Annotated in this window: 63 protein-coding genes, 2 tRNA genes and 2 pseudogenes (1 of these 67 cut by a window edge); 30 read left to right on the top strand and 37 right to left on the bottom strand. The window is 67.1% G+C overall.

The window, feature by feature from the left end:
• The 3 genes from J2X45_RS05480 to J2X45_RS05470 form a co-directional block, all read right to left on the bottom strand.
• Nucleotides 1-498, bottom strand: partial view of a hypothetical protein gene (locus J2X45_RS05480; protein WP_310212276.1) — the 5' portion only. The gene continues 210 nt to the left of window position 1, outside the view; 498 of the gene's 708 nt are visible here — the first part of the coding sequence; its start codon is at nt 496-498; the stop codon falls past the left edge of the window.
• A 218-nt stretch (nt 499-716) separates the two neighbouring features.
• Nucleotides 717-890: a hypothetical protein gene (locus tag J2X45_RS05475; protein WP_310212274.1), complete on the bottom strand. Its 174-nt coding sequence runs from the start codon at nt 888-890 to the stop codon at nt 717-719.
• 484 nt (nt 891-1,374) lie between these two features.
• Nucleotides 1,375-3,252: a glycoside hydrolase family 9 protein gene (locus J2X45_RS05470; RefSeq protein ID WP_310212272.1), complete on the bottom strand. Its 1,878-nt coding sequence runs from the start codon at nt 3,250-3,252 to the stop codon at nt 1,375-1,377.
• Nucleotides 3,253-3,406: 154 nt separating this feature from the next.
• On the opposite strand from J2X45_RS05470, the gene J2X45_RS05465 reads away from it, so the two are divergent.
• Nucleotides 3,407-4,954: a DUF885 domain-containing protein gene (locus J2X45_RS05465; protein ID WP_310212269.1), complete on the top strand. Its 1,548-nt coding sequence runs from the start codon at nt 3,407-3,409 to the stop codon at nt 4,952-4,954.
• A 60-nt stretch (nt 4,955-5,014) separates the two neighbouring features.
• Here J2X45_RS05465 and J2X45_RS05460 read toward each other — a convergent pair whose 3' ends face one another.
• The 5 genes from J2X45_RS05460 to J2X45_RS05440 all read right to left on the bottom strand — a co-directional run bounded on the left by J2X45_RS05460 (nt 5,015) and on the right by J2X45_RS05440 (nt 9,664).
• A complete protein-coding gene (locus tag J2X45_RS05460) occupies nt 5,015-5,350 on the bottom strand; it encodes an EF-hand domain-containing protein (RefSeq protein ID WP_310212266.1) in 336 nt (111 codons plus the stop codon).
• Between the two features lie 109 nt (nt 5,351-5,459).
• Nucleotides 5,460-6,398 (bottom strand): prephenate/arogenate dehydrogenase family protein, encoded by a 939-nt coding sequence (locus J2X45_RS05455; protein ID WP_310212264.1) that lies wholly within the window; start codon nt 6,396-6,398, stop codon nt 5,460-5,462.
• Between the two features lie 170 nt (nt 6,399-6,568).
• Nucleotides 6,569-7,690 carry a histidinol-phosphate transaminase gene (hisC, locus tag J2X45_RS05450; protein WP_310212261.1) on the bottom strand — a complete coding sequence of 374 codons (1,122 nt, stop codon included), beginning with the start codon at nt 7,688-7,690 and terminating at the stop codon, nt 6,569-6,571.
• Between the two features lie 44 nt (nt 7,691-7,734).
• On the bottom strand, nt 7,735-8,535 hold the full coding sequence (locus J2X45_RS05445; protein ID WP_310212258.1) for a chorismate mutase: 801 nt from the start codon (nt 8,533-8,535) through the stop codon (nt 7,735-7,737).
• Nucleotides 8,536-8,638: 103 nt separating this feature from the next.
• A complete protein-coding gene (locus J2X45_RS05440) occupies nt 8,639-9,664 on the bottom strand; it encodes a DUF2125 domain-containing protein (RefSeq protein ID WP_310212255.1) in 1,026 nt (341 codons plus the stop codon).
• Between the two features lie 28 nt (nt 9,665-9,692).
• Here J2X45_RS05440 and J2X45_RS05435 point away from each other — a divergent pair, with 28 nt between their 5' ends.
• Complete coding sequence (locus J2X45_RS05435; RefSeq protein ID WP_310212253.1) at nt 9,693-10,238, top strand: gamma-glutamylcyclotransferase; 546 nt, start codon at nt 9,693-9,695, stop codon at nt 10,236-10,238.
• Here the strand turns inward: J2X45_RS05435 and J2X45_RS05430 are convergent.
• The 4 genes from J2X45_RS05430 to ftsE are packed head-to-tail and all read right to left on the bottom strand — an operon-like array spanning nt 10,235 to nt 13,153.
• Nucleotides 10,235-10,945 carry a lysophospholipid acyltransferase family protein gene (locus J2X45_RS05430; protein ID WP_310212251.1) on the bottom strand — a complete coding sequence of 237 codons (711 nt, stop codon included), beginning with the start codon at nt 10,943-10,945 and terminating at the stop codon, nt 10,235-10,237. The two genes, J2X45_RS05435 and J2X45_RS05430, sit on opposite strands and share 4 nt — an antisense overlap.
• On the bottom strand, nt 10,942-11,559 hold the full coding sequence (locus J2X45_RS05425; RefSeq protein WP_310212249.1) for a YdcF family protein: 618 nt from the start codon (nt 11,557-11,559) through the stop codon (nt 10,942-10,944). The genes J2X45_RS05430 and J2X45_RS05425 overlap by 4 nt, the downstream gene beginning before the upstream one ends.
• Complete coding sequence (locus J2X45_RS05420; RefSeq protein ID WP_310212247.1) at nt 11,556-12,449, bottom strand: ABC transporter permease; 894 nt, start codon at nt 12,447-12,449, stop codon at nt 11,556-11,558. Before J2X45_RS05420 ends, J2X45_RS05425 begins: the two co-directional genes overlap by 4 nt.
• Nucleotides 12,446-13,153 carry a cell division ATP-binding protein FtsE gene (gene ftsE, locus J2X45_RS05415; protein ID WP_181242816.1) on the bottom strand — a complete coding sequence of 236 codons (708 nt, stop codon included), beginning with the start codon at nt 13,151-13,153 and terminating at the stop codon, nt 12,446-12,448. The genes J2X45_RS05420 and ftsE overlap by 4 nt, the downstream gene beginning before the upstream one ends.
• Nucleotides 13,154-13,211: 58 nt before the next feature.
• Between ftsE and J2X45_RS05410 the strand changes: the two genes are divergently transcribed.
• Both J2X45_RS05410 and J2X45_RS05405 read left to right on the top strand, forming a co-directional pair.
• Nucleotides 13,212-14,162 (top strand): MJ0042-type zinc finger domain-containing protein, encoded by a 951-nt coding sequence (locus J2X45_RS05410; protein WP_310212242.1) that lies wholly within the window; start codon nt 13,212-13,214, stop codon nt 14,160-14,162.
• Entirely contained in the window at nt 14,104-14,685 is a 582-nt protein-coding gene (locus tag J2X45_RS05405; protein ID WP_310212240.1) for a phosphoribosyltransferase, read from the top strand. Before J2X45_RS05410 ends, J2X45_RS05405 begins: the two co-directional genes overlap by 59 nt.
• A gap of 138 nt (nt 14,686-14,823) precedes the next feature.
• Here J2X45_RS05405 and lysA read toward each other — a convergent pair whose 3' ends face one another.
• Genes lysA through argH form a run of 3 tightly spaced genes read right to left on the bottom strand, consistent with a single transcriptional unit; the run spans nt 14,824 to nt 17,816 of the window.
• Nucleotides 14,824-16,089, bottom strand: a complete 1,266-nt coding sequence (gene lysA / locus J2X45_RS05395; protein ID WP_310212237.1) for a diaminopimelate decarboxylase — start codon at nt 16,087-16,089, stop codon at nt 14,824-14,826.
• A 9-nt stretch (nt 16,090-16,098) separates the two neighbouring features.
• Nucleotides 16,099-16,419, bottom strand: a complete 321-nt coding sequence (locus tag J2X45_RS05390; protein ID WP_310212234.1) for a hypothetical protein — start codon at nt 16,417-16,419, stop codon at nt 16,099-16,101.
• Entirely contained in the window at nt 16,398-17,816 is a 1,419-nt protein-coding gene (gene argH, locus J2X45_RS05385; protein WP_310212233.1) for an argininosuccinate lyase, read from the bottom strand. Before argH ends, J2X45_RS05390 begins: the two co-directional genes overlap by 22 nt.
• On the opposite strand from argH, the gene J2X45_RS05380 reads away from it, so the two are divergent.
• From J2X45_RS05380 to J2X45_RS05360, 5 genes are all read left to right on the top strand, one after another.
• The gene (locus J2X45_RS05380) at nt 17,817-18,449 is read left to right on the top strand and encodes a TlpA disulfide reductase family protein (protein WP_310212231.1); all 633 of its coding nucleotides are present in this window, start codon (nt 17,817-17,819) and stop codon (nt 18,447-18,449) included. It abuts the gene before it with no gap.
• On the top strand, nt 18,446-19,174 hold the full coding sequence (locus J2X45_RS05375) for a GNAT family N-acetyltransferase (protein WP_310212229.1): 729 nt from the start codon (nt 18,446-18,448) through the stop codon (nt 19,172-19,174). Before J2X45_RS05380 ends, J2X45_RS05375 begins: the two co-directional genes overlap by 4 nt.
• Nucleotides 19,175-19,321: 147 nt before the next feature.
• On the top strand, nt 19,322-20,560 hold the full coding sequence (locus tag J2X45_RS05370; protein WP_310212227.1) for an acyltransferase: 1,239 nt from the start codon (nt 19,322-19,324) through the stop codon (nt 20,558-20,560).
• 17 nt (nt 20,561-20,577) lie between these two features.
• The gene (locus J2X45_RS05365; protein WP_310213563.1) at nt 20,578-21,225 is read left to right on the top strand and encodes a hypothetical protein; all 648 of its coding nucleotides are present in this window, start codon (nt 20,578-20,580) and stop codon (nt 21,223-21,225) included.
• Between the two features lie 8 nt (nt 21,226-21,233).
• Complete coding sequence (locus J2X45_RS05360) at nt 21,234-21,545, top strand: transcriptional regulator (protein ID WP_310212224.1); 312 nt, start codon at nt 21,234-21,236, stop codon at nt 21,543-21,545.
• 7 nt (nt 21,546-21,552) lie between these two features.
• Here J2X45_RS05360 and gluQRS read toward each other — a convergent pair whose 3' ends face one another.
• A complete protein-coding gene (gene gluQRS / locus J2X45_RS05355; RefSeq protein ID WP_310212221.1) occupies nt 21,553-22,392 on the bottom strand; it encodes a tRNA glutamyl-Q(34) synthetase GluQRS in 840 nt (279 codons plus the stop codon).
• Nucleotides 22,389-23,018: a TetR/AcrR family transcriptional regulator gene (locus J2X45_RS05350; RefSeq protein ID WP_310212219.1), complete on the bottom strand. Its 630-nt coding sequence runs from the start codon at nt 23,016-23,018 to the stop codon at nt 22,389-22,391. Before J2X45_RS05350 ends, gluQRS begins: the two co-directional genes overlap by 4 nt.
• Nucleotides 23,019-23,186: 168 nt before the next feature.
• Between J2X45_RS05350 and J2X45_RS05345 the strand changes: the two genes are divergently transcribed.
• The 5 genes from J2X45_RS05345 (at nt 23,187) to J2X45_RS05325 (ending at nt 25,742) form a co-directional block, all read left to right on the top strand.
• Nucleotides 23,187-23,297, top strand: coding sequence for a hypothetical protein (locus J2X45_RS05345; protein ID WP_310212216.1), 111 nt, complete (start codon nt 23,187-23,189; stop codon nt 23,295-23,297).
• A 177-nt stretch (nt 23,298-23,474) separates the two neighbouring features.
• Nucleotides 23,475-23,957, top strand: a complete 483-nt coding sequence (gene greA / locus J2X45_RS05340) for a transcription elongation factor GreA (protein WP_310212214.1) — start codon at nt 23,475-23,477, stop codon at nt 23,955-23,957.
• A gap of 51 nt (nt 23,958-24,008) precedes the next feature.
• Entirely contained in the window at nt 24,009-24,650 is a 642-nt protein-coding gene (locus J2X45_RS05335; protein ID WP_310212211.1) for a DNA-3-methyladenine glycosylase, read from the top strand.
• Between the two features lie 161 nt (nt 24,651-24,811).
• A complete protein-coding gene (locus J2X45_RS05330) occupies nt 24,812-25,375 on the top strand; it encodes an HNH endonuclease (RefSeq protein ID WP_310212207.1) in 564 nt (187 codons plus the stop codon).
• Nucleotides 25,376-25,457: 82 nt separating this feature from the next.
• The gene (locus J2X45_RS05325; RefSeq protein ID WP_310212206.1) at nt 25,458-25,742 is read left to right on the top strand and encodes a hypothetical protein; all 285 of its coding nucleotides are present in this window, start codon (nt 25,458-25,460) and stop codon (nt 25,740-25,742) included.
• On the opposite strand, the gene J2X45_RS05320 is transcribed toward J2X45_RS05325, so the two are convergent.
• The 6 genes from J2X45_RS05320 to J2X45_RS05295 all read right to left on the bottom strand — a co-directional run bounded on the left by J2X45_RS05320 (nt 25,735) and on the right by J2X45_RS05295 (nt 32,332).
• Entirely contained in the window at nt 25,735-26,256 is a 522-nt protein-coding gene (locus tag J2X45_RS05320; RefSeq protein ID WP_310212203.1) for a VanZ family protein, read from the bottom strand. The two genes, J2X45_RS05325 and J2X45_RS05320, sit on opposite strands and share 8 nt — an antisense overlap.
• Before the next feature lie 106 nt (nt 26,257-26,362).
• Nucleotides 26,363-28,162 (bottom strand): M1 family metallopeptidase, encoded by a 1,800-nt coding sequence (locus J2X45_RS05315; protein WP_310213561.1) that lies wholly within the window; start codon nt 28,160-28,162, stop codon nt 26,363-26,365.
• Between the two features lie 71 nt (nt 28,163-28,233).
• Nucleotides 28,234-28,794: a demethoxyubiquinone hydroxylase family protein gene (locus tag J2X45_RS05310; RefSeq protein WP_310212201.1), complete on the bottom strand. Its 561-nt coding sequence runs from the start codon at nt 28,792-28,794 to the stop codon at nt 28,234-28,236.
• Entirely contained in the window at nt 28,791-29,420 is a 630-nt protein-coding gene (locus J2X45_RS05305) for a disulfide bond formation protein B (RefSeq protein ID WP_310212199.1), read from the bottom strand. Before J2X45_RS05305 ends, J2X45_RS05310 begins: the two co-directional genes overlap by 4 nt.
• Entirely contained in the window at nt 29,417-30,025 is a 609-nt protein-coding gene (locus J2X45_RS05300; RefSeq protein WP_310212196.1) for a YqaA family protein, read from the bottom strand. The genes J2X45_RS05305 and J2X45_RS05300 overlap by 4 nt, the downstream gene beginning before the upstream one ends.
• A 105-nt stretch (nt 30,026-30,130) precedes the next feature.
• Nucleotides 30,131-32,332, bottom strand: a complete 2,202-nt coding sequence (locus J2X45_RS05295) for a TonB-dependent hemoglobin/transferrin/lactoferrin family receptor (RefSeq protein ID WP_310212193.1) — start codon at nt 32,330-32,332, stop codon at nt 30,131-30,133.
• A 161-nt stretch (nt 32,333-32,493) separates the two neighbouring features.
• On the opposite strand from J2X45_RS05295, the gene J2X45_RS05290 reads away from it, so the two are divergent.
• The 6 genes from J2X45_RS05290 to J2X45_RS05265 all read left to right on the top strand — a co-directional run bounded on the left by J2X45_RS05290 (nt 32,494) and on the right by J2X45_RS05265 (nt 35,999).
• Nucleotides 32,494-33,279 (top strand): DUF4198 domain-containing protein, encoded by a 786-nt coding sequence (locus J2X45_RS05290; protein ID WP_310212190.1) that lies wholly within the window; start codon nt 32,494-32,496, stop codon nt 33,277-33,279.
• Nucleotides 33,276-33,761: a hypothetical protein gene (locus tag J2X45_RS05285; RefSeq protein ID WP_310212189.1), complete on the top strand. Its 486-nt coding sequence runs from the start codon at nt 33,276-33,278 to the stop codon at nt 33,759-33,761. The genes J2X45_RS05290 and J2X45_RS05285 overlap by 4 nt, the downstream gene beginning before the upstream one ends.
• A gap of 124 nt (nt 33,762-33,885) precedes the next feature.
• Nucleotides 33,886-34,134 carry a DUF3297 family protein gene (locus J2X45_RS05280; RefSeq protein WP_268068003.1) on the top strand — a complete coding sequence of 83 codons (249 nt, stop codon included), beginning with the start codon at nt 33,886-33,888 and terminating at the stop codon, nt 34,132-34,134.
• A 34-nt stretch (nt 34,135-34,168) separates the two neighbouring features.
• Nucleotides 34,169-34,411, top strand: coding sequence for a hypothetical protein (locus tag J2X45_RS05275; RefSeq protein WP_310212185.1), 243 nt, complete (start codon nt 34,169-34,171; stop codon nt 34,409-34,411).
• Between the two features lie 68 nt (nt 34,412-34,479).
• A complete protein-coding gene (locus J2X45_RS05270) occupies nt 34,480-35,265 on the top strand; it encodes a hypothetical protein (protein WP_310213559.1) in 786 nt (261 codons plus the stop codon).
• A 224-nt stretch (nt 35,266-35,489) separates the two neighbouring features.
• Entirely contained in the window at nt 35,490-35,999 is a 510-nt protein-coding gene (locus J2X45_RS05265; protein ID WP_310212184.1) for a MarR family winged helix-turn-helix transcriptional regulator, read from the top strand.
• Between the two features lie 3 nt (nt 36,000-36,002).
• Here J2X45_RS05265 and J2X45_RS05260 read toward each other — a convergent pair whose 3' ends face one another.
• Nucleotides 36,003-36,995 (bottom strand): P1 family peptidase, encoded by a 993-nt coding sequence (locus J2X45_RS05260; RefSeq protein ID WP_310212182.1) that lies wholly within the window; start codon nt 36,993-36,995, stop codon nt 36,003-36,005.
• A gap of 101 nt (nt 36,996-37,096) precedes the next feature.
• On the opposite strand from J2X45_RS05260, the gene J2X45_RS05255 reads away from it, so the two are divergent.
• Nucleotides 37,097-37,181, top strand: a tRNA-Leu gene (locus J2X45_RS05255).
• A gap of 4 nt (nt 37,182-37,185) precedes the next feature.
• Here the strand turns inward: J2X45_RS05255 and J2X45_RS05250 are convergent.
• From J2X45_RS05250 to msrB, 3 genes and pseudogenes are all read right to left on the bottom strand, one after another.
• Nucleotides 37,186-37,770: pseudogene (locus tag J2X45_RS05250) on the bottom strand (alpha/beta hydrolase); the annotation flags it as partial.
• A 109-nt stretch (nt 37,771-37,879) separates the two neighbouring features.
• The gene (locus J2X45_RS05245; protein ID WP_310212178.1) at nt 37,880-38,920 is read right to left on the bottom strand and encodes a glutathione S-transferase family protein; all 1,041 of its coding nucleotides are present in this window, start codon (nt 38,918-38,920) and stop codon (nt 37,880-37,882) included.
• A gap of 80 nt (nt 38,921-39,000) precedes the next feature.
• Nucleotides 39,001-39,480, bottom strand: a complete 480-nt coding sequence (msrB, locus tag J2X45_RS05240) for a peptide-methionine (R)-S-oxide reductase MsrB (protein WP_310212175.1) — start codon at nt 39,478-39,480, stop codon at nt 39,001-39,003.
• 52 nt (nt 39,481-39,532) lie between these two features.
• Here msrB and J2X45_RS05235 point away from each other — a divergent pair, with 52 nt between their 5' ends.
• Entirely contained in the window at nt 39,533-40,111 is a 579-nt protein-coding gene (locus tag J2X45_RS05235; RefSeq protein ID WP_310212173.1) for a type 1 glutamine amidotransferase family protein, read from the top strand.
• On the opposite strand, the gene J2X45_RS05230 is transcribed toward J2X45_RS05235, so the two are convergent.
• Nucleotides 40,104-40,604 (bottom strand): heme-binding protein, encoded by a 501-nt coding sequence (locus J2X45_RS05230; protein WP_310212171.1) that lies wholly within the window; start codon nt 40,602-40,604, stop codon nt 40,104-40,106. The two genes, J2X45_RS05235 and J2X45_RS05230, sit on opposite strands and share 8 nt — an antisense overlap.
• Nucleotides 40,605-40,800: 196 nt before the next feature.
• Between J2X45_RS05230 and J2X45_RS05225 the strand changes: the two genes are divergently transcribed.
• The 3 genes from J2X45_RS05225 (at nt 40,801) to J2X45_RS05215 (ending at nt 43,772) form a co-directional block, all read left to right on the top strand.
• Nucleotides 40,801-42,798, top strand: coding sequence for an acetyl/propionyl/methylcrotonyl-CoA carboxylase subunit alpha (locus J2X45_RS05225; protein ID WP_310212168.1), 1,998 nt, complete (start codon nt 40,801-40,803; stop codon nt 42,796-42,798).
• Between the two features lie 41 nt (nt 42,799-42,839).
• Nucleotides 42,840-43,295, top strand: a complete 456-nt coding sequence (locus tag J2X45_RS05220; protein ID WP_310212165.1) for a DUF805 domain-containing protein — start codon at nt 42,840-42,842, stop codon at nt 43,293-43,295.
• A 72-nt stretch (nt 43,296-43,367) separates the two neighbouring features.
• Entirely contained in the window at nt 43,368-43,772 is a 405-nt protein-coding gene (locus tag J2X45_RS05215; protein WP_310212162.1) for a DUF805 domain-containing protein, read from the top strand.
• A gap of 703 nt (nt 43,773-44,475) precedes the next feature.
• Here the strand turns inward: J2X45_RS05215 and J2X45_RS05210 are convergent.
• Both J2X45_RS05210 and lipB read right to left on the bottom strand, forming a co-directional pair.
• Nucleotides 44,476-44,597 (bottom strand): annotated as a pseudogene (locus J2X45_RS05210) (peptidase); the annotation flags it as partial.
• A 57-nt stretch (nt 44,598-44,654) separates the two neighbouring features.
• Nucleotides 44,655-45,380 carry a lipoyl(octanoyl) transferase LipB gene (gene lipB / locus J2X45_RS05205; RefSeq protein WP_310212160.1) on the bottom strand — a complete coding sequence of 242 codons (726 nt, stop codon included), beginning with the start codon at nt 45,378-45,380 and terminating at the stop codon, nt 44,655-44,657.
• Nucleotides 45,381-45,392: 12 nt separating this feature from the next.
• On the opposite strand from lipB, the gene J2X45_RS05200 reads away from it, so the two are divergent.
• The 5 genes from J2X45_RS05200 (at nt 45,393) to J2X45_RS05180 (ending at nt 51,104) form a co-directional block, all read left to right on the top strand.
• Nucleotides 45,393-45,704 (top strand): FliM/FliN family flagellar motor switch protein, encoded by a 312-nt coding sequence (locus J2X45_RS05200; RefSeq protein WP_310212157.1) that lies wholly within the window; start codon nt 45,393-45,395, stop codon nt 45,702-45,704.
• Between the two features lie 85 nt (nt 45,705-45,789).
• A tRNA-Leu gene (locus J2X45_RS05195) sits at nt 45,790-45,874 on the top strand.
• Nucleotides 45,875-46,022: 148 nt separating this feature from the next.
• A complete protein-coding gene (gene mgtE / locus J2X45_RS05190) occupies nt 46,023-47,492 on the top strand; it encodes a magnesium transporter (protein ID WP_310212155.1) in 1,470 nt (489 codons plus the stop codon).
• Between the two features lie 968 nt (nt 47,493-48,460).
• Nucleotides 48,461-49,744 (top strand): lysozyme-family localization factor SpmX, encoded by a 1,284-nt coding sequence (gene spmX / locus J2X45_RS05185; protein WP_310212152.1) that lies wholly within the window; start codon nt 48,461-48,463, stop codon nt 49,742-49,744.
• Between the two features lie 199 nt (nt 49,745-49,943).
• Nucleotides 49,944-51,104, top strand: coding sequence for an isovaleryl-CoA dehydrogenase (locus J2X45_RS05180; RefSeq protein WP_310213556.1), 1,161 nt, complete (start codon nt 49,944-49,946; stop codon nt 51,102-51,104).
• A gap of 109 nt (nt 51,105-51,213) precedes the next feature.
• Here J2X45_RS05180 and J2X45_RS20300 read toward each other — a convergent pair whose 3' ends face one another.
• The 7 genes from J2X45_RS20300 to J2X45_RS05150 form a co-directional block, all read right to left on the bottom strand.
• Nucleotides 51,214-51,282, bottom strand: a complete 69-nt coding sequence (locus tag J2X45_RS20300; protein WP_404980014.1) for a hypothetical protein — start codon at nt 51,280-51,282, stop codon at nt 51,214-51,216.
• Between the two features lie 85 nt (nt 51,283-51,367).
• The gene (locus tag J2X45_RS05175; RefSeq protein ID WP_310212150.1) at nt 51,368-51,574 is read right to left on the bottom strand and encodes a helix-turn-helix domain-containing protein; all 207 of its coding nucleotides are present in this window, start codon (nt 51,572-51,574) and stop codon (nt 51,368-51,370) included.
• Complete coding sequence (locus tag J2X45_RS05170) at nt 51,567-51,836, bottom strand: hypothetical protein (RefSeq protein ID WP_310212148.1); 270 nt, start codon at nt 51,834-51,836, stop codon at nt 51,567-51,569. The genes J2X45_RS05175 and J2X45_RS05170 overlap by 8 nt, the downstream gene beginning before the upstream one ends.
• Entirely contained in the window at nt 51,833-52,027 is a 195-nt protein-coding gene (locus tag J2X45_RS05165; RefSeq protein WP_310212146.1) for a hypothetical protein, read from the bottom strand. The genes J2X45_RS05170 and J2X45_RS05165 overlap by 4 nt, the downstream gene beginning before the upstream one ends.
• Nucleotides 52,014-52,268, bottom strand: coding sequence for a hypothetical protein (locus J2X45_RS05160; protein ID WP_310212143.1), 255 nt, complete (start codon nt 52,266-52,268; stop codon nt 52,014-52,016). The genes J2X45_RS05165 and J2X45_RS05160 overlap by 14 nt, the downstream gene beginning before the upstream one ends.
• Nucleotides 52,265-52,768, bottom strand: a complete 504-nt coding sequence (locus J2X45_RS05155) for a hypothetical protein (protein ID WP_310212140.1) — start codon at nt 52,766-52,768, stop codon at nt 52,265-52,267. The genes J2X45_RS05160 and J2X45_RS05155 overlap by 4 nt, the downstream gene beginning before the upstream one ends.
• Nucleotides 52,765-53,713, bottom strand: a 949-nt coding sequence (locus J2X45_RS05150; protein ID WP_310212137.1) for an RNA-guided endonuclease TnpB family protein, incomplete at its 5' end; no start/stop codon positions are given. The genes J2X45_RS05150 and J2X45_RS05155, both read right to left, overlap by 4 nt.

Raw genomic sequence — 53,713 nt, 5'->3', positions numbered from 1 at the left:
GCCAACATCGACGGGAACCGGTTCCGCAGCGATCGGGGTGCGGTCCTCCGTGTTCCCGAACAGGTGGCGTACAGCGGGAAGGTCTCGGGGCGACGGCGAGGTCTTGCCGGAGGTTTCGTCAACGCCGAAGTAGTCGCGTAGAAAACCCCGGAACAAGGGTTCCTCACCCTCGCTCAGAGCGATCATGCCATGGAGATGGGGGCACCCGGAGCGGCTCTTCCCGAAGTTCTCAGGGATGAGCATCGAGGCGGGGGCTTTGGCCTTGCTGGGGTCTTTGGCGCAAGCCCTGCGACCTTGTCCGCGCCCATGTCGGGCGTAGAGCTCCAGCAACTTGCCGGTCATGGGGAGTAGGAAGCGCTCGGGGTCTCGCCCCGCAAAGTTCATGAGCCCCGGCTGTAGCGTCAGCGCGTGGGTCAACCCGAGGTCCCGGGCAAATTCAGCGATTTTCTCGGCCCCGAACTTGTATGCGGGCCGGAAGGTTATCGTCTCCAAGTTCATTCTGACAACAGAATAACAATAGCGCGCCTCTATTGTCAATTGTCACAAGTGAAGAAATTTCCTTCAGCGCTGCGAACACTATTAAGCTATGAAGCTAGTTTGCTAGTATTTTAGGGTTCGGTCGTCGCGGCTCCGCCAGCGCGCGGAGCAAACTATAAGGCCGGAGCCCTAGAAACCTCGGGTACAGGCGGCACCCGGGTCATATAGGGCGATAATATCTAGGACTTCGGTCCTTCCAGGGTCTCTTCACAGCCCGTCTCGTCCGTCCGCTCAAGCTTCTCCTGCCGCTCCATCTCGGCGAGGTGGGTCAGGACGGTCGGGTACTTCTCGGTGATCTTCCTACCGAACGCGGCGACGTCGGGGCGCTCGCGCTTCTTGACCTTGATGGTCATGCTTCCTCTCCGGGGTCAGACCGTTACGACGACATCATGGCCCTGTGGTTTGACGGGAACAACTTGAACCTCTGACCAGCGGCGGAGCACTAGCTGACTGAACCGCCGGTCGCCTCCTTCCGCCTGTTACGAGCAGCTGTTACGACTCGACCTATTCCGGCTGTTCTCGGCTGGTGGGACCTAGCAGCGCCTGATGGTTCCCGAGAGAAGGGTTCGCCTCCCCTCAGCGCGACCTCCAGACAACTCGTGAGCGGCTATTTGGCGCGGATCCAGGCGTGCGATCGCGGTTTACACCGGTTTCGTAACCACTTGATTTTAATCGATGAAATTTGAGCGCGTTTTACAGCTATCGCATTGATTAGCTTGAGAAATGTGCAGCTTGGGAAGCTGACGTTCTACCTCTGAACTACGCCCGCTCAGGGGACGCCCCGTTTAGCCCGGGACGTCTTGGTACTCAAGCGGCTATCCCTCGCTCCAAGCGCGATCAGCGCGCGGTGTCGTCGAGGAAGGCCGAGACCCAGACCAGCGGGGCGTTCCAGTTGATGGCGACTTCATTCTGGGTGAAGGACCGGTAGTCGTCGATCCAGCAGGTCTGTGGCCGGCACTTGCCCTTCATTTCGCTGGCTACGGGGTCGCTCATGTTGGTCGAGTTCGGCCCGCCCGAGACCACGCCCGCAGGCGGGGCGGGATAGGCGGGGTCGGCCTGCTTGGCCCAGAAGCGGTGGTGCGGATGCCGCATCGGTCGCGCGCCAAAGCCCGTGACGTATGACTGGTCCAGCGGGTTGCGGCCCAGCACATAGTCCATCGCGTCGACCGCGCCGTAGCGATAGGCGGCCTCGCCGGTGAAGTCGTGGGCCAGACCCAGCACCAGCGCGCGGTTCAGCACCGAGGAATTGGAGCCCCAGGGGTAGCCAGGCGCAGCGTAGGGCAGGGCGTAGCCCTGGCTGACATCGTCAGACAGGTGCTTGCCGGCGGTGGCCACGAGGTTGGCGCGGGCCTTGGCGATTTCGGCGGGTTTCAGGCCGTTGGGCGCGAGGGCCAGGGTGATGGTCCCTAGAGCGCCGACGCTGTTCCAGCCGATGTCTCCGGTCGGACGCGTTCCTTCGCTGGGCGAGGCGAGGAACAGCGGCGAGGCGCGCAGGGCCGTCTCATAGGCCGCCTCGCCGGTGGTGGCGTAGAGCTCGGCCGCCGCCCAGTAGAACTCGTCGGTCAGATCGCCGTCGCCATAGCCGCCGGAGCCGGTGAAGGGGCCGATGGCGTAAATGTTCGGATGGCGCTGGGCCGCCGCGAAGGCGCGGCGCGCGGCGTCCAGGCACTTGGCCGCGAAGGCGGGGTCGATGTCCTTCCACAGGCGCGCGGCCTGGGCCGCGACGGCGGCGAGGTTCAGCGTCGCGCCGGTCGTCGGATAGTAGAGATAGCGCACCTGCTTGTCGTCAGCGGGCGCTGTCGGCAGAGCGGTCCAGTAGCGGTCCGCCAGCTTCTGGTGCGCCATGCCCGAAGCGTTGATCGCGCTCAGCACCAGCTTGCCGTCGGCGGGCCGCTGATTGCCCACGGGAACCTGCAGGGTCTTGCCCTCGGGAATCTGCATGGCCAGCAGGAAGTCGAGCTGGAAGCGGACTTCGTCCAGAACATCCGGGACGCCGTTGCCGGCCTCGGGCAGGGCCAGGGCGCGGTCGCCGAACGCCGCGAGCGCGGCGGGGCGCTTCAGGACGGCGGCGCGCTCCCAGGCGTTGAGAAGCGTCCAGGCCGAGATGCCGCCATTGACGACGTACTTGCCGTGGTCGCCGGCGTCATACCAGCCACGGCTGGCGTCGAGCGTGTAGTCGCAGCCGGGCCAGACCTGTCCGCGCTCGTCGGCCTGGTCGAAGCAGGTGGCCTTGTCGGGGGCGTGGCCGGCGGGACGCGCCAGGTCCGGGCGCTCGACGTACTGGGCCTCGATCGGGACGCTGGCGCGTTGCTGGTAGAAGAACGACATCGCCGCCCGGGTCAGGCGGCCGTCAGGCTTGGCCTTGATCGCAAAGGCGCGCGACTCGGCGGCCCCGACCTTGAGGCGGTAGCCGTCGCCGGCCTTGCGGAACCCGGAAAGGTCGATCTGGTGGACGTGCTCGCCCGAGGCCTTGTCGTCGCCGAAGACGACGGTCTTGCCCCTGGCGATCGCGGCGCCGTCAGTGTTGAGCAGGACCCAGTCCAGCGGCGTCTTTGACGGATCGGCCAGGATCGCGCGCTTCGGGCCCTGGGCTTCAAAGCCTGTCTGATTGAGCCGGATCGGACGCGGTGTGTCGTCGGCCAGCGCCGCGCTGGCCAGGGCCAGGGTCGAGACAAGCGAAAGGGCGGCCAGGCGGATCATCAACGCTTCCTCCATGGCGCGTCGGCGCGCGCCTTGGGCGCAGGTTAGCGGCGCATAGACAGCGTTGTCACGCGGTTTGTTACCGGTATCCGACCGCCGCCTGACGACAGTGCTGGACACCGGTGTCAGGCGGCTTAGACAGAAAGGCAAGAGTCTCCGGGAGGGCCCCATGCTGAGCCGTCGACAAGCCCTCGCGGGCGGCGCCGCTGTGGGCGCGACCTTGATGGCCAGCCAGGCGCGGGCCTCCAACGACGCTGCGCTCAGGGTCTTGCTGGACACGCTGGCGAAAGGCGGCTCGGCGGCCGACCGTCTGGCGGCGCTGAAGGCGTTTCCCGCTGAGGGGTTGTCGCCCTATGCCCGGCTCGATCGCGACGCGATCCTGCAGGCGCTCGAGACCGAAGCCGAGATCGCGCGGCGGTTTCCGTTCGTCGGCGGCTCAGGCTCGCCGTACGCGGTCACAACCCGCACAGGCGCCTGGCTGAGGACCGCCGAAGCGGTCAAGGCGGGCGGCGAGGCCGTTGACGCCTTAGCTCGTCGCGTCGCGGCCGAAACCGAAAAGCTCCGGGCTGACGCAGGCCTTGGCGTGCTGCCTCCGGGCTTCGTCATCGACAAGGTCGTGGCGGGACTGGCGAAGGCGAGCGTCGGCGCGCCGGAGGGCTTGGCGAAGGCTCTGGCGGCGCAGGCCGAGGCGCTCGCGATGCTGAGGCCGCGTGCGGGCGACGGCGGGGTGCGCTTCAAGGACGCCGAGGCCTATTACGCACTGGTCCTGAAGGCCAATCTCGGCGCGGCGATCACGCCTGCCGAGGCGCACGCCAGAGGCCTGGACGCCTGCCGGCGATTCTCAGCCCGAGCCGATGGGCTGCTTCGGGCGCGAGGTCTGACCAAGGGTAGTGTCGGTGCGCGCCTGACGGCGTTCTCGCGCGATCCCCGGTTTCTCTACAGCGATGATGATGCTGGTCGTGACCGCTTGGTGGCGGACATGAACGCCTGGCTCGACAAGGCCAAGTCCCGTTTGTCTCGGTCGTTCGGCGCCGTCCCCAAGGGCGCCTGGACGAGTCAGGTTTCGCGCATGTCGACCGCCGACGAGGCCGCCGCGCGACAAGGCTACCGCGAGGCGCCCAGCTTCGATGGGAAGCGCTCGGGCGTCTATTTCGTCGATCTGGCCGCTATTCGCAGTCGGCCCCGCTGGACCCTGGCCAGCGTCGCCCACCACGAATGCGTGCCGGGCCACATGCTGCAGATCCCCATGGAGGAGGGCGCGGGCGCTCACCCTCTGCGCACGCGCCTGGCCTGTCCCGGCTTCAGTGAGGGCTGGTCGATCTATGCCGAGCAACTGGCTGACGAGGAGGGCGCCTTCGCCGGTGATCCGCTGGCTGAGCTGGGCTACCTGCAATGGATGCTGTTTCGGGCGGGGCGGCTGGTGATCGACACAGGCTTGCACGCCAAGGGCTGGAGCCGGGCCAGGGCCGAGGCCTGGTTCGCCGACCTGCAGGGGCCGCCGCCGGTCTTTGCGCCCATTGCTCAGGACGTCGAACGCGCCGCCATCGGGCCTGGAAGCGTCGCGGGGCAGGGCCTGTCGTGGCTGGGACTTGTCGAGCTTCGCGCGGCGGCGCGCCGTCGCCAGGGCAAGGACTTCGACCTCAAGGCCTTCCACGACGCGGTGCTCTGGCCCGGGACGCTGCCGCTGGCGATGTTGCGCGCCCAGGTTCTGGGCTGAAAACGAAGAACGCCGCCCGGTGGGCTGACCGGGCGGCGCTCGACGTTCCGCCGAAGAGGGTTAGTTCTGCGGCGGAGCGCCTTCCGGCGGCGGGCCAGGAGGCGGGCCTTCGCCCTGCTGCATCCGGCGCTGGCGCATGGTCTCGAAGGCGGTCTTCAGCTCGTCGAGCATGATCTTGCCGTCCTTGTTGGCGTCGATCATGGCGAAGCGGTCTTCGGGGCGGCCCGCGCCCGTCCATTCGGCCTTGTCGACAGCGCCGTCGCTGTTGGAGTCCCAGCGCTTGAAGACGTCTTCCGGCGCAGGCATGCCGCGCGGCGGTCCATCCTGCTGGGCGATGGCCGCGCCGGCGGCCAGGGTGGTGAGCGAGGCGAGCGCGACGAAAAGCGTGCGGCGCATGTAGGCGATTCCTTCCAGGGTGATGTCCCTGGACGGTGTGATTGAGCTTCTATTGTTGCGGCGGTGTTTCGCAAATGAGGCCCTCTCCGGAACGGAGGGCGTAATCGCCTCAGTGCTTCCCGCGATCGCGGCCGAAGTTCGGCTCCGCGCTCTCCTGGCCCGCCGCCACGATGCCGCGACGGATAGCCCGCGTCCGGGTGAAGTGGGCGTGCAGGGTGTCGGCGTCGCCCCAGCGGATCGCGCGGCTCATGGCCTGCAGGTCCTCGGTGAAGCGGCCCAGCATCTCCAGCACCGCGTCCTTGTTGGCCACGAAGATGTCGCGCCACATGGTCGGGTCGCTGGCGGCGATGCGGGTGAAGTCGCGGAAGCCCGAGGCCGAGTACTTGATGACTTCGTTCTCGGTGACGTTCTCCAGGTCCGCCGCGCTGCCGACGATCGTATAGGCGATCAGGTGGGGCAGGTGGGAGACGACGGCCAGCACCAGGTCGTGGTGCTTTTCGTCCATCAGCTCGACCTGGGCGCCGAAGGCCCGCCAGAAAGCCGACAGTTTGGCGACGGCGGCCGCGTAGTGGTCGTCTTCGCTCTCGAAGGGCGTGAGGATCGTCCAGCGGTTCTCGAACAGCTCGGCGAAACCGGCGTCCGGGCCCGACTGCTCGGTGCCGGCGATCGGGTGGCCGGGGATGGCGTAGATCTTCGACAGGTCCTGAGCCCGGAAGGCTTCTGCCACATTGCCCTTGGTCGAGCCGACGTCGGTGAGGGTGGCGCCCGGCTTCATCGCGGGGATCACCACGCTGGCCAGTTCGGGCACCGACAGCACCGGGGTGGCGATGACCACGAGGTCGGCGTCCTTCACGGCCTCGGCGATATCGCCGGTGACGTGCTCGGCGATGGCCAGTTCGGTCACCCGGGCGCGGTGGGCCTCGCTGGCGTCGGCGACGGTGATCTCGCCGACCACGCCGTGCTGGCGCGCTGCGCGGATCACCGAACCGCCGATCAGGCCGCAGCCGATGACGGTGAGCTTGGGGTACAGGACGCCGGGGTTAGGCATGGGCAAGACCTTTGAACGACCCCCAACCCGATCCTCCCGGCGAATGCCGGGACCCAGATACAGCCTGAGCGGCTGGGGATGATGCGCCTTTTCTCAGTGTTCGATCGAGACCCAACCGCGGGCTCGACCTGGGCCCCGGCATTCGCCGGGGAGATCGGAGAGGGGCGGGATCATCGCCCCATGAACTGGGACAGAAGCTCGACCACGGCGCGGTTCTGCTCTTCCAGGCCGATCGTGATGCGGATCGCGTTGGGCAGGTTGTAGTTGCCGACGGCGCGGACGAGGTAGCCCTTCGAGGCCAGGAAAGCCTCGGCCTCCGGTGCCGTCTTGCCCGGCGTGGTCGGGAAGGTGGCCAGGACGAAATTGGCCGCTGACGGGGTCACCTCCAGGCCAAGGCCGCCCAGCTGCTGGGCCAGCCACGGGCGCCACTGCTCGACCAGGGCGCGCGAGCGGTCCTGGAAGTCGTCGTCAAACAGGGCCGCGACCGCCGCCTCCTGCGCGGGGATCGAGGTGTTGAACGGCGGTCGGATGCGCTCGATCGGCGCGATGATGTGCTCGGGCGCGTAACCCCAGCCGACGCGCAGCGCGGCCAGGCCGTGGATCTTCGAGAAGGTCCGCGTGACAATGACGTTCTCGGCCGTGCGGGCCAGCTCCAATCCGTCCTCAAAGCGCGGGTCGGTGCAGAATTCGGCGTAGGCGCCGTCCAGCACCAGCACCACCGAAGGCGGCAGGCCCGCGTGCAGGGCGCGGATCTCCTCGCCCGTCAGCCAGGTGCCGGTCGGGTTGGCGGGGTTGGCGATGAAAACCAGGCGCGTGCGCTCGTCGACGCACTTGATCACCTCGTCGACGTCGACGCGGTGGTTGACCTCCTTGGCCATGCGCACCTCGCCCTGGCAGGCGCGAGCCCCGATGGCGTAGGCGGCGAAGCCGTGCTCGCCCTGGACGATGTTGTCGCCCGGTTCGAGATAGACCTGGCACAGCAGGGCGAAGATCTCGTCGCTGCCGTCGCCGAAGGTCAGGCGCTCGGGCTCCAGCTTGTAGCGCTCGGCCACGGCGGCGCGCAGGATGTTGGCCTTGCCGTCCGGATAGATGTGCAGCCGGTCGACGGCGTTGCGATAGGCGTCCTTGGCCTTGTCGCTGCTGCCCAGGATGTTCTCGTTGCTGGACAGCTTCACCGGATGGGCGATGCCCTCGACCTTGGACTTGCCGCCGACATAGGCGTGGATGTCCATGATCCCGGACTTGGGCACGGGACGCGGCGCGGCGAAGCGGTCGGCGGAGGAGGCGGTCATCGGACTACTCGGTTGACGGATGTCTTGCGTGAGACGGCCGTCTCTTACACGTCGAACTGCTCCGGTGCAGCCCCGATGACCCCCGTAAGTTGGCCCGGCGCGCGCGCCAGGCGCGAATCGTCGGCCTGGAAGAAGCCGGAGAGCGAGAAGAGCTTCAGCCCGCCGGCGTCGGCGATCAGCTCGGCGGCCACATCGGTCTGGCTCAGCGCCTCGATGATGGCGGCGGCGCTCTTGGGCGAGTCGGTGACCCAGAAGGTCTGGTCGCCGCCGGTCGGCTCCACCTCGACCTCGGCCACGGCCAGGGCGGCCTGCGATCCCCAGGCGGCCAGACACGGCAGCGCGGCGAAGACCTTCAGCTTGGGCTCGGCCAGCAGGCGGCCCCACCAGGGCGTGTCGGACGAGAGCGGTAGGACCCCGACGCCCCACGGCGTGCGGGCCACCGCCAGGGCGTCCTGCGCCGTCGGCAGCAGCGACAGGCGCGGCGCGGTCCCGAACCGCAGGCGGGTCAGCTCGACCGCCCGGGCCGGTTCGCGTCCGCCGAACACGCCTAGATGATAGGGGCCCTGGCGCGCCAGGTTGTCGGCCATGATCTCACGCCAGATGCGGATCACCAGGGCGGCGCTGGCGCCCTTGCGGGGCGAGGCGAGCAGTTTGCGGACAATCTGGGCCTCGCGGCCGGGGCGCAGGCCAAAGCCCGTGTCGCCCGAGGCGCGCTTAGCCGCTGCGACGGCGCCGGCCAGGCCGGCGCGCTCGTCGAGCAGTTTCAGCAGTTCACCGTCGATGGCGTCGAGCCGCCATCGGACCTCTTCGAGAGACGGCGTGGCCTCCGTCGCGTCGCTGCCCATGTTCTTCCCCAAAATTGGAGGACGGACCATAGTCTTTGCCGCGAAACACGCAATAGCTAGCCCTCACGGGAAGAAAATTGCGTGATTGGTCCGATCTGCCCGATCAATAGACGGTGGGCGCGGGCCCTGTGTCGATGGCGCCGAGATAGCTGCGGCCGTTGTCGAAACGCAGATCCGCCTCGATGACCGGTTCCTGGCCCACGGCCTGGGCGGCGGCGGCCAAGGCCTGTTCAGGGGTTTGGATCGGCTGCGAAAGATCGGCGCGCTCCTTGATCGCGACGCTTAGCAGGCCTGTGACCCGGCCATCGGAGTCCACGCCAAGAACGCCGGACTTGGCCCGGCCTTCGGCGTCTCCGGCGAGGATCTGACTTTTCTGCACGGTGATCTGGCCGCCGGCCGCGCTCCATTGCTTGACGGCGGCTTCCCAGTTACGGCCGCGCAGTTGCGAAACGTGGGTCAGATGCGTCTCCAGCAGCATCGAGGCGGTCTTGTCCTGGGCGATGCGGCCCAGCAGCCCGGGGAAGGCGGTCTTGGCGCCGTCGGCCTTGAAGAACACCGCGCCCTGGTCGTCGGGACCGCCGCCGCGGACGTGCAGCTGCATCCGGTCCGCCGAGACCAGGGTGAAGGGCTTGGCCCCCGCGGCCGGGACGAAGGTGAGCTTCGCGCCCTCGATCGAGATGCGCGGCGGGTACTCGGTCACGTGCGAGATGCTGGCCCGCAGCGCCTCGCCGGCGATGGTGACGTCGCCCGCCTCAGGGCGCGTCAGCACCACGCCGTTCGGGGCCACCAGCACCCAGTGGGTGAGGTTGTACACCGCCGCCTCGCCCTTCAGTTGCGGCAGCCGCAGCGCCCAGCCCGTGGGTTCGGCGATCCGGACGTCGGACATCTGGATGTTCATGCGGAACGGGAAGCCGGAAAAGGTCCGGGCGCTCCACAACAGGTCGTAGCCGCGCGACTTGAGGTCCGCCGCCTGGGCGTCCATCCGCTGCTCGGCCTGGCCACGCAACCAGATCCAGCCATAGCTCCAGGCGCCCGCCAAAACAGCCGCGAGGATGAAAGGCGCAAACAGGCGGCTGCGCCGGGCTCTTGCGGGGGCTTTGCGGGACGGGGCGGCGTCGTTATGGGTCATTCTAGGGCGCGTCCAGTCGGGATCGGTGATGAGTTCAGAGGGCGGCGAGGATCGCTGGGTGTTCGGATACGGATCGCTGATGTGGCGGCCCGGGTTCCCGTTCATAGACCGAAGAACCGCCGTGCTCCACGGTCGGCGGCGGGCGTTCTGCATCTATTCGGTCCACCATCGCGGCACCTACGAACGGCCCGGCCTGGTGCTGGGCCTGGCGCCGGGCGGTTCAGTGCGCGGCATGGCCTATCGCGTCGCCGCCGCCGAGTGGGAGGGCGTCTACGCCTATCTCCGCGAGCGCGAGCAGCCGACCGAGACCTATTTCGAGACCTGGCGCGAGGTGAAGGTCGATGGTGGGGTGCGCACGCCCGCGCTGGTCTTCCTGTCGGACATGAAGCACAGCCAATGGGCCGGGGCCCTGAGTCTTGAAGAGCAGGCCGCGCTGATCGCCGGCGCGGTGGGCCTGTCGGGTCCCAACATCGACTACCTGCGCGATCTCGTCATGCACCTGCACGAGGACGGCGTGCGCGACCATGCGATGGAAAGGCTGCTGAAGATGGTCGAGGCGCGGGAGGCGGCCTAAAGCCCCGCGTCTTCCAGCGCCTTGGTCGCCGTGTCGATGCGGGTCTGCAGCTCGCGCATGAACTCGCCGCGCTTCAGGCCAGCGGGGATCGCGGGCAGATACTCGAACACGATCGTGCCAGGCTGGATCAGGAAGCCTTTGTTCCAGTGCGAACCGCAGTTCAGCGCCAGCGGCGTCACTGGCATGTTCATTTCGCGATAGAGCGCAGCGATGCCGGGCTTGTAGTCGCCAGGCTCGCCGACCTTGCCGCGCGTGCCTTCGGGGAAGATCACGATCTGGCGGCTTTCCTTCATCCGGTCGACGGCGTCGCGGACCAGCTTCTTGAGCGCTGTGGAGTGGCCGTCACGATCCACGACGATCATCTGGGCCTTAAGGCCATGCCAGCCGAACAGGGGCACCATCAGGAGCTCCTTCTTCATCACGAAGCAGGCGTCGGGCAGCAGGGCGAACTGGCTGAACACGTCGAACATCGACTGGTGTTTGGCCGCGACGAGAGCCGGTCCGGTCGGGCGATGCTCTTGGCCGCGCACCTCGACCTTAACGCCCGCAAGGACGCGCAGGCCCACGATGAGGCCCTTGGCCCAGGTGGTCAGGCACCAGGTGTTGACGCCGCGCGGCAGCGGCAGGACCAGCAGCATGCCGACGGCCCAGGCGATCGACCAAAGCCAGAAGGCCAATTGGAACAGAAGCGAACGCAGATAGATCAAGACTCTTCCTTCGCCGCCGGGGCGGCCTTGTCCTTCGGTCCCAGCCCCAGGAACGCTTCGCGACCCAGAATCGCCAGGTACTTGCAGTACTCCACGATCATGCGTCGCGCGCTGACGCCGGTCTTCCACCAGCGACGGGCGTTCAGATCGGTCTTCACCGGATAGGGGTGCAAGGCCACATGCGGCATGGCGGCGTGCAACTCAAGCATCGACCGGGGCATGTGGTAGTCGGCGGTGACGACGATCAGGCTCTTGTAGCCTTTGGAGCGCGCCCATTCGGCTGTCTCGCGGGCGTTGCCGACCGTGTTGGCGGCGGAAAAACCCAGGTCGACGCAGCAGTCGTAGATCGGCTTCACCGCCTTGGTGACGGCCTGGATCTCCGAACGGGTGGCTTCGCGATTGACGCCGGAGATCAGCAGCCGCTGGCCTTTGCCTTCTTCCAGAAGCCGCGTCGCGGCCTCCAGGCGGAGGGTCGAGGCGCCGGTCAGGGCGACGACGCCGTCTGATATGGGCGGCTCGGGCGCCGGGGTCGACTGGTCGACCCGCCCCGTGAACGCCAGGAGTCCAAGGCCCCAGATCATCAGGGCGATCAGCAAGGCGGCCAAGGTCTTCACGGCATCTCCCCCACGATGCGCGACGCCGCCAGACGGGCCGAGACGCCGGCGATCAGCGCCGCCAGCACCGGCGCGGGCAGGGCGGCCAGCAGGTCGATCCAGGCCAACGGGAGCACCGGAACAACGCCCGCCCCGCCGCCGAAGTAGCGCGCGAGCGCCCCGATGATGGCCGCCCCTGCGCCGCCCAGCAACCCCGCCAGCGCGCCCATGGTCGCAAACCGGTTCTGGAACAGGCTGGCGATGAAGCGGGCCTCGGCGCCCGAGAAGTGCAGCACCTCGATGACGTCGCGCCGCGCCGCCAAGCCCGCCCGCGTCGCGAAGGCGATCACCGCCGCCGTGGCCGCCGCGATGAGGGCGAAGACGCCCAGCGCCGCGAACCGGGCGATATCCGCCGCGCGCTCGATATCGGCGATCCAGCGGCTGTGATCGTCCACGGTGGCGTCGATGCCCGCCGCGCGCAGCGCGCGATCCAGAATGGTTGCGGTCGGCGGGGCCTTGGGGTCGAGCTCGAGCGTGACGAGCCGCGGAGTCGGCAGATCATCGACGAGGGCCTCGGCTCCGATCCAAGGCGCGAGCAGCGCCTCGGCCTTCTCGCGCGGCAGGGCCTGGGCCTCGACCACGCCGCGCACGCCGGCCAGGGTCTCGGCGGCGCGGGCGGCGGCGCTGTCGGGCGTCTCGTTGACGCGGGCGCGGACCACCACCGTCGCTGAGCCGCTGAGCTGCGCCGTCCAGCCGTGCGCGGCGCGATTGGCCGCCAGGGCGGCGAAGGCGGTGAGGCATGCCAGGAAGCACAGCACCGCCACCACGAACACCAAGGCGCCGTCGCGGGCGTCGCGCGGCGGCAGCAGCGGACCGGGCCGCCAGCGCGACACCTGGAAGAACTCGCTCATGGCCGGCCTCCCAGATCCACGAGGCGCCCGTGCTCCAGATGCAGGGTCGGACGCGCGGCCCGCGCGACCAGGTCCTCGTCATGGGTGGCGATCAGCACGGTCGTGCCCAGGCGGTTCAGCTCGACGAACAGGCGCAGCAGACGCAGCGACATGGCCGGATCGACATTGCCAGTCGGCTCGTCGGCCAGCAGAACGTCGGGACGGTCGACGACGGCGCGGGCGATGGCCAGGCGCTGCTTCTCGCCGCCCGACAGCGTGGCGGGCAGGGCGTGCATCCGCTCGCCCAGGCCCACCCAATTCAGAAGCTCTGCGACGTCCTCGCGATAGGTGGCCGGCTTGCGGCCGAGGATTCGCAAGGGCAGGGCGGCGTTGTCGAACACCGACAGGTGCTCAAGCAGACGGAACTCCTGGAAGACCACTCCGATCCGGCGGCGCAGGAAGGGCAGGTCCGAGGCGTGGGTCAGGCTGACGTCACGCCCGAACAGCTCCACGCGACCCCGTGACGCACGGTGCGCCAGATAGATCAACTTGAGCAGCGAACTCTTGCCCGCCCCCGACGCGCCAGTCAGGAAGTGGAACGAGCCCTGGTCCAGGGAAAAGCTTATATCTCTGAGCGTTTCCGGACCCCGCCCATAGCGCATCGACACGCCTTCGAAGCGGACCACCGGAAGGGCGTCATCGCCCTGTTCTGTGTCGATCCGCAAGGCGCGTCACTGGGCTTTCTGGACATCAGGGTTAAAATCAGCGACCCCATGAAGTCATGTGGGGTTCGTTCGATTCGCGGCCATGATACTGACCTGTCCGGAGTGCGCCAGCCGCTATTTCGTCGACGACTCCAAGGTCGGGCCGGAAGGCCGTGTCGTGCGTTGCGCCTCCTGCGGACACCGCTGGACCGCCCATCTCGAAGAGCCGCTGGACCTCTTCGACGAGCCTGAAATCTCCGAAAATCAAACTCCCAGCCCAACGCTCGACGCGCCCGAAGAAGTCGTCGTCGCCGAGGCCGAGGAACCGCCGGTCAGCGCACTTCCGGGCGAGGAGCTGCCCAAGGTCTTCCGAGCCCGCGCAGACGCCGAGCGCCGCCTGCGCGCAGCGACGGCGACGGGTGTGATCTGGGCCGGCATGGCCGCCGCCATGGCGGTGGTCGTGGTCGCCGCCCTGATCTTCCGGATCGATGTCGTGCGCATCATGCCGGGCTCCGCAGGCGCCTATGCAGCCGTCGGCCTGCCGGTGAACACGGTAGGCCTGTTGATCGACGCCGGCAGCATCAAGGCACAACCCTCGATGCAGGACGGCCATGCCGCCGTGACCATCACCGGCTCGATCCGCAACATCACCGAGCATGAAGTCATCGCCCCGCCTTTGCGCGTGGAGTTGCTCAGCAAGGAAAACAAGCGCGTCGCCGGGCAACTGGCCGCCGCCGCGGACCCCAAGATCCCGCCCGGCGAGGTGCGGCACTTCTCGATCACGTTCTTGGATCCCCCGCGCACGGCCAAGGACTTGCAGATCGGCTTCGCCACCGAGCCTGGCGCGGCCAAGGCGGTGAAGGCCGCTTTGAAGAAGCCGGAAGGTCACGCTGGCGAGCCGGAAGTCGCTCTGCGCGGCGCGCAGGACGCCCCTGTCGCGCACGAAGCGGCTGGACAGGAACCCCCGGGACATGAGAGCGGGGACCAAACGCCCCCTTCAGACTCTCACGAACCCGCCCATCATGAATGACCTCCCCAAGCCCGAAGTCCTGATCTCGGAAGCCGAGATCGCCGAGCGGGTTCAAAAACTGGCCGAACAGATCGCGCCGCGCATCGACGACGACACCGTCGTGGTCTGCCTGCTGACCGGCGGTCTGTGGTTCGCCGCTGACCTGACCCGCGCCCTGTGGAAAGCGGGCCGCGACGTCCGCTTCGACGCCCTGTGGCTGGCCTCCTATCACGACGAGCGCAAGAGCTCGGGCCGCTGTGAGGTCCGCGCCGACCTGCAGCGCCCGCTGGTCGGCCGCCGCGCTCTGGTCGTCGACGACGTCTTCGACACCGGCCTGTCGCTTTCCGAGGCCGCGCGCCTCGTGAAGGACGCCGGCGCCAGCGAAGTGCTGACCGCCGTCTTCGCCCGCAAGCCTTGGCCCAAGGATCGCGGCATGGACCCCGACTTCGTGGCCTGGGAAGCGCCGGCCCGCTACCTCGTGGGCTACGGCCTCGACGACGAAGGCAAGAGCCGGGGCCTGCCGTATATCGGCGCGATGGATTGATGCTTTCCTTCTCCCCTTGCGGGAGAAGGTGTCAGCGAAGCTGACGGATGAGGGGTGTCGTGGCATCGGCCACGCGACCCCTCACCCGACCCACTGCGTGGGCCACCCTCTCCCGCAAGGGGAGAGGGAAACTCCTGATCAAACCCAGTCCGGCACCAGATCTCGCGCCAGCATCTCGTCATAGGTCGGCCGCTTGCGGATCACCGCATAGCGGTCGCCGTCGACCAGCACCTCGGGCACCAGCGGCCGGGTGTTGTACTCGCTGGCCATGGCTGCGCCATAGGCGCCCGCCGACATGAAGGCCACCAGGTCTCCCGCTGCGAACGGCGGCAGGGCGCGGTCGCGGGTGAAGGTGTCGCCCGTCTCGCAGACCGGACCGACCACGTCATAGACTGTCTCGCCGGCGCGCTGCGTCACTGCACGAATGTCGTGGAACGCGTCGTACATGGCCGGGCGGACCAGGTCGTTCATGGCCGCGTCGATGACCAGGAACTTGCGACCCTCGGGGCGTTCGTGGACGTGGATCACTTCCGACACCAGCACGCCGGCGTTGGCGGCGATCACCCGGCCAGGCTCGAAGGCCAGGGTCACGGGCAGGCCTTGAGTGACCTCGCCGACCATGGCTGCGAACTCGGCGGGCGAGGGCGGTTCGGGGTGGTTGAAATAGGGCACGCCCAGGCCCCCGCCCAGGTCCAGGCGCTCGACCGACAGGCCCTCGCCGAGCAGTTGCTCCACGAGGCCTCGCATCTTGGTGAAGGCCGCGCGCATGGGGGCCAGATCGGTGATCTGGCTGCCGATGTGGCAGGCCACGCCCACGGGTTCGAGGTTGGCGTTGTTGCTGGCGTTGGCGTAGAGGCGCGCGGCCTCGGCGAACGAGACGCCGAACTTGTTCTCGGACTTGCCGGTGGCGATCTTGGCGTGGCCGCCGGCCGCGACGTCCGGATTGACCCGGAAGGCGACCTTGGCGCGGACGCCCAGCTCAGCGGCGACGTCGGCGATCAGGTTGAGCTCCGGCTCGGACTCGACATTGATCTCGGCGACGCCGGCTTGCAGCGCGAAGGCGATCTCACGGCGGGCCTTGCCGACGCCCGAAAAGACGATCCGCTCGCCGGGGATGCCGGCGGCCAGAGCGCGGCGGACCTCGCCCTCGGAGACCGTGTCGGCGCCCGCGCCCAGGTCGCCCAGCACCTTGAGCACCGCGACATTGGAATTGGCCTTCACGGCGTAGGCGATGAGCGGATCGACCACGCCGGACATGGCCAGGGCGTCGCGGAACACGACGAAGTGCCGCTCCAGGGTGGCGCGGCTGTACACATAGACCGGCGTGCCGACCTCGGCCGCGATCTTGGCCAGGGGCACGCCTTCGCAGGCCAGGCCCTGCGGGCCGTACTCGAAGTGGTTCAACGGAGTCTCTTAGTTGGGCGTGGCGCCGGGGAAGCCGGCCGCGGACGGACCGCCGAACGGATCCCGGGTGCCCGGCAGGGGCGCGGCGCGAATGGTGCGGTTGCTGGAGGCCGGGTCCCGGATCTCCTGGGCGCCGCCGGCGCGGGCGGGTTGGTTGGCCTGGGCCGAGGCCATGCGGCGCTCGGCGGCCCAGGCGGCCTTCTTCTGGGCGTCCCACATCGGGGCGGGACGTTCCAGCGCGCCCTGTTTGCCGCAGGCGGCGGCCGTGACGGCCAGGGCGGCCAGGGCGAGGGTCGTCAGAGTGCGGCTCATGCCAGCTGTTCCTTCCAACGCGCGATCTGGGCGCGGACCTGGGCGGGGGCCGTCCCGCCATAGCTCATGCGGCTGGCCGCCGAGGCGGCCGGGGTCAGGACGGCGTAGACGTCGTTCGTGATCCGGGGCTCGATCTCCTGGAACTGCGCCAGGGAAAGATCCGCCAGGTCGACGCCCAAGCCTTCGGCCGTCTTTACGGCGGAGCCTGTCACGTGGTGGGCGTCACGGAAAGGCATGTTCAGCGTCCGCACCAGCCAATCGGCCAGATCGGTGGCGGTCGAGAAGCCCGCGCCGGCCGCCTTGGCCATGTTTTCGGTGTTCGGGGTCAGGTCGGCGATCATGCCGGCCATGGCCAGCAGGCTGAGTTCGAGCGCGTCGAAGGCCTCGAAGGTCGGGACCTTGTCCTCCTGCATGTCCTTCGAATAGGCCAGCGGCAGACCCTTCATGACCACGGTCAGGGTGGTCAGCGACCCCAGAATCCGGCCGACCTTGGCGCGGATCAGCTCGGCTGCGTCGGGGTTCTTCTTCTGCGGCATGATCGAGCTGCCGGTCGTGAAGGCGTCGGTCAGCTTGATGAAGCCGAACATCGGCGTCGTCCACAGCACGATCTCCTCGGCCAGGCGCGACAGGTGCGTGGCGGTGATCGAGGCGGCCGACAGGGCCTCCAGGGCGAAGTCGCGCGAGGAGACGCTGTCCAGCGAGTTGGCGGTCGGGCGGTCGAAGCCCAGCGCGCTCGCCGTCTGCTGACGGTCGATCGGGAAGGGCGAGCCGGCCAGGGCCGCCGCGCCCAGCGGACATTCGTTCATGCGGGTGCGGGCGTCGCGGAAGCGGCCGGCGTCGCGGCCGAACATCTCGACATAGGCCATCAGGTGGTGGCCGAAGGTGACCGGCTGGGCCGGCTGCAGATGGGTGAAGCCGGGCATCAGCGCGTCGGCGTAGGTTTCGGCCCGGGCCAGTAGGGCTTTCTGCAGCGCCTCGAGCTGGCCGACGGTGCGGTCGCAGGCGTCGCGGACCCACAGGCGGAAATCAACGGCCACCTGGTCGTTGCGCGAGCGGGCGGTGTGCAGCCGGCCCGCCGTCGGGCCGATCAGCTCGCGCAGCCGCGCCTCGATATTCATGTGAATATCTTCGTACTCGTCGCGGAACGGGAAGGTTCCTGACAGCAGCTCGTCCTCGACGCGGGCGAGACCCTCCAGGATTTCCTCCCCGTCATGGCTTGAAATCACGCCCTGGTTCATCAACATCCGGGCGTGGGCGCGGGAGCCTGCCAGGTCCTGCGCCCACAGGCGCTTGTCGAAACCGATGGAGACGTTGATCGCCTGCATCAGTTCCGCCGGCTTGGCCGAGAACCGGCCGCCCCACATAGCTTGGCCCTGGCCATTGGCCTTGGGCGTGTTGGAGGCGTTGTCGGTCATATGAACGAAGTCCAGTCGGGTCAAAACGGCGAGGAAGCCAAGAAGCGTAATCCCATGAGACTGGCGCTGGCGGGCGTCATCCTCGTGGGCGTCGCGGCGGTTCTATACGTCATCGCGTCGGCTTCGTTCAAACCCTCTGGGCCCGCCGACCTCACAGAATTCAAGAAGGGCGCTTTCGAGAAGCTAGACGTGCCCGCCACGCCGCGTCCTGCGCCGACGACGGTGTTCACCTCGATGGACGGCAAGCCCGCGACCCTGGCCGACTTCAAGGGCCGCGTCGTGGTCATGAACCTCTGGGCGACCTGGTGCGCGCCGTGCAAGGCCGAGATGCCGACGCTGGCCAAGCTGCAGTCGGCCTACGCCACCCAGCCGGTAACCGTGCTGCCGATCAGCGTCGACCGCGACAGCGACCTGAACCTCGTCCGTGAGGAGATGGCGGCCAATCCGCCGCTCGTCACCTATCGCGACCCCTCCTACAAGCTGTCCTTCGACCTGCAGCCGCGCGCCCAGGGCTATCCGACCACGATCATCTATGACCGTCAGGGCCGTGAGCGCGCGCGCCTGGCCGGGCCGGCTGACTGGTCCGCGCCCGAGGTGCGGGGAATCGTTGAAAAGCTTCTGGCCGAAAAGTGATCGATCCCGCGCGGCTGGAGCCGCTGGCCGACGACGCCTGGCCCGCGCGTGAGCGGGCCGCCCTGGGCGGCTGGCGGCTCAACGCGGCTTCGGGCCATTCGATGCGCATCAACGCCTGCTGGCCTTTGGGCGCGCCGGATCGCGATGTCGATGCGGCGATAGCGGCGGCCGAGGCGTGGTTCGAGGCGCGGGGTCTGCCACCGCGCTTCAAGCTGACGGACGCTGCCGTTTCGCCGGCGGATCTCGATCGACGGCTCGCCGTGCGCGGCTACGCGCCGACCAAGGAAACCGTCGTGATGCTGGGCCCGACGCGCGGGGAGGGAAGCGATCGGGTGGTGATCTCGACGACGCCCGACGACGCCTTCGAGCAAGTGTTCACCGCCACGGCTGGCGATCCCGAGGACGGTCGCGAACGCCTGGAGACCCTCCGGCGCATCCCGGCGCCCGCCCGGTTCGCACGCCTCGATATTGACGGCGCGCCGGCGGCGATCGGCGCCAGCGCCATCGGCGGCGGCTTCGCGGGCGTCTTCGGCATGCGCACCGCGCCAATGCATCGTCGCAAGGGCCTGGCTCGCCTGGTCCTGCGCGCCCTGCTGGCCGAGGCTTCGGTGCTGGGCGCCGACCAAGCCTGGCTGCAGGTCGAGGCCGACAACGCGCCCGCCATCGCCTTGTATGCCGATGAGGGTTTTGCGCCGGCGTATCGGTATCGCTACTGGGCGCGGTGAGCGCCAGAACGTCCGTAAATTCAAGCTATTAATCCGTGTCATCCCGGCGCTCCGCTGCGCTTTGGCCGGGATGACACGGCATCGGAGAATACAGGCTTACGATAGACTAGTTTACAAAACAAACTTGTTGATACATGGTGCCGCCACTTGAGGAAGGGGAGCCAACCCATGCACGCGCCCATCAGCGCCACCGAACGATCGACGATCGCCCAGATCGGCGGCCGCAACGCCCCGATCGGCGCCTTGCGCGCCTTCATCACCTTGCTGGTGATCGCCCACCACACGGTGCTGGCCTATACGCCGAACTCGCCCCCCATCGGCGACTTCGGCCAGGCCCCGTACCTGTGGCAGGCGTTCCCGGTCCGCGATCCTCAGAAGTTCGAGCTGTTTGGACTGCTGACTCTGATCAACGACCTCTTCTTCATGTCGCTGATGTTCTTCATTTCGGGCCTGTTCGTCGCCGACGGCCTGAAGGCCAAGGGCGAGGGCGGCTTCCTGGCGGGGCGCGCCGCGCGCCTCGGGGTTCCGTTCGCGCTCGCCGCCGGCCTGCTGGCGCCGCTGGCCTATTTCCCGGCGTGGCTGCAGGCCGGGGGAGATCTCTCCCTGGCCGCCTTCGCCGGGGCCTGGCTCGACCTGCCGTCCTGGCCCAGCGGTCCGGCCTGGTTCCTGTGGGTGCTGCTCGTCTTCGGCGCGGCGGTCACGGCCATCAATCTCGTCGCGCCGGGCGTGATCGAGGGCCTGGGGCGGCTGGTGCGAGGCGCTGACCGCAAGCCGGGCCTGTTCTTCCTGGGGCTCGTGATCGCCAGCGCCGCAGCCTACATCCCGATGAGCGCGACCTTCACCTTCATGCACTGGACGCAGATCGGGCCTTTCACGGTGCAGACCTCGCGCGTCCTTCATTACTTCGTCTATTTCCTGGCCGGCGTCGCGGTCGGCGCGGCGGGCGTCGGCCAGGGGCTTACCGATGCGGAGGGCAAGCTGGCCAAGCGCTGGTGGGCTTGGCAGGCCGCCCCGATCCTGCCCGTGGTGGGTGTCATCGCGGTGATCATCATGGCCTTCTCGCCCAAGCCGCCGCCGCGCCTGGCGCTGGACATCGGCGGCGGCGTAATGTTCGCCTTGGCCTGCGCCACCCTGTCCTTTGCGGCCCTGGCGACCTTCCTGCGGTTCGTGAAGAAGACCGGTCCGATCGGCGCCAGCCTGCAGGCTAACGCCTATGGCATGTACCTGACCCATTACGTCTTCACGTCCTGGCTGGCCTGGCTGCTGCTGCCCCAGGCCTGGGGCGGGCTGGCCAAGGGCGCGGCGGTGTTCGGCGGCGCCGTCGTCCTGAGCTGGATCCTGACCATGGGTCTGCGCCGCCTGCCGCTGTTGGGTCGAATCCTGTGACCGTCCATGATGCCGCGCTGAAAGGGGCCGACATGAGCAAAGACCTGAAGAGCGTCCAGGATGACCTGGCCTTCCTGCGCGGCCTGGCCGAGGGCTCGCAGGAGCGTGGCGGGCTGGGCGTCGCCGGCGGGGCGCTCTATGGCGCGGCCGGGCTGCTCTATGGGCTGCAGTCCCTGATCTATGTCATCCAGGAGCGCGGTCTGATCGCCCTGGGCGGGCTCGGCAACCTGATCCTGGCGTGGGCGCCGACGGTGATCTTCCTGGTGCTGATGACCATCGTCATCATCAAGGACCACAAGAACCCGCAGCGCGGCGTCACCAATCGGGCGGTCAACGCCGCCTTCCAGGCGACCGGCGTGGCGAACCTGGCCCTGATCATCGTCTTTGCGGCCGCGGCCGCGCGTCACAAGGACTTCCACTACTGGCTGTTCCATCCGGCGGTGGTGTTCATCCTGCAAGGCGCGGTGTGGCAGGTGATCTATGTGCTGCGCCGGCGGATGTGGATGCTGGTCGTCGCCCTGGGCTGGCTGGTTTCTGGCGTGGCCATGGGACTTCTGATCGAGCGGGCGGACCTCTACCTGCTGATCGCCAGCTTTGGCCTGTTCGCGTTCATGGCGGCCCCCGGCTTCTACATGATGCGCCAGGCCATGCGGTCGGCGGCCTGAGGCGCTCGGTGGCCCCCAAGTTCGACATCAGCGGGCTGGACGACGTGATCCACGGCCGGGTGCGGCTGGGCATCGTCGCCTATCTGGCCAGCGCTGAAGTGGCTGACTTCACCGAGCTCAAGGATGTGCTCGAGGTCACCCAGGGCAATCTCTCGATCCACCTGCGCAAGCTGGAGGAGGCTGACTATGTGTCGATCGACAAGAGCTTCGTCGGCCGCAAGCCTCTGACCCGCGTGCGGCTGACCGACACCGGCCGCGCGGCGTTCTCGAACTATCTGAAGGCCATGGGCCAGTTGGTGGAGCAGGCTGGCGGCGGCTGATCGCCGCTCAAGCAAATCCGAGCTCTGCCCGCAGCGCCGAGGCGGTCATTCCTGTCGCCCGGAGCTCCCGCAAGGTCTGGGCCTTGTCGCGCTTGGCGTAGCGCTTGCCGTCGGGCCCGGTCAGCAGGCCGTGGTGGCGATAGGTCGGGGTCGGCAGGTCCAGCAGCGCCTGCAGCAGGCGCTGGATATGCGTGGCCTCGAACAGGTCCTCGCCCCGGATCACATGGCTGACGCCTTGCAGCGCGTCGTCGTGCACGACGGCCAGGTGGTAGGCCACGCCGACATCCTTGCGGGCCAGCACGATGTCGCCGGCGATCTCGGGCCGGGCCTGGATGGTTCGGGGCGATGATCCGTCGACGCCGTCCTCCACGAAGGTGAGGGCGTCGAAGCCGCCCAGAGTCTCGCGCGCCGCGGCCAGAGACAGCCGCCAGGCGAAGGGCTCGCCGCGCGACAGCCGCTCGGCCTCCTCGTGGGCGCCGAGCGGCGCGCCGACATAGGCGACGGCGGGCTCGTGCGGCGCGCGTCCGATGTCGATCTCCTTGCGGGTCTTGAAGCAACGATAGACGAGGCCACGGTCGCGCAGCCCCGCGATGGCCGTCTCAAAGTCAGCCAGATGCTCGGACTGTCGGCGGATCGGCTCTTCCCAGCGCAGGCCCAACCAGGCGAGGTCCTCCAGGATCGCCGCGTCGTACTCTGGCCGGCAACGGGTGGCGTCGATGTCCTCGATACGGAGGATAAAGCGCCCACCGGCTGCGCGCGCCGCGTCGAAGGCGGTCAGCGCGGAATAGGCGTGGCCGCGATGCAGGTGGCCGGTCGGGGAGGGCGCGAACCGGGTGATGAACGTCAAGCCGGATCCTGGTCGATGACCTTGGCGAACATGCCCAGGTGCTCGAAGACCGCGCGCAAGAAGGCTTCCTCGCCGCCCAGCAGGTCTTTCAGCGGCGCGAACTGCTTGAAGCTGATCATCTCGGCCAGGCCGTGGCCGGCGCACCAGGCCGCGATCGTGGCCAGTTCCAGGTCGATCTCAGTGGCGCGCCCGCCGCTGTTCGCGCCGATGCTGTCGCGGACCTGGCAGTAGGCGCCGTCGTCCTTCAACTGATCGGGCAGGGCGTCCTTGTCGCGCGAGCGGTCGTACATCACGCGGTAGAGAGCCGGATTGTCGCGGGCGAAACAGACATAGGCCACGCCGATGTTGGTCATCTGATCCCGGGCGTTCTGGGTCGCGCCGCGCGCCTTGGACAGCGCTGCGTCCAACTCGTGCCAGCCCTCGTGGGCGACCGCTTCGAGCAGTTCGGCCTTGTCCTTGAAGTGGTGATACGGCGCGGCGGGGCTCACGCCGGCTTCTCGCGCGACCGCGCGCAGCGACAGGGCGGCCGGGCCGTCAGTCTCCAGGATCTTGCGCGCCGCATCGATCAGGGCGCGGCTCAGATCACCATGGTGATAGGGGCGGGATTCGGCGGTCGCAGTGCTCATCGGCCTCACTCTAACCATAGCTTTCTAAAATTTCATCTAAACGCTGTAAAGACCATCTTGACGGCGTTTAGATTGGTGTTATCTAAGCATTGTCCAGATTGGCTCGCGGCAAGCGAGGCCGATGATCCATAGGGGATCGGGACAAAGCCATTGAGAGGGACCACCATCATGAACCGCACGCTGAACGCCTTTGAAAACGCCTTCGACCGACTGGCCGCTGGCTATTTCCTGGTCATCGCCCTGGGCGTCGCCGCAGCCATCGTCGGCGTTGTTCTCTAAGATCGATGACTCGCGATCGGCGGGTTGGTCGCCGCGACCGCCCGCCGTCGTGTTCCAGACCGCAGGCTTGAACCGCACCGTCGGCGGAGCTAACCAAAGCGGGACGCGTTTGCCCCCAGGCGCTCAGTTTTCGACGCGTCGCGGGCCTTTTCCAATGATTCAGAAGTCTTTCCGGCCATGAGCGTCGCCTTCACCAAGGAAGGCGACAGCGAAGCCTTCGCCGCCGACCTGCCGGACCGTCCGATTTCCACCCATCCGAACCTGGTGACGGCCGACGGCCTCTCCGAGATCGAGCGCGAACTGGCCGAGGCCCGCGCCGCCTATGCCGCCGCCCAGAGCGCCGGCGGCGCCGCCGACGGCGACCGCACGGCCATGGCGCGCGCGACCCGTGATCTGCGCTACTGGTCCGCGCGGCGGGCGACCGCTCAACTGATGGAGCGCGACCCTTCCAGGTCCGTCGTGCAGTTCGGCGACCGGGTCACGTTCGAGCGCGAGGACGGTCGCGTACAGACCTTCCGCATCGTCGGCGAGGACCAGGCCGATCCCGCCAAGGGCACCATCTCCTACATCGCGCCGATCGCCCGGGCCTTGCTCGGTAAGGCGGTCGGCGAGGTGTCCGCTGCGCCCGGCGGCGAGATCGAGATCACGGCGATCAACTAGAGCCGCAAGTTTCGGGTTGTGCTGGGATCCCCGCAGAGCCACCAAGCTACAATGTTCGACCCGCCTTCCGCAGAAGCGATCCTGGCCGCGCGCAAGTCACTGGCCGCCGCAGACCCCGCGCTCGCGGCGGTGGAGGCGGTGACGCCGGTTTTCGGCTGGCGCGTCGGCCTGGGCGGTTTTCCCGGTCTCTTGAAGATGATCGTGCAGCAGCAGGTCTCGCTGGCCTCGGCGGCGGCGATCTGGGCGCGGGTCGAGGCGGGCCTGCCGAAGATGACGCCAGAGATCGTCGCCGCTCACGACGAGGCCTATCTGCGGACGCTGGGTCTCTCGCAACCCAAGGCCCGCTATGCCCGCGCCATCGCCGAAGCCCATCTGTCCGGCGCCTGTGATTTTGACGCCCTGCGAGCGCTGCCCGACGAAGAAGCCATCGCGGCGCTGACCGCGATCAAAGGCGTGGGCCGATGGACAGCTGAGGTCTTCCTGATGTTCACGCAAGGACGGTTGGACCTCTTTCCCGGCGGCGACGTCGCGCTGCAGGAGGCCATGCGCTGGGTCGACAGGGTCGAGGTCCGACCGACCGAAAAACAGGCCTACGCCCGCGCCGAGCTCTGGCGACCTTATCGGGGTGTGGCCGCCCATCTGCTCTGGGCCTGCTACGGCGCCGTCAAACGACGCGAAATCGCGCCGTTCTGAAAACGAGCCAAGGATGTCTTGGTTCTGTCGCTGAGTCGGATCATCCTTGCTGTGCGTTCGGGAATGAATGGCGATTCCCTGAATAGCGTAGGAAGGAGGCCCGTCTTCAGTCCTGTCGCGTACCCCCCCGTCCGAGGCCTTGGTCGCCTCGAGAGGAGGACTTGATGCAGGTCCTCACCCGCCCGCCCTCGGGCATGCCCGCTCTGGTCCTGAACGCCGATTTCAGGCCGCTGAGCTACTATCCGCTGTCCCTCTGGCCGTGGCAGGAGGTGGTCAAGGCGGTGTTCCTGGACCGCGTCGATGTCGTGGCCAGCTACGACCAGGTCATTCACTCTCCCTCGTTCGAGATGAGGCTGCCCAGCGTGGTGGCGCTCAAACAGTATGTGCCGCAGGAGCGCCCGCCGGCGTTCACGCGCTTCAATCTGTTCCTGCGCGACAGCTTCAGCTGCCAGTACTGCGGCTCGCCCGAGGACCTGACGTTCGACCACGTGATCCCGCGCTCGCGTGGTGGCCGCACCACCTGGGAGAACATCGTCACCGCCTGCGCGCCGTGCAATCTCAGCAAGGGCGGGCGCACGCCGCGCGAGGCGGGCATGCAGACGTTCCACACCGCGCGGCGGCCGTCGATGTACGAGCTGCAGGAACGCGGGCGCCGGTTCCCGCCGGGGCGCTTGCATGTCAGCTGGCTGGACTACCTCTACTGGGACATCGAACTGGAGGCCTGATCGTGCGGACAGCTTAGCCGGGGGATGCAACCCAAGCTGCTCCGCAGGGGTTTTCACTGGGTAGTCGCTCCGGAGATCCCAGATGAGCCAGAACCCCGCTAACGACGCCGACAAGCGCCATTTCACCCATGGCACTTCGTCTTCAACCGCAGACATGGCGGCCGAGGGCGAGATCCGACCTGAGGACAAGCACTTCGACGCGCCCCACGCGCGTGAAGCGCGTCGTCCGTTGGCCGATGATGAAAAGCACGATCAGCTGGCCGGCAAGGTGGCCAAGTCCGAGAGCCGTCAGGAGGCCTTGCTTGACGAAGGGCTTGAGGAAAGCTTCCCGGGAAGCGACCCGGTCAGCGTGAAGCGGATCACCTGACCGGGAAGTGACGCGCGGCCCTTTGAGCGAAGCTGGCCTGCGCCGGGAGCCTCTCGGCGGTCGCAGTCTCGGCTGGCGCAAACGCGACCGCCGGGCGACGACGGGCCTGTCGGCGATCCAGGGCTGCGATCTCGGCGAAGGTTTTGTCGCCCTGTTCGCGCACCAACTTGCGAACGGTCTCGATCATGCTGGCGCCATAGATCGTGACCACGCCGGCCGCGTCGGCCATCCAGTCCAGGAGACTGGCGCTACGGCCGCCGAAGAGTTGCGCCACCTCGACCCCGGCGCCTAGCACCAGGGCGGCGATCGCCAGGTCGTTGCGCCGCATCCGCGGAAACGCCAGGAAGGACACGGCCAGGAGGCCGCCGAACGCGATCGCGTGCGCCGCTTTATCGTTTAGGCCCACGATCCGCTCAGCGCCTTGGAAGGGGCCCAGCGCCAGCACCGCGACCGCAAGGCCGCCCAGAACCAGCGTAACGCGGGCGGCGACGACGAAGTGGGTGGGCTTAAGCAAGAACGCGATCTCCTTGGGACCGCCCGGTCCTAAGGGAAAGATCGCGCTATTCGGTAAAGCGACAGGGTTAGTGAGAGATCACCAGCCCTGTCGGCGTCTCGGGAGACTACTTCTTCTCCGCCGCCTTCTCCTCCGCAGCCTTCTTGCGCGCCTCGGCCGCCGCCTTGTCAGCGGCGGCGCGCCAGGCCTGGTAGGCCTCGACATAGGGCTGACGCCGCAAAACCTTGGACGCGGGATCGACGATCACCGGCATGGCCTCGCCCACAGACACGCGGCCCGTTCCGCCCGTCATGGGAAGCGTGACGATCCGGTGTCCGACCTTCACCTCCACCGGCATCGGGAAGGGCTTATTGCTGGCGGTCTTCCAAGCCAGCACGAGGTCGCCGCCTTCACGCGTCTCGATCAGTTCAGGCGCGGCGGCGTCGTACAGATAGACAGCGAAGAACCAGCCAAGGTCCTTGCCGGTCACTTGGCCCACGATCTGCACGAAGTCCTGGGTGCCCAGATAACGCGGCGTGAAGTTTCCGGGCCTTGGATCATCGCGGCCATAGACGGCGATCCGCGTGATCCTGAAGAAGGCCTCGTCGCCGATCAGCGTGCGCAGCGTGTGGAGGACGTTCGAGGCCTTGTAGTAGATGTCGTTCCCCGGGCCGCGATCGCCGTTGTAGACGGCGTCTTCCTTGAGCGGACGGCCCGAGACGATCGGGAACTTGTTGCGGACGGCCAGACGCTGAGTGTTCAGCCGGCTCATGTACTCCATGTCGCCGTGCAGCCACTGCGAGTAGAGCGGCTGCATGTAGGTGCCGAAGCCCTCGTGCAGCCACATGTCGTCATTGTCGACATCGGTCAGCTGGTTGCCGAACCACTCGTGCGCGAACTCGTGCTGCAGCAGCCAGTCAAAGCCGTAGCCGTCGAGGCGGTAATCGTTGCCATAGGCGTTGATGGTCTGGTGCTCCATGCCGAGATGCGGCGTTTCGACGACGCCGATCTTCTCGTCCCGGAATGGGTAAGGGCCGATCATTTGCTCGAAGAAGTCGACCATCGGCGTGAACTCGGCGAACAGGCCCTTGGCTTTTTCAGCGCGTCCCTTCAGGTGCCAGTACGACATCGGAATGCTGTCGCCGAACCGGCTCTTGTATGTGGCCGTCAGCTCCTCGTACGGACCGACGTTGAGCGCGATGGCGTAGGTGTTCGGATTGCGGGCTCGCCAGTGGTAGGTGCGCCAGCCGTCCTTCTCGGTCATGCCCTTGAAGACGCCGTTGGCCGGCGCGACCAGCGGGGCGGGGACCGTGATGTGCAGGTCGACCAGCTTGGGCTCGCCCGTCGGATAATCGATACAGGGCCAGAAGAGGTCGCAGCCGTCGCCTTGAACGGCCGTGGCGATCCACGGCTCGCCGGTCTCGGTCTTGCCCCAGACAAAGCCGCCGTCCCATGGCGCGCGCTTGGCCTCGTAGGGCACGCCGTCATAAGTGACGGAAAGCGTGGCCTGCTTGCCCTTGGCCACCTTTCTGGGGAGGGCGATGGTGAGCCGGCCTTCCGGATTGCTCCAGGCGCCGACTTTCAGCGCCTTGCCGTCGATCGTCAGCTTGCGGATCGCAAAGACGCGGTCGAAGTCGACCACCAGCCTGTCCAGCCTGGACTTGGCCGTGAAGGTGAGGGTGGCCTCGCCTTCGATGGCCTTCTTCTCGGGCAGGATCTTGAGCTTCAGATCGGCGTGATCGAACGCCAGCGCCTGTTGCTCGGCGGGCATGGCGCCGCCGGTCTCGAGACTGAGAGCGCTGGTCTTGAGGGCCTGCGCCGAGGTCTCGGTGGCGACGAGCGCCAAGGCGGAAGCCGCGCAGGCGGCGAGAACGCGGAAACGGCGCGACAACGGACGACTCCCCCAACCCGGACGATCAGGGGGTATCGGTAGGCGCGCGCGCCAGAGACGCCAAGCATCCGACCAAGAAAATGGCGTCGAAACGCGCGCGGCGCGGGTCAGATTTTCTCGCTGATCTTGATCGCCGCGCGGCAGCCCGCCTGGATCACCGCCGTCAGAAGCGGATAGGCCGTCGCCTCGTGCGCGCCTTCCTCGACGGCGAGGTCGCGGTGGGCCAGTTCATCGTCGCGGAACTGGCTGAGCTCGGCGGCCAGCGCGGGGTCGCGGTCCTTCAGTTCCTCGATCTGGCCGGCGTAGTGCTTTTCGATCACCGTCTCGACGGCTTCGGTGCAGGCGTGGGCGGCCTTGTCGCCCAGCAGGGCTGTGCCCGCGCCAAGCGCGAAGGCCGCCGCGCGCCAGATCGGCGACATCAGGGTCGGACGCACGCCGCGCTCGGTCAGAAGGTCGTTGAAGCGGGACAGGTGGACCTGCTCGTGGCCCTCCATCTCGCGCAGCTGATCGGCGATGCGTTCACGGCCCGGCGCGGCGCGCATCACCGCCGCCTGGCCGCGATAGATATGGACGGCCGCCAGTTCGCCCGCCTGATCGACGCGCAGAATCTCGGCCAGACGCGCCTTGGAGGCTGCTGAACCGGGGCGAGGCGGGACGGGACGGGTCATGCCGGGGTCTCCGACTTGCGGAACGCCGCCAGGACGGACCAGACGGCGAGCTTGAGCGAGATCAGGACGTTCCAGCCGGCCATGGACAGGCCCAGGAACACCCAGGCGGCCTTGTCACAGGCCGGCGGCTTGATCGCCGCCGTGCCCTTCAGCATCGCTTCCAGGTTCGATGCCGCAGCAGCGTCGCCGCCCGAACAGGTCTTGGGACCCGGCCACCACTTCCACTCGGCGCCGGCGTGATAGGTCGCCAGACCCGCGCCGTAGAGGAAGATCGCGCCCAGCAGCAGGGCGACGGGAAGACGCAGGCGCGGCCACAAGGGCGTGCGCTGGAGGATCAGTCCCACCAGGCCGACCGTTCCCGCGACCCAGTAGACCTCGCGTTGCTTCAGGCACAGGTGGCAGGGCGCGAGGCCGCCGAACTTTTCGAAGGCGTGGGCGGTGGCCAGCAACAGCGCGCTCGACAGCAGCGCCATCAGCGGCCAGTGCCGGGTCACGACGTCGACAGTACGATCCACGATCGACGGCGCGGGGGCCTCGACCGGCGCCGGGCCGCGCACGGGCGTGGCTTGCGGCTCAAGCGCGCCGGCCGGACCAGCCTTCTCGACCTTAGGGTCCTCAGTCGTCATGCCACGCAGGCTCCAGCGTCTCCATTTCCGCCTAGGAGGTGGCTGGCGCCGAGACCGATGACAAGGAGCGCGATCAAAATTCCCGCGAACAAGGCCAGGCGTCGCTCGATCACCGGCAGCAGGGCCGGGCCGAACTTCTTGACCACGAACGCCACCAGGAAGAACCGCGCGCCTCGGGTGATCACCGAGGCGGCGATGAACATCGGGAAGCTGAAGGCCGCCAGGCCCGAGGCGATGGTCACCAGCTTGTAGGGAATGGGCGTCAGGCCCTTGGCCAGGATCAGCCAGACCCCGTACTTGCCGTACCAGCACTGAAACTCTTCAAGCCCGCCGGCGTGACCGGTGACGGTCATCATCCAGATGCCGAGGTCCTGCAGGAAGAAGCCGATCGCATAGCCCAGAATACCGCCCAGCACCGACGCCACCGTACAGAGCGTCGCGTAGCGCCAAGCCTTCTCGGGCTTGGCCAGGCACATCGGCGCCAGCATCACGTCCGGCGGAATCGGGAAGAACGAGCTCTCGGCGAACGAGACGGCGAACAGGCTCTTGGAGGCGTGACGGGAAGCGGCCAGGCCCATGACCCAGTCGTAGAGGCGACGCAGCATGCGAACTCCGATGTCGTGACCAGCCTAGCTAGCAGGGGTCGGCGCGCTTGTCCGCAAGGATGTCGGCGCGCGCGGCTTCCCGCCCGCGCGCGCCGCTCCGCCTGATCAGAACTTCAGCGCCAGGGATACGCTATAGTTCCGGCCGGGCTGGCTGTAGGCGTCTTTCACCGTTGAGGTGTCCGACAGGCCACGGGCGTCCGCCCACCACCAGTATTTCTCGTCCGTGAGGTTGAAGACGCCGGCGCGCACGGTCACGGCGTCGGTCACGGCCCACCAGGCGGTCGCGTCCGCCACGGTGAAGGCGGGCGGCGTGAAGCATCCGCCCGTGCAGGTCAGGCCCGTCCGGCTGGCCGCTTTGCGGTCCGAATGAATGACGGCCAGATCACCGCCAAAGCGTCCGGATGGCGCGCGATAGGCGACGCCGCCGGTGATCTTGAGCGGATCGATCGAAACCAGCGGGGTGCTGACGCCCCGGGCCTTGGACGAGCCCTTGGCGTAGGAGACCCCTGCGCGGGCCGTGAAGCCGGCGCCCAGGACGACGCTGCCCTTGGCTTCCGCGCCGCTGATCGTCACGCCCGACAGGTTCACGTACTGATAGACGGCGGGGTTTGCGGCGGTGAAGTTCCCGCCGACCTGAACCTGCTCGATGAAGTCGTCATACTCGCCAGTGAAGCCGGCCACCGACAAGCGCCAGTTGTTTCGGGCCAGGCGAACGCCGGCTTCTAGGGTGCGGCTGGTTTCCGGCTTCAGGTCGGGGTTCGAGATCGACTGGTAGTTCGAGACCGGGTTGGAAAAGCCAGTGTTCACTTGCGAGGGCGAGGGGGCCTTGAAGCCCGTCGCGGCGTTGGCGAACACGGTGACGAGATCGCTGGCGTCCCAGACAAGGGCCAGCTTCGGCGAAAGATGCGAGTCGCTCTGGCCGGCGGTCGAGGCGTGGAACAGCGGGTCGGCCTTGGGATCGAGCTTGTAATAGTCGAAGCGAAGGGCGGGATAGAGCGACAGACGGCCGAGCTTGATCTCGTCCTGCACATAGAGGCCGGCCAGGGTGAAGTCGGTGGTCGGGAAGGCCTTGGCCGGGAAGGTCTCGCCGACGGGGGGGACCGTGCCGTCGCGCGTGCCGCTCTGGCGCGTGATCGACGCGTCGCCGCCCCACACCAGGTCGTGGGTCACTGCGCCGTGGGTGAAGAGGCTGTGGAGTTCGGCGCTGGCGCCGAACACGCGATTGTTGAAGGTGGCGTCACGCGTGCGGTCGGCGGCGGTGTTGCGGTCCTCGGCCGAGAACTGACGCGTCGTGCTTTCCTGCCAGTAGAGGGTGGTGTGGGCGGTGTCGATCAGGCCCTGGCCGCCGTCGAAGCGGTGATCGACGCTGACCCGGTCGCGCTTGACCTTGTCGAAGGCGGTCATGCCGATGACGCTGGTGGCGGCCAGCGGCGGCTTGGCGATCGCCGACAGCACCGTCCAGTCGACGTCGCGGTCCAGGTGATCCACCGTAAGGCGGATGCGGTTGTTGTCATTGGGGCTGTAGATCAGCTTGCCCAGGATGGCGTTGGACTGGTTGTCCTCGGGGTTGGCGGTCGTGCGGTCGGTGTTAGCCGCGTTGTTGGTCCCAGCGGTCTTCTGGCCCTCGCCGTCGCGGCGGGTATAGGTCAGCAGGCCCTCCCAGCGACCGGACTGGCCCGCCAGCAGAACGCTTCCGGTCCAGCTCTGATCGGCCGACGCGTAGCCGACGCGCGCCCGGCCGGCGAAGGTCTCGCCCGTCTTGACGATGTCAGACGGGTCCTTGGTGATGAAGCTGACAGAGCCCGCCAGGCCGTCGGAGCCATACAGCGCCGAGGCGGAGCCTCGGACGATCTCCACGGACTTCAGGGTGTCGAGATCGACGTGATCGCCGCGACCCACCGACTGGGCGCCGAAGGCGAAGCTGTCGGGCACGCGCACGCCGTCCACGACGATGAGCACGCGGTTGCCTTCCAGGCCGCGGATATTGAAGCCGGCGTTGCCGTCGCGGCCCGTCGAGGCGCCGGCGGCGGTGAAGCGGGCAGGGGCGCTGCGCACCGAAACGCCCGGCTCGTCGCGGACCAGGTCCTTGATGTCCTTGATCAAGCCGTCCTCGATCTCCTGCGTGGAGATGACGGTGACGCTGGCCGGCGCCTTGGGCAGGGCCTTCTCCGAGCGCGTGGCGGTGACGGTCACCTTGTCCACCTCGACGGCGTCCGCCTCGGGTTTGACGTCATCGGCGCGGGCGGCCGTGGCCATCAGAACGGCGGTGGAAGCGGCGGCGACAGCGGCGAGTTTCAGGCGCGACATCGAGATCCCCTCTAAACACTAAAGCATGCGAATGGCTCGCAACTGGGGCCGAGGGCCTAAGGCCAGCGGGCGGGCCGGTCAAGCTAATTAAGATTGATTCTCAGAATCAATCGCAATAAAGCGGAGCCGCCGCACCTGATGCGGCGCTTGGGGTTTGTCCAATGATCCGTTCGTTTCGCGCCGCGCTGACAGGCGGGGCGGTCTTGTTCTCTGTGCTCGGGCCCGCCGCCCAGGCCCATTCGCCCTATCTGCTGCCGACCGTTTTCGACGCCTCGGACCGCAAGGTCGTGACGGTGCAGGGGGCGTTCACGGAGAGTTTCTTCACGCCCGAGGTGGCGATGAAGTCTGACGGCTACGCTGTGATTGGACCCGACGGCGTCCGCACCCCCCTGGTTCCGGTCTATACGCGCGAGCTTGCCCTGCTCGAGGCGACGACCGAGAAGCCCGGCACCTATCGGATCACGACCGGCCTGCGCGCCGGCCGGGTCGCCAAGGCGGCCCTGGTCAATGGCGAGTGGGAATTCTTCGAAGGCTCCAAGGCGCCGGCCGACGCCATCGACATGCAGAGCCTGACCCTGGCCGACGTCTATGTCACGCGCGGCGCGCCCAGCGACACGGCCTTGGCGCCCCATGGCAAGGGCCTGGAGTTCCGGGCCGTGACCCATCCCAGCAAGATCGTCACCGGCCAGGACGCGGTGTTCGAGGTGCTGTTCGACGGCAAGCCCGTGGCCGGCCAGCCGATCACCCTGCACGGCGCCGACGACCGCTACGCCGACACCAAGTCGGCCCCCAAGACGCTCAAGAGCGACGCCAAGGGACGCTTCGCCGTCCGGGTCGATCAGTCGGGCGTCTACCAGATCCAGTCGCGCTACCGCGTCGCCGCGCCGGCCCCCGGCCAACCGGGCCAGAGCTTCACCTACGCCCTGACCTTCGAATCCCTCCGTTGAGCGAAAGACCCGTCATGAAGACCCGCACCCTCCTGACCGCCGCCGCGGCCCTTTCGCTGTTCGCCGGCGCGGCCCACGCCGCCTCGCACGCTCGCGACATCTTCATCAAGGAGCAGGACCAGAACGGCGACGGCGTCGTCACCAAGGACGAGTACGCCGCCACCCGCGCCATCCAGTTCGCCAAGACCGACGCCGACAACAGCGGCGCGCTGTCGCAAGCCGAGTACGTCGCCGAGTTCAGGGCGCGGCTGGAGGCCAAGCTGGCCGCCTCGGACATGACGGCTGAGAAGAAGGCCGAGGAACGGATGCGCCAGATGCGGCAGACCGATGTCCGCTTCGGCGTGCTCGACAGCGATAAGAGCGGCGGAATCACCAAGGCCGAGTTCGACTATTCCGGCTGGCGGATGTTCGTGACGCACGACACCAACAATGACGGCGCCGTCTCAGCCGCCGATCCGATCAAGAGCGACCAGACGACCTGAGGAACGCGGGGGCCCTTCGTCGGGGGAGGGCTCCTGGTCTTCCGGATTTGGATTCTGCGCGTTTCGTGGCTATCACCCCCGGCCAAGACACGGGCCGCGCGGCCCAGACCGAAAGCTGAAGACCATGAGCGACACGCCCCCCGACCGCCTCTCCGTCAATCCGGACAGCCCCCACTACAACGCTGACCTCCTGGAACGCGGCATCGGCATCCGCTTCAAGGGCGTCGAGAAGACCAATGTCGAGGAGTACTGCATCAGCGAGAAGTGGGTGCGGGTCGCGGCCGGCAAGACCCTGGATCGCAAGGGCAATCCGATGACGATCAAGCTGCAGGGCGAGGTCGAGGCCTATTTCCGCGATACGGCCGAGGGCTGAGCCGCTGTCGACCAGCGATCCAGACCTCGAGGCGATGGCGCGCGACGAGCTTTCGCGCGCCCTGACCCTGCGCTGGCAGGACCTGAAGGGTGTCGTGCCCTGGGGTGACACCTTTGAGGGAATCTCGCCCGCCGGCCGTCATGTCGAGGTCGAGCGCAGCTACATCTGGGCTGCGGGTGAGGGCGGCGACATCCTTTGCGAGGTCAGCGTCTATGGCGGCCCGTCGCGCTACGAGCACGGCGCGCGGGTTTCCGCCATTATTTCTCGCCCGACCTAGCCACCTTGGCCGTGCATCGATAACGCTGTTGCGTTAACCATAGCGGGCGTCGTCAAATGACGCGTCGCGTGGGGCGGAGAAGTCGGGTGTACCAGTCAGAATTTCCAGTCGATCAACCGGTGCCGGTTTTTGATCCGACGCTGGTCTTTCTTCTCGTACTGGCGGGCCTGGCGATCATCGCCCTGGCCTTTTTCGCCGGCCGTCTGACCGGGCGCGGCGACAAGGGCGACAAGCACGCCGAGACGCCCAAGATCATCCACGAGGCCATCAAGGCCAAGTGCGTGGCCGCCAGCAGCGCCCACTCCGGCGAACTGGTCACCAAGACCCAGGACCTGATCGACGAGGTCAAGCTGCGCATCGGCCCGGTGCTGGCGTTCGGCGGTCCGTGCGGCAAGACCTTCGAGCAGCTCAACAAGGCCATGAAGGGCGAGCGCCCCGACGAGAAAAAGGACGAGCACGGCAAGGGCGACAAGCACGGCCATGGCAAGGGCCATGACCACAAGGGCCACGACAAGGATCACGACCACGCCGGCGGCGGTCATCACGATGACCCCAAGGCCACGCCCGCCAAGGCCGGGGTCGAGGTCCTGAGCCGCAATGTGACGATCGTGGGCTCGCAGACGGTGCTTCTGACCGACGCCAAGCCTGGCCACGGCGATCACGATCACCACGACGATGGCCCCAAGCCGCTGGAGTACAAGGAGCATATCCAGCTTCTGCGTCTGGCGGTCGCCGACTTCTCCGACTTCTGGAACCGCAAAACCTGTCTGGACGAGCTGCGCGCCTGCCAGAAGGCCCTGCTGACCACGCCGGAGCCGCCCAAGGACAAGCTGGCCGCCGCCGCTCATCACTGACAGATCGCCGTTCAGGAAGGCGAGATGACTGTTTTCTGCTCACGCGACGTGCGATTGTGGCGCGTGTGGGGCGCTGAGGGCGACGAGCGTTGAGCTGCGGCGACGCCAGAGCCCACACAGGCAGAGCTCATGCGACCTAAACGGGTCGTGATCGGGCGGAACGGATTGGCGAAAGGTCGCTTCTTCCGAAGGCGGCCGCGCCCGGGAGGACGAAAGGCAGGGACATGACCGCAACGGTCTCTCCGATCACGTCTGGCGCGCCCGAGGCGCCCGAGGCCAATGTCAGCCTCTCGGACTATGTGCCGTATCGCCTGGCCACGGCCTCGGCGGCGGTGAGCCGCCTGATCGCACGCGCCTACGAAGACCGGTTCGGGCTGACGATCCCGCAGTGGCGGCTGATGTCCGTCCTGGCCGAAGGCTCGCTGACCCAGCACACGGCCGTGACCCGCACGGCCATGGACAAGGTCCGGGTCAGCCGCGCCGCCCAGGAGTTGGTGGTGCGTCGCCTGGTGGCCCGCACCACGGTTCGGTCGGATCGCCGCTCGCATACGCTGGAGCTGACCGCCGCAGGTCGGCGCCTGTTCGCCGAGATCGCGCCGCTGGCCTTGGCCTATGAGGCGACGCTGCTGGCGGGGTTGGCCCCCAGCGAGGTGGCGACGTTCAAGCGCCTGCTGGACCACCTGGAGACCGCCGCGATCCAGCTGGCCGGCGGCGAAACCATCTCGCCGCCTTAGGCTCTAGCGACCTCTATTGCTTTCGTAGACGGCCCGGGCGATCGCGCGGGCAAGGCAGTCGGCCGCCGCCGAGCCGATCCGGGTCCGCAGCACGCCGCGCATAGGGTCGTCTCCCAGAGCGCAAGCGCCTGACGCCAAACCGAAGACGACATCGCCGTCGAACGGTGTGTGGATCGGACGCACCGCCCGCGCCATGCCGTCGTGCGCCATCATCGCCATGCGCTGGGCTTCGGCGGTGGAGAGGTCCGCCGTCGTGGCCACCAGGGCCAGGGTGGTGTTGGCGCCGGCGATGAGGCGCGCGCCGAGCTTCGAGTCGTCCGGCAGGGGCTCGATCGCCGGCGCCAGCGTCCCGGGGCGACGCCCTCCGAACTCGCCGTCGATCTCGAACGGCCAAGCCCAGAAGGTCTCGCCATCGGCCATGTAGGCCGAGCCCACCGGGTTGGCGGCGACCAGGGCCGCGACGATCAGGCCGCCGCCCAGGTCGATCGAGGCCGAGCCCAGGCCGCCGGGCCTCAGCCCCGCCATCGCCCCGCGTCCCGCGCCCACCGGGCCCAGCGGAAAGTCCTCGGCGGCCGCTTCGACCGCGCGCATGCCCAGCTCGCGATAGGGCGGGGTCAGCCCCCAGGCCTTGTCGCCGCCGTTGGAGAGGTCATGAAGGCACGCGGCCGGCACGATCGGGATGGCGGGCGTTCCCGCCGTGATCCGCACGCCCACGTCGCGGTTCGACAGGGCCGAGGCCACGCCGTCGGCCGCGCCGAGGCCAAACACCGATCCCCCCGACAGGCAGATCGCGTGCGCCTTGGAAAAGCTGTTCTCGGGGCGCAGGGTGTCGGTCTCGCGCACGGCCGGTCCGCCTCCGCGCACATCCACGGCGCCTGTCCAGGCCTCGGGGCACAGCACCACCGTGACGCCGGTGCGGACGGCCTCGTCCTCGACACAGCCGACCTTCAGGCCGGGCACGTCGGTGATCAGGTTGCGGGGGCCGGGCTTGGGCATCGGGAATCTCCGTGTGGAGCGATGCTAAACCGTCCATCGCGCCTCTGGAATTCGCCGCGAACGCCTGCTAGGAAGACCACCCTTCGCTCAGGCGAAGATGTGCGGGCGTGGTGAAACTGGTAGACGCGCCGGACTCAAAATCCGGTTCCGAAAGGAGTGTCGGTTCGACCCCGACCGCCCGCACCAACTTCCTTTCCTTCTGTAGAGCGTCTTCCGTGACGCGCCGGACCAGCCGGTTCAGCAGCACGCGCCCCTTTGGCCACGCACCGTGACCCGAGGCCACATTGATGTGGCCCGCCCGACCCAGATCGACGAACTCCGAGCCCCAGCCCCGCGCGAACGCTTTGGCGCGCTCGATCTCGACATAGGGATCATCGCGGCTGGCCACGACCAGGCTCGGAAACGGCAGGCGCTGGCGCGGAATGGGCGAGAAGCCCACCAGCAGCCGTCCCGCCGGTCCCTCGCGATTGACGTCGGCCGGCGCGACCAGCATGGCCCCGCCGACCCCGCGTCCGCCCGTCACCTGGGCTAAGTGGGCGACCAGAGCGCAGCCCAGGCTATGGGCCACCAGGATCGCGCCGGGATGCTGGCGCACGGCCTCGGCCAGGCTGATCGTCCAGTCGCCCAGCAGCGGGCGCTCCCAGTCCTGCTGTTCGACGCGCACCGCGCCCGGCAGGTCCCGCTCCCAGTGCGACTGCCAGTGGTCAGGACCGGAGTTATAGAGGCCCGGCACGATCAGGATCGGCGGCGTGGCGTCACGGGCTTGCAAGGTCATGGTGGTCCGCCGGAGGTTGAGCGCTGATGGGCGATCCTTAAGGCGGGGCGGGGGTGCTGCTCAATTCATATCAATTAAGTAGGATTTAAGGAAAGCTGATGGGCTGCGCTCACATCCCTCCAAACAACGCCTCGCATCCCGTGCCCGCCAGCATAGCGTCCGCCGCTGCGCGGTCAGCCGCCGAGAGCGCCGCATGGGCCTGCCGCAGGGCCATCAGGCACTTGGCCTGGTAAGGGAAGGTCGGCTGGGTCCACGGGCGTCCGTCGATCACCGCCTCGACCGTTTCGGTGCCGCCCATCGCGGCCTTGGCGTTGGCCAGCAGGAACGGCGCATAGACCCGGCCGATCTCGGTCAGCAGCGGCCGCAGCGTATCGGGAAGGTCGGCGCGCGAGGCCCAGGGGGCGGCGTCGGGCTCCAGGCCTGACAGGTCCTCCACCCGGTCGAGCCAGGCCCGAACCCGGCGCGAGCGCTGGACGGTGATCGCCGCCGAGGTCGGTTCGATGATCGCCAGCTGCGACAGCTGGCCCTGAATGGCGAAGTCCGCCGCCGAGGGGCGCGCGCCCAAGACGTAGCCTTGTCGCTCGATCAGGCCGTCCAGCACGTCGACGAAGCGGGCGTAGCTGGCCTCGATGGTGGCGGCGGTGGTCGGGTTGGAGCCCACCACATAGAGGCGGTCGATCTGGCGCTTGGAGATCTCGCGGGCGGCCCCCTCGGCGACCTGGTCGGGCAGGGTGGGGTCGTGCCAGAAGATCAGCATGGGCCCGGCGTTCTCGATATCCGCCGCATGCGCCCAGCGGAAATGGAACATCGCCTTGGTCAGCCACTCGTCGGCGTAGTCCTCGATCAGGTCATTGAGGAAGGCGACGACCGGATCGTCGGGGATCACAGAGCGTCCGGCGTGCTCGCGCTCAAGCCGCCGGATGATGGGCGTGGAGTCGGTCACCGCCTCGAAGCCGTCGGCGGTGGGGAAGTAGAAGGTGGGCAGCAACTTCACCTTCGGCTCGGGCAGGCCCGGCGGCGGGTTGCGATGGCTGCCCCAGTGGATGGCGTGCGGGATGCGCCGAAAGCGCAGCAACGCCAGCATCTTGCGGGTGTAGGGTGATCCGGCCGCGCCCAGCAGGGCGAGCGGCGCCTTGGCGTTCGTCGACATGTTCCCTCCGCCGTCGCTCGCTTCGCAGCTTTTGGCAGATGGAATGCCGAAATAGGTTCGCCGTCAAACTTCCCCTTGGGTCAGGCGATGCGATCGCTCCGGTGCAGCGGGTCGGGCAGGGGATCGCCCGCCTTCACGAACTGCAGCGACACCGAGTTGATGCAGTAGCGCAGCCGCGTCGGCGCGGGGCCGTCCGGGAAGACGTGGCCCTGGTGGCTGTCGCAGCGGGCGCAGCGGGTCTCGATGCGGACCATGCCGTAGGAGGTGTCGCGCACGCCGACCACGTGGTCTTCGGCGAACGGCGCGTAGAAGCTGGGCCAGCCGGTGCCGCTTTCGAACTTGGTCTCGTGCTTGAACAGCGGCAGGCCGCACAGCCGGCAGCAATAGGCGCCGGGGCTCTTCTCGCCCAGCAGGCCGCCGCAGAACGGCGCCTCAGTGCCGTGATGCAGCAGGACGCGGGCTTCCTCGGCCGTCAGGTCAGCTTCCAGGCGCTCGCGCTCGGGCTCGGTCGGCGGCGTCAGGTCAAAGCCGGCGGTTGAAAGGGTGGCTGCGTCTGTCATGAAGGCCAATGTAGGCGCTTCGGCGCTGTTTCGGTAGCACCAGGAGCCGCCCATGACCGTCGCCGTCGCCTTTCTGCAGCCGGGCTGGGCCGATTGGGAAGCCGGCGCGGTCCTGGCGCTGTTGCGCGAGCACCTGAAGGTTCAGATCGAGATCGCCACCCCGACCGGCGATCCGGAGACCTCGATCGGCGGCGTGCTGGCGGCGGCCGACTATCGGTTCGACGATCCGGTGCTCAGCGACGCCGACGTCTTCCTGCTGATCGGCAGCGACGCCTGGAGCGAAGGCGAGAACCCGGCGATCAGCGCGTTGATCCGCCAGGCCCTGGCCGACGGCAAGCCGGTGGCGGGGATCTGCGCGGGCACGACGGCCCTGGCGCGCGCGGGCCTGTTCGCCGGGCGCAAGCACACCTCGAACGGCAAGGACTGGCTGGAGAGCGTTGTCCCCGGCTATGCGGGCGCCGAGCATTATGTCGACACGCCCAAGGCGGTGACCGACGGCAAGCTGGTCAGCGCCTCGGGACTGGCGCCGGTGACGTTTGCGGCGGCCGTTGCGCGACTGATCGCGCCGGAACAGGAGGCGCTGATCGCCGGCTATGAGGCGATGTTCGCGCGGGAGTTTGCGGCTACTTGAGCGCCGCCTGGCCCGCGCGGGCGACGACCCCGTCCTGGGCCGACGTGCCGCCCGAGACGCCGATCGCGCCGACGATCTTGCCGTCGACCAGCAGCAGTTCGCCGCCTTCCACGGCGGTGGCGCCGGTGAAGATCGCGTTCAGCGTGCCGCTCTTGACGGCCTCCTGAAACACCGAGGTGGGGCGGCGGAAGTTGGTCGCCGTCTGGGCCTTCTTGAGCGCAACCTCGTTGGAGCCGTACTGCGTGCCGTCCATCTTCTGCGCCAGGACCTGCTGGCCGTTCGACTCCAGCACAACGATGACCATCGTCCATCCGTTCTTGCGCGCCTCGGCCTCGGCGGCCGCCGCAACGGCTTTGGCCTCCGCGAGAGTGATGACGCGGCTGGAGTAGGCCGGCGCCGGCGCTGCGGCGGGCGCGGCCGCCGGAGCCTGCGCCAGGGCCGAGCCGCCGGCCAGGGCGAGGGCGACCGCGAGCGGGGCGAAAAGCTTGGGCATGGCGGCGCGACCTCGTCGTCAGAAGGGCGTTGTTGAACCGGCGGAGAGGCTAGAGCGAGTCGTCCGAAACCATCGCCTCTGGTAACCGGTGTCAAATCTGGGCTCGGGTGTAGCGCCGTAAGGGCAAGCTTGCAAACCCGGCGGGGCCTGATAGGCCATGCTGCAAAGCACAAAAATCTGCGGGCGGAAGTAGCCGATGTTCTCGAAGATCCTGATCGCCAACCGTGGCGAGATCGCAGTCCGAGTGATCAAGACCTGCCGTCGTCTGGGCATCAAGACGGTGGTCGTCTACTCCGACGCCGATGCGGGCAGCCTGGCCGTCGAGATGGCCGACGAGACCGTGCACATCGGCGCCTCGCCGGCCGCCCAGTCCTATCTCGTCGCCGACAAGATCATCGCCGCCTGCAAGCAGACGGGCGCGCAGGCGGTCCATCCGGGCTTTGGCTTCCTGTCCGAGAACGCCGGCTTCGCCCAGCGCTGCGCCGACGAGGGGATCGTCTTCATCGGTCCCAACCCCGGCGCCATCAGCGCCATGGGCGACAAGATCGAGAGCAAGAAGTTCGCCCAGGCCGCCGGCGTCTCCTGCGTGCCCGGCCATATCGGCGAGATCGCCGACACCGCCGAGGCGGTGAAGATCTCTGAGGAGATCGGCTATCCGGTGATGATCAAGGCGTCGGCCGGCGGCGGCGGCAAGGGCATCCGCGTGGCCTGGACCCGACAGGACGTCGAGGAAGGCTTCCCGGCCGTCCGCGCCGAGGCCAAGGCCAGCTTTGGCGACGACCGCATCTTCATCGAGAAGTTCATCGAGAGCCCGCGCCACATCGAGATCCAGGTGCTGGGCGACAAGCACGGCAACGTCCTGCACCTGTTCGAGCGCGAATGCTCGATCCAGCGTCGCAATCAGAAGGTTATCGAGGAGGCGCCCAGCCCGCTGCTGGACGAGGCCACCCGCAACGCCATGGGCGCACAGGCCGTCGCCCTCGCCAAGGCCGTGAACTATGACTCAGCCGGCACGGTCGAGTTCGTCGCCGGCCAGGACAAGAGCTTCTACTTCCTGGAGATGAACACCCGCCTGCAGGTCGAGCACCCGGTGACCGAGCTGATCACCGGCCTTGACCTGGTCGAGCAGATGATCCGCTCGGCCTATGGGGAGAAGATGGCCTTTGGCCAGTCGGACCTCTCGATCAACGGCTGGGCCATCGAGAGCCGCATCTACGCCGAGGACCCGTACCGCAAGTTCCTGCCCTCGATCGGCCGCCTCGTGCGCTACGACCCGCCGGCGGAAGGCGAGAAGGACGGCTACAAGGTCCGTAACGACGCCGGCGTCCGCGAAGGCGACGAGATCTCGATGTTCTACGACCCGATGATCTCCAAGCTCTGCACCTGGGCGCCGACGCGCCTGGCCGCCATCGACGGCATGGGTCGGGCGCTGGAGGACTTCCACATCGAGGGGCTGGGCCAGAACATCCCGTTCCTGGCGGCCGTGATGGACGAGGAGCGCTTCCGCTCGGGCAAGCTGGCGACCAGCTACATCAAGGACGAGTTCCCGGAAGGCTTCAACGGCACGACCCCGACGGCTCTCCAGCTCGACATCCTGACCGCCGTCGGCGCGGCGATGCAGCGGGTCTACGCGACCCGGGCCCGCAGCTATGAGTCCGGCCTGATCGGCGAGGCCCGCGACGCGTGGGTGGTGGCGATCGGCGACGTGCGCCGGCAGGTCAAGGTCGCCGGCGAGGAGGGCGCGGTGGCGGTCGAGCTGCTCGACGAAGGCCGCACCCTGTTCCTGACCGACATCGACTGGCGTCCGGGTAAGCCGGTGTTCAAGGCCGTGCTGAACGGCGTGGCCTTCACCGTCCAGGCCGCCCCGGCCGCCGAGGGCTTCACCATCCGCCACCGCGCGGCCAAGACCCGCGTGCTGGTCCTGACGCCGCGCTCGGCCGAGCTGCACGACAAGCTACCCGAGAAGCAGGCCGCCGACACCTCCAAGCTGGTGCTGTCGCCGATGCCGGGCCTGGTGGTCTCGATGGACGTCACCGCCGGCCAGCAGGTCCGCGAGGGCGAGGTGGTCTGCGTGCTCGAAGCCATGAAGATGCAGAACATCATCCGCGCCGAGCGCGACGGGGTGGTCAAGGCGGTCAACGCCAAGGGCGGCGATCCGGTCGCGGCGGACGAGATTCTGGTTGAGTTCGCGTAAAAGATGTTTTCTCCTCGACCTCGTGGCCGAGGAGAACTTCTGTGACCTTCACCCAGACGATGCTGAGCTTCCAGGGTCGCCTTCGGCGTCGCGACCTTTGGGTCTGTTGGGTCGGCCTGACCCTGACTTACGCAACGCTTTTTGTGCTGTTCGAACGTCTGGATGGTGTCGACCTCACCCCGCATCGCGTTTGGCTCATCCCGCTTCTGATGACCTGGCCAACCTATGCGCTGCTCGCCAAACGCATGCATGATCGCAACCGGTCGGCCTGGTGGGCTCTGTTGCTGCTGGTCCCTGATCTGCTCGGCTCTTTGGACGCGATCGTCGGTCTCCCGGAGGCGATTGCGACTCCAAGCCAGATTGTCGGCGGCATGGTGGCGATCTGGTTCTTCATCGACTTCGGCTTGCTGGACGGAACGCCCGGCGACAATCGCTTCGGGCCGTCGCCGAAGGCTCCGCGCGAGCCTTCGCCCTCGGAGACGCCCGCTGTCGCCTAGGCGGACTTCCAGCCGTCTCCGTCAACGCCTAGATTGCCGCGAGCGGTGCATCCACCGACTCGGAGCAGGCGAATGAGCGATCGTAGCGAACTGGCGGAACTGTTCCTGTCGTCGAACGGCAGGCTGGCGCGCACGCCGTTCCTGGTCGCCTCGGCCGTGGTGGTCGGGATCGCTGTCTTTTACGAGGCGATCGCCAACTACACCCTGCATTGGCTGACGGGTTGGTTCGTCTATCCGATCCTGCTGTTCACCGGCGCCTGCCTGCTGTCCAAGCGGCTGCACGACCGGGGGCGGTCGGGCTGGTGGTCGATGCTGATCCTGATTGCGGTGGTCGCCGTGTGGCCGCAGCCCGAGCACTTCCTGGATTTCCTGTTCTCGCTGGTCATCCTCTGGTCGGTGGTCGAGCTGGGCGTGATGGGCAGTGAGCAGGGCGCCAATCGCTACGGGCCCAACCCCTTGAAGACGATTTCGATCTAGGTTGGGGCAGCCACGCACCCTCTCCCAGCGGGAGAGGGCCGGGGAGAGGGAGTGGGGCCTTGGCCGGAGCGCCGGCAGGGCGGCGGCTTTGAAACCCCTCTCCTGACCGCTTCGCGGCCACCCTCTCCCTCTGGGAGAGGGAACCGATTTATGGGGATCGGCGGCCGTGAACGCTCGGAATTGGCGACTCGGTAGCCAATGAAATCAAACGCTTATCACTTTTATGCGCCAACTTGTCCCCGGCGCTGAATCCTGCCGCACAATCATAGCCATCCCTGTCGCGGGGGAGGGCGTTTGGATCCGGCCCAATGCGGCGGCGGGGCTAGGTTGAGCGGGGCCGCGTGGGCGCGCTCTCGGTTCGGGTGGTGGTCTGTTCGTGGATAGATCCGGGACCACACGAAGGCCGGGACGTTAGCCGAGCGCGGAGCGACAGGGCGGTGATCGTACAAGCCGCCTATCGTGGATCGTCGGGCTGGACACGGATGTAGCCGCTCCAGTTGGTCCGCGCCCGTCCGGGGGCTCCTGGGGTCCCGAGCTGAAAGACGCTCACGCCCCCCATCCTCACGGGCAAGAACAACCTGGCGGAGCGGACTGTCGAGCCGAAACGCAAAACACACTCACGGTCTCCGGGTTCGCCCGGCCGCTCCGTCGCCTCCCCAACACCTTCAGCGGTCACGCCGCGTGAAGCGGCGGACGCACGCCCCAAATCCTCCCCCCAGCGGGGGAGGTGTCGGCCCGGAGGGACGACGGAGGGGGAAGAGGCCGGGTCAGCAGCACTTCCCCCTCCGGTCCTTCGGACCACCTTCCCCGCGAGGGGGAGGATTGTTCAGCGGGCCTTCCCCATCAAGGGGAAGGGAGCAGAGAGACGGAAAGCGCATGCCCTCAAACCGGCGCCACAGCGTCCTCGACCCGCCCAAACACCTTCACGAAACTTGCCCGCAGCGCCGCGTCGGCATCATCCATGGCGACCGGCAGGCCCAGATCCACCAGGCTGGTGACGCCATGCTCGGTCTGGCCACAGGGCACGATGCCGGAGAAGTGCGACAGGTCTGGCTCCACGTTCAGGCTGATCCCGTGGAAGCTGACCCAGCGGCGCAGCTTGACGCCGATGGCGGCGATCTTGTCCTCGCGGCTCCAGCCGGCGCCCTTGCGCTCGACCCAGACGCCGACCCGGCCCTCGCGCAGCTCGCCGGTGACGTTGAAGGCGGCCAGGGCGTCGATGATCCAGGCTTCCAGCGCCGCGACGAAGGCGCGCACATCGCGCCCGCGCTTCGTCAGGTCCAGCATCACGTAGGCCACCCGCTGGCCGGGGCCGTGATAGGTGAACTGGCCGCCGCGCCCGCTTTCGAAGACGGGGAAGCGGTCGGGCTGGATCAGGTCGCCGGACTTGGCCGAGACGCCGGCCGTGTAGAGCGGCGGATGCTCCAGCAGCCAGATCAGCTCGCCCGCTGTCCCGTCGGCGATGGCCGCCGCGCGGGCCTCCATGGCGGCAACGGCTGCCGGGTAGGGGACGGGCCCGGTCGAAACCGCCCACCCCACGGACGCCCCGTCATCGCGTGTCATGCGCGGAAGGCCAGCGTTTTCAGGGTTTAACGGGAGAGAAAGCATGCGGCCTTATTCTTGCAATCCTGGACGCCGCGACCCGCTTGGTCGTGCGTGTCAGTTCAAGGGTCTTACTTCGTGAGCCAGGTCAACGCCGTCAATGTCGAGATCTCGGTCCTGTTGGGTCGTTCGATCCTGCCGATGCAGCAGCTTCTGCGCATGGGCCGGGGCGCGGTGATCCCGCTGGACACCAAGACCAATGACGAGGTCTGGATTCTGGCCAATAACCACCCGATCGCGCGGGGCGAAATCCAGATCAGCGACGAACGGATCGCCATCCAGGTGACCCGCGCGGCCGACGTCTACGACTATATGGCCGGCGGCAGCTGATCCTTCGCAGGGCGGAGATCGACATTCTCGAACTTCCGGCTTCCCAAAGCCGATTCAGTTTGCTACCAGCCGCCCCTCACCACGAGCGGTCGTGGCGGAATTGGTAGACGCGCAGCGTTGAGGTCGCTGTGGGGCAACCCGTGGAAGTTCGAGTCTTCTCGACCGCACCAAGGTGAACAAGAGTAGAGCGCGCCTGGCGAAATCGGTTTCCGACTCGCTGGGGGCGCTCTAATCGTTTCAGGCCCTGATTTCGCCTCAGGGTCGCTTGATTGGACCAGCCCAACGAACCCACGCGCTCTGAGAGCTCAGGAGGCCCCCATGACCCGGGACACCGCCGAACTGAACGACGACGTGCTGGACGACATCCCGCTGGCCCAGGTCCCGCTGCCCAAGTCCGAGACGCCCGAGGAGCTGGAAGACCTCGCGCTTGGCGACGACTACGCGCTCAATCCCGAATACGTCGAGATGGTGATCGACGCTGCCGACAGCGGCGACTCCAAGCGCCTGCGCGAGCTGGTCGGGGCGCTCGATCCCGCCGACGTCGCCGACCTGATGGGCTTTTTGACCGCCGATTATCGCGAGCAGGTGATCCCGCTGCTGGATCCCGAAGCGCTGGGCGAGATCATCTCGGAGATGGACGACAACATCCGCGAGGAAGTGCTGGAGGCCACGCCGTCAGTGACCCTGGCCCGCGCCCTCGAGGAACTGGACACCGACGACGCCGCCGACGTCATCGACGACCTGGACGACACCAAGCGCTTCCAGGTGCTGGCCGCAATGGGCGAGACCGACCGCGCCGCCATCGAGACCACCCTGTCCTACGAGGACGAGACCGCCGGCCGCCTGATGCAGCGCGAGTTCCTGGCCGCGCCGGAGTTCTGGACGGTCGGCCAGACCATCGACCACGTCCGCGAGGCCGGCGACCAGCTGCCCGAGCTGTTCTTCGACGTCTACGTCGTCGATCCGACCTTCAAGCCGGTGGGGGCGATCCCGATCAGCATCCTGCTGCGCAGCCGCCGCCAGACGCCGCTGGCCGAGCTGATGGAAGCGGTCACCGAAATCCCGGTCGAGATGGACCAGGAAGAAGTCGCCTACATCTTCGACAAGTATCACCTGATCAGCGCCCCGGTGATCGAGCCGGGCGGACGCCTTGTGGGCCAGATCACCGTTGACGACATCGTCGAGGTCATCCGCGACGAGGCCGAGGAAGACATCCTGGCCCTGGCCGGTGTGTCCGACGCGGGCCGCGACGCCTCGGTGATTGAGATCGTCAAGTCGCGCCTGCCCTGGCTGATGCTGAACCTGGCGACCGCGACCCTGGCGGTCAGCGGCGTGGCCATCTTCCAGGCCGAGATCGCCCAGCTGGTGGCCCTGGCGATCCTGATGCCGATCGTCTCATCGCTGGGCGGCAACGCCGGCACCCAGACCCTGGCCGTCGCGGTGCGCGCCTTGGCCAGCAAGGAGCTTACCCCGGCCAACGCCCGGCGCATCGTGGCCCGTGAGCTGCTGGTGGGGCTCGTCAACGGCCTGTGCCTGGCCCTGGTCATGGGCGCGGCGACCTACATGTTCTTCGGACCGTCAGACCACCATGACAAGCTGGCGATCATCGTCGGCGCGGCCCTGATCACCAACATCTTCACGGCGGCCCTCGGCGGCATCCTGATGCCGCTGGCGCTGGAGAAGATGGGCCGTGACCCGGCGGTGTCGTCCTCGATCTTCGTGACCTTCCTGACCGACTTCACCGGCTTCTTCGCGGTGCTGCTGATCGCCTCGCTGCTACTGCACTGACACGACGTGCAGAAGGTGTTTCGGCGACTCGAGAGCGCCAGAGTGTGTGTTGACGCAGAGGTGATCGGATCGGGCTTGGCCACCGACGAGAGGCTGATCAGTGCGCAATGCCTTGGGCCTGTCTACAGGAAGTCGTTGCTTTCGCAAAATTCAACTAAAGATTGATTTTCGACTGATCGCTGCTAGGTTGTCATGCTGCGTAGGCGCGGCAGCGTAAGCAGTGGTGGGAGAGGCGCGATGTTCATGATCGTCCTGATAGCCGCGCTTGCGGGCCAGATTGATCAGGATGCGCCGACTGTCGTTGATCCGCTAACGGTTGAAAGCCGTGGAAATGGACCGCCCAGGACGCTTCCAGATAATGAGATCATACTTCAGCTCAACGCCCTGCGGAAAGCCGAACCAGATCGCGTCATATGTCTGAAGAAGTCCTTCAGCAGCAGTCTCATTTCACGAACTACATGCGCTACCTTGCGACAGTGGTATGATCTTGAGGCCGCCCGAGATACTCAATATTCCGTCTCTTCGATTAAGCCAGAAGGCAAAAGCCTTCCCGGTGGCCCACCTCCGGTTGCCCCCCGATGAACTGGTTCGGCTCGTTAAGCAGCGTTTGAAACATCACGACGCCAGGGCTCAAGCGAGGCAACGAGCGATGCAGCGTATCGAAGCGGGATCGGCACCTGGGTTGCGCTAGGCCCGATGGGCGCACCATCGCGCAGACAAAGCTTGGCTGATGAAGGGATAACAACAAGCCCAGTGTCTAAGCGTGCAGGCTGTCGGCTGCCTTTGCCGGCTGATTTGTAGTCAATTCATAAAAAACTGACCACGGGTTACACTTTAAGTTGCGCTGATCTATTGCAATGCCGGTGGGGCTTTTTGCTGATCTCGCTCACCCGGGGAAACTGGCGCCGACCTTGCGCCGGGACAGGCGAACGCATCCGCGTCTGTCTCAAACTGGGTCAATCTAGGCGATGAAACCGCGTCATCAGGTCTCCCGGGCCGCCGTCGATCTCATCAAGAGATTCGAAGGGTACCGTCAGAAGGCCGCGCAGCTCCCCGACGGGCGCTGGACGGTCGGCTATGGCCACACCCTGACCGCCCGCGAGGGCGCCTCTGTCTCGGAAAAGGACGCCGAGGCGCTACTGCTCTACGACCTTATCTCGGTCGCCCATTCGGTGAACGAGCACACCTACGCGCCGCTGAACCAGAACCAGTTCGACGCGCTGGTCTGCTTCGCCTTCAATATCGGCCTCGACAACTTCCTCCGCTCGGGCGTCCTGCGCCGGATCAACGAGGGCTCGCTCCTGCAAGCCGCGTGCGCGATGGAGATGTGGCGCAAAGCCGACTTCGAGGGCGAGCGGATCGTCATCGACGCGCTGGTGCGCCGCCGCGCCGCCGAGAAGACCCTCTTCCTGACGCCGGCCAACGGCGAATGGGTGCCCGCGCCCAGCCCTGTGCTGCGTCCAAAGGTCGACTACGACGCCAGCTGCGCCGTGCCCAAGCAGACGCCGGCGGCCGTCAATACGCGCACCGAAGGTGACCGGCTGATCGCCGAGCGCGAGGAAGGCCTGCCGTTGAAGGTGGTCGCGCCGGAAGAGGACGGCCCGACCGCCACCGAGCAATCGGCCGCAGCGGTCGCCGCTCGTCTCGAGGCGATCCTGCCCGAAACGCCGGCGGCGCCTGCGCCTGCCAAGCCTGCGGCCCGCCAGGACGACCTGGGGCTGCCCGAACCGCCCGCGCCAACGCAGCCCGCCGAGGTCGACCCGGCGCCGACGCTGTTCCAGGCCGAGCCGCAACCTGCGCCCGTCGAACCGGCGCCTGTCGAGTTCACGCCGTTCCGCCTGACGCCGCAAGTGATCGACGAGGTCGAGGCGCCCGTAGAAACGACCGCGCCGATGCGCGCCGCGCCGAGCGAGCCGACCCTGTTCGCCGCCCCGGCGGCCGGCTCGTCGGTCTTCAACCTCGATGGGTTCTCGACCAGCGAAGACGCGACCATCGGCGTGATGGACGTGCCGTTGGTCGAGCCCGAACAGCCGCGCTTTGGCAACACCAGCTTGCTGGTGAGCCTGGGCATCCTGGGCCTGGCGCTGTTCGGCGGCGGGGTTCTGTGGATCCTGACCGTCGCAGCCGGCTCTGACGGCCAGGTGAAGCTCTTCGGGTACGGCGCCAGCATGGTTGGCGCGATCTGCTTCGTGGTTTCCGCGTACCTTCTGCTGCGCCGTCTGGCAGGCCCCGATGTGAGCGACGAAGAGTAGGTTTCTTTGCCTCCCACCCAGAGGCAGGAGAAAGAACGCCCGCTGGTTCTTAGAACTGGCGGGCGTTTTTGCTTTCGGATGTCCGTTTTCGGTGGAAATCCACCGTGATCGGATGCACACGCTGTCTCAGTGTTGAGCCAGAGCGTGACAAGCGCTGAAACCGCCCACATCTTCCGTTCGGGCGTTCGGGAAGGAAACCATATCGATGACGTTCGCACCCTCGATGGATTTCGCTCTGGGCGAGACCGCCGACGCCATCCGTGAAACCACGGCCCGCTTCGCCGCCGACAAGATCGCGCCGATCGCCGCGAAGATCGACGAGACCAATACGTTTCCCCGCGAGCTCTGGATGCCGATGGGCGAACTTGGCCTGCACGGGATCACCGTCGAGGAAGAGTTCGGCGGCCTGGGTCTAGGCTATCTGGAACACGTCGTGGCCATGGAAGAGGTCAGCCGGGCGTCCGCCTCTGTCGGGCTTAGCTATGGCGCTCACTCCAATCTCTGCGTGAACCAGATCCGCCGCTGGGCGACACCGGATCAGAAGCGTCGCTACCTGCCCAAGCTGATCAGCGGCGAACACGTGGGCTCGCTGGCGATGAGCGAAGCCGGGTCGGGCTCGGACGTCGTCTCGATGAAGCTTCGCGCTGAGCAGGTCGGTGACCGCTACATCCTGAACGGCACGAAGTTTTGGATCACAAACGCTCCGCACGCCGACACGCTGGTCGTCTACGCCAAGACTGGCGAGGGCAGCCGCGGCATCACCGCCTTCCTCGTCGAGAAAGGCATGAAAGGGTTCAGCGTCTCCAAGAAGCTGGACAAGATGGGTATGCGCGGGTCGGACACCGCCGAGCTGGTGTTCGAAGACTGCGAGATCCCCGAGGACAACGTTATGGGCCCGGTCGGCGGCGGCGTGGGCGTTCTGATGAGCGGTCTCGACTATGAGCGCGCCGTGTTGGCGGCGGGGCCGCTGGGCATCATGCAGGCCTGCCTCGACATCGTTCTGCCCTACGTCCGCGACCGCAAGCAGTTCGGCCAGCCGATCGGTTCCTTCCAGCTGATGCAGGGTAAGATCGCCGACATGTACGTGGCCCTGAATTCGGCGCGGGCCTATGTCTACGCCGTCGCCCAGGCCTGCGACGCGGGCAAGACCACCCGTTTCGACGCCGCCGGCGCTATCCTGATGGCGTCTGAAAATGCGGTGAAGGTCTCGCTGGAGGCGATCCAGGCCCTGGGCGGCGCCGGTTACACTAGGGAGTGGCCGGTCGAGCGTCTGCTGCGCGACGCCAAGCTCTACGACATCGGCGCGGGAACGAACGAGATCCGCCGCTTCCTGATCGGTCGCGAACTGATCGGCGGCTAATCCTCGCGATCGTCACATGAAAAAGGGCCGCCCCGATCGCTCGGGACGGCCCTTCATCGTCGTAGCCGCTTTCGCAGCCTGTGACTTGAAACCCTAGGCGCTCAACGCCTTAGAGGGAGACCTCGCTCTTCGGGCTCCAGGTCACGACTTGCGACCGCGGTTGGAGACAATGAGACACTGGGACTTATAGCGTTTTTCCTTTAAGTGCCTGTAGTGAAAGGCGACTTGGCTTATCCGAAAACAAGCCAAGTGCCGGTCAAGTGTCAGGCGGCTTGTCCCGTGCTGGTCATGGCGCAACGCCGCTCCCACGCCTCCACGTCGGAAAGCCGGTAGCGAACGCGGGCTCGGAGACCGGCGCCAGGCTTCATGAACGGCGGGCCGCTCCCCTCGATCCTCCAGCGCGCGAGGGTCGCCACGCTGTAGCCGATCCGCTGGGCGAGATCCGCCGGGGTCAAGAATGTCTCAGCCATGCTCCCCCTCCTTAACAGCTCGCCGCGAGCTGACGATGATCTTCCGGGCGTTAATCGCGCTTATGCCCATCGGCCGAAACTCGCGGATCATGGGGCGCTCGTGGTCTTCAATCGCGATCCCGGCCCGTGCGTCTGACCATCGGTTAAGGCCCTCGCGGTGCTTGGCGCGGTACGTCTGCGATGTGGAGCGGTCTTTCGCGATCTTGCGGCAATGGCAGACGCGGCAGAACTTGGGCATCGTGCAGGCGTGGTCTGCCGTCATTCGGCCCCCTCCTTAATAGCTCGGAGGAGGGCGCGAGCGTTCTCGACCGGCGTCATGTCGCGGTCGTAGCGGCGCTTCATGGCTGGGTGGTCCTTGGTTTCTCGGTAGCGTTCTTCGATTTCCGCAGCCAGGTCGTCGGCGCACTCGGTCAAGGCTTGCTCTAGGCGCGTGATGAGGTCAGAACGGTCCATGCGTGGCCTCCAGATCAGGATGACGGCCGGTCTTGATCCAGTGCTCGTCGCAGGACCGCACCCAAGGATCGTCGGCGTATGCGTAGTAGCCAGCGAAGGGCAGGGCGGCGTGACCGATCTTGGTCCACAGGCCGCCGCGCCACGAAGGCCAGACCATGTAGAAGGCCCAGCACAAGAAACCGAGGGCGTACCGGAGAGCCAAGAACAGGCGACGGCCTGCGCGCGTGATGAGGTCGATCATCCTTCACCCCCTTTCTGAGGGTGGGCGAGCGGCTTGCAGCAGTAGTGGCGACCACTGGCGCTAATCCAGAGCTTCAGGCATCGGCACCGCGCCCCGGCTGGAAGAACGCTATAACCGAGCGGTACGCCGTCCTCTATGGCAAGCGCAGCAGTCGCACCCACAGCAGGTTCAAGCTGCTTGCCACTGTGGCCAGTACCGCAGCCCTGGGAGGCAACCTCAGCAAACGGCCTGAGCGCGTCGCCAAGACGATCAAAGGCGTCCAGAGCATGTCCGTCGAACACCATGTGGTCAGTAGCCGCCTCGACTTCTCGCGAGGCCGCCACAAGCTCTGATAGGCTCATCTTCCCATCCAACAGATGCGGGAGGGCGGCTTCTAGTGCGGCTCGGGCTTGTTCCCGTTCGCGGATCAAAGGCGTGCCGTTGGGTTGCAGGTGGTAGAAGACCCGCGCTGCTGCTTCCACAGCTTCATCACTGATCGTGCCTATCCGGTGTCTCGTCATGCTGCGATCCTCCGGCTTTCCTCAACAGGAGCCGCGACACTGCGGCCGACACGGAGGATATTCAGCGCGGCGTTGACATCGCGATCGTGCGATGCCCCGCAGTCCGAACATTCCCAGCGTCTCATTCCAAGCCCTGCGATACCTCTCGGCCTCGACGCGGGAATGGTTCCGCACGCCGAACAGGTTTGGGAACTGAATCTCTCGTCCACTTCCACAAACGTCGCCGCCTTGTAGGCAAGCATCGTGCGGAAGCTGGACCATCCGGCATCCAAGACGGATTTCGCCATCTTGGTCTTGGCCAGATTCTTGGCATTGACGTTCCCAACCGCGATGAACGCGTATTCACGGGCGAGACGTGTAGAAGTCTTGTGGTGATAGTCCCGGCGAACGTTAGCGATCTTGGCGTGAATCGCTTTCGCTTGGCGCTTGTTGCCCGCCCGCTGCGCTACAGCTAGGCGTTTGGCATATTTGGAGAGGTGGCGAGGGTTTTCGACCTTACCGCCGTCGCTCATCGTGGCGAGATCCTTGAGGCCAAGGTCAATCCCGACTTCGCCAGATGAGGCTTGGTCGGATTGCTGAATCTCGACGTGAAACGCTACCCACCAACGACCTAAAGCATCTTCAATAAACGCACCACCCTTAGCATTTTCAGGCAGGGGCCGGCGCTTGGCACCGAAGTAGCGGTACGTCTTGCCACGGTAAGTGACACTGTTGGCGTCGATTTGACGCGACTGACGCTGAAATGGCACCCAGCCCATGGCGCGCTTCAGACCGAAGCTGGCGCGGAACTTTGGGCAGCGCTTGTGCTGATCGCGCGATCTCGCGAACTGGTCACAGACGTTTTGAACGGTCGTGCCCATCCGGTGAAGGCCGCCTTGGCTGATGGGCTGCGTGTCGGGATGCTGCGCTCGTAAGGAGACCTTATGAGCGCTCATAGCTGTGCAG

Source organism: Caulobacter sp. BE264 (assembly GCF_031457805.1).
In the GTDB taxonomy this organism is placed as follows: Bacteria; Pseudomonadota; Alphaproteobacteria; order Caulobacterales; family Caulobacteraceae; genus Caulobacter.
Note: the sequence above shows the minus strand (reverse complement) of the source record. Positions and strands in the feature narration are given on the sequence as shown.

Coding starts and splice junctions, on each gene's coding strand:
- J2X45_RS05475 (WP_310212274.1), bottom strand. CDS start 890: ATGACCATCAAGGTCAAGAAGCGCGAGCGCCCCGACGTCGCCGCGTTC.
- J2X45_RS05460 (WP_310212266.1), bottom strand. CDS start 5,350: ATGCGCCGCACGCTTTTCGTCGCGCTCGCCTCGCTCACCACCCTGGCC.
- J2X45_RS05160 (WP_310212143.1), bottom strand. CDS start 52,268: ATGATCGACCTCATCACGCGCGCAGGCCGTCGCCTGTTCTTGGCTCTC.
- J2X45_RS05470 (WP_310212272.1), bottom strand. CDS start 3,252: ATGGAGGAAGCGTTGATGATCCGCCTGGCCGCCCTTTCGCTTGTCTCG.
- J2X45_RS05345 (WP_310212216.1), top strand. CDS start 23,187: ATGAACCGCACGCTGAACGCCTTTGAAAACGCCTTCGACCGACTGGCC.
- J2X45_RS05435 (WP_310212253.1), top strand. CDS start 9,693: ATGAGTTCAGAGGGCGGCGAGGATCGCTGGGTGTTCGGATACGGATCG.
- J2X45_RS05225 (WP_310212168.1), top strand. CDS start 40,801: ATGTTCTCGAAGATCCTGATCGCCAACCGTGGCGAGATCGCAGTCCGA.
- msrB (WP_310212175.1), bottom strand. CDS start 39,480: ATGACAGACGCAGCCACCCTTTCAACCGCCGGCTTTGACCTGACGCCG.
- J2X45_RS05175 (WP_310212150.1), bottom strand. CDS start 51,574: ATGGCTGAGACATTCTTGACCCCGGCGGATCTCGCCCAGCGGATCGGC.
- J2X45_RS05405 (WP_310212240.1), top strand. CDS start 14,104: ATGAGAGCGGGGACCAAACGCCCCCTTCAGACTCTCACGAACCCGCCC.
- J2X45_RS05230 (WP_310212171.1), bottom strand. CDS start 40,604: ATGCCCAAGCTTTTCGCCCCGCTCGCGGTCGCCCTCGCCCTGGCCGGC.
- J2X45_RS05440 (WP_310212255.1), bottom strand. CDS start 9,664: ATGACCCATAACGACGCCGCCCCGTCCCGCAAAGCCCCCGCAAGAGCC.
- J2X45_RS05335 (WP_310212211.1), top strand. CDS start 24,009: ATGTTCGACCCGCCTTCCGCAGAAGCGATCCTGGCCGCGCGCAAGTCA.
- J2X45_RS05465 (WP_310212269.1), top strand. CDS start 3,407: ATGCTGAGCCGTCGACAAGCCCTCGCGGGCGGCGCCGCTGTGGGCGCG.
- hisC (WP_310212261.1), bottom strand. CDS start 7,690: ATGACCGCCTCCTCCGCCGACCGCTTCGCCGCGCCGCGTCCCGTGCCC.
- greA (WP_310212214.1), top strand. CDS start 23,475: ATGAGCGTCGCCTTCACCAAGGAAGGCGACAGCGAAGCCTTCGCCGCC.
- J2X45_RS05350 (WP_310212219.1), bottom strand. CDS start 23,018: ATGAGCACTGCGACCGCCGAATCCCGCCCCTATCACCATGGTGATCTG.
- J2X45_RS05260 (WP_310212182.1), bottom strand. CDS start 36,995: ATGCCCAAGCCCGGCCCCCGCAACCTGATCACCGACGTGCCCGGCCTG.
- J2X45_RS05305 (WP_310212199.1), bottom strand. CDS start 29,420: ATGACGACTGAGGACCCTAAGGTCGAGAAGGCTGGTCCGGCCGGCGCG.
- J2X45_RS05265 (WP_310212184.1), top strand. CDS start 35,490: ATGACCGCAACGGTCTCTCCGATCACGTCTGGCGCGCCCGAGGCGCCC.
- J2X45_RS05275 (WP_310212185.1), top strand. CDS start 34,169: ATGGCGCGCGACGAGCTTTCGCGCGCCCTGACCCTGCGCTGGCAGGAC.
- J2X45_RS05300 (WP_310212196.1), bottom strand. CDS start 30,025: ATGCTGCGTCGCCTCTACGACTGGGTCATGGGCCTGGCCGCTTCCCGT.
- J2X45_RS05155 (WP_310212140.1), bottom strand. CDS start 52,768: ATGACGAGACACCGGATAGGCACGATCAGTGATGAAGCTGTGGAAGCA.
- J2X45_RS05235 (WP_310212173.1), top strand. CDS start 39,533: ATGACCGTCGCCGTCGCCTTTCTGCAGCCGGGCTGGGCCGATTGGGAA.
- spmX (WP_310212152.1), top strand. CDS start 48,461: ATGAAACCGCGTCATCAGGTCTCCCGGGCCGCCGTCGATCTCATCAAG.
- mgtE (WP_310212155.1), top strand. CDS start 46,023: ATGACCCGGGACACCGCCGAACTGAACGACGACGTGCTGGACGACATC.
- J2X45_RS05165 (WP_310212146.1), bottom strand. CDS start 52,027: ATGGACCGTTCTGACCTCATCACGCGCCTAGAGCAAGCCTTGACCGAG.
- J2X45_RS05420 (WP_310212247.1), bottom strand. CDS start 12,449: ATGAGCGAGTTCTTCCAGGTGTCGCGCTGGCGGCCCGGTCCGCTGCTG.
- J2X45_RS05455 (WP_310212264.1), bottom strand. CDS start 6,398: ATGCCTAACCCCGGCGTCCTGTACCCCAAGCTCACCGTCATCGGCTGC.
- J2X45_RS05310 (WP_310212201.1), bottom strand. CDS start 28,794: ATGACCCGTCCCGTCCCGCCTCGCCCCGGTTCAGCAGCCTCCAAGGCG.
- J2X45_RS05380 (WP_310212231.1), top strand. CDS start 17,817: ATGAACGAAGTCCAGTCGGGTCAAAACGGCGAGGAAGCCAAGAAGCGT.
- J2X45_RS05215 (WP_310212162.1), top strand. CDS start 43,368: ATGAGCGATCGTAGCGAACTGGCGGAACTGTTCCTGTCGTCGAACGGC.
- J2X45_RS05445 (WP_310212258.1), bottom strand. CDS start 8,535: ATGGGCAGCGACGCGACGGAGGCCACGCCGTCTCTCGAAGAGGTCCGA.
- J2X45_RS05295 (WP_310212193.1), bottom strand. CDS start 32,332: ATGTCGCGCCTGAAACTCGCCGCTGTCGCCGCCGCTTCCACCGCCGTT.
- lipB (WP_310212160.1), bottom strand. CDS start 45,380: ATGCTTTCTCTCCCGTTAAACCCTGAAAACGCTGGCCTTCCGCGCATG.
- J2X45_RS05170 (WP_310212148.1), bottom strand. CDS start 51,836: ATGACGGCAGACCACGCCTGCACGATGCCCAAGTTCTGCCGCGTCTGC.
- J2X45_RS05290 (WP_310212190.1), top strand. CDS start 32,494: ATGATCCGTTCGTTTCGCGCCGCGCTGACAGGCGGGGCGGTCTTGTTC.
- J2X45_RS05325 (WP_310212206.1), top strand. CDS start 25,458: ATGAGCCAGAACCCCGCTAACGACGCCGACAAGCGCCATTTCACCCAT.
- J2X45_RS05245 (WP_310212178.1), bottom strand. CDS start 38,920: ATGTCGACGAACGCCAAGGCGCCGCTCGCCCTGCTGGGCGCGGCCGGA.
- argH (WP_310212233.1), bottom strand. CDS start 17,816: ATGACCGACAACGCCTCCAACACGCCCAAGGCCAATGGCCAGGGCCAA.
- J2X45_RS05280 (WP_268068003.1), top strand. CDS start 33,886: ATGAGCGACACGCCCCCCGACCGCCTCTCCGTCAATCCGGACAGCCCC.